Raw genomic sequence first — 57,671 nt, forward strand, 5'->3', positions numbered from 1 at the left:
ACACGCTGCGGGAGACGCCCGGACCGCCGGTCCTCGCGGCGGCGCCCCGCATGCTCGCGGTCCCCGACCTCGCCGCGCCGGCCGGCGCGGCGACGGCGTTCTGGGACGCGCTGACGCCCGCCGAGCGGTACGACCTCGCCGCGCGTGCGCACCGACACCTCTACCGCGCCGAGGAGGTCCTGTGCCGGGAGGGCGGGGTCGCGGGCGAGGTCATCGTGATCCTGTCCGGCTGGACGCGGGTGTGGGTCCGGGAGGGCGCCGAGCAGCGGATCATCGCGTTCCGGGGCGCCGGGGAGCTGGTCGGCGAGCGGGCGGCGCTCGTGGTGCGGGACCGGTCCGCGACCGTCACCGCGGAGAGCGACATCGAGGCGCTGCGCGTCGGCGCCCACGAGTTCGGGGCCTTCCTGGACCTCAACCCGCGCGTGCGGGCCGTCCTGGAGCAGCAGGTCTACCGGCGGCAGGTCGAGAAGCACGACGTCCAGGACGTGCGGGGCAACTGCTCGATCCTCATCACCGACATCACCCGGTTCAGCTCGCCGGTGCGCACCGACGCCGACCGCGAGTACGTGCTGTCCGCGATGTACGACCTGATGGGCGAGGCGTTCACCGCGTCCGGCCTCGACTTCGGCCGGCTCTACCAGGAGGACCGCGGCGACGGCGCGCTCGTCGTCGTCCCGCCGACCACGCCGACCGACACGGTGGTCGACCCGATGCTCGCGCACCTGGCCGCGGAGCTGCGGCGGCACAACCGGCGCGCCGCCGAGGCCACCCGGCTGCAGCTGCGCGCCGCGCTGCACGTCGGCCCGGTGCAGCGCGGCCCGAAGGGCGTCGCCGGGACGGCCATCATCACGACGCGGCGGATGGTGGACGCCCCGGCGGTGAAGCGCCGCGTCGCCGAGACCGGCGCCGACCTGGCGTTCGTCACGTCCGACTTCGTGTACGACACGGTGATCACGCCCGCCCCCGGCCTCGTCGACCCGGGCCGCTACTCGCGGGTCAGGGTCCGGCTGAAGGAGGCGTCGCTGTCGGCGTGGCTGATGCTGGAGGGCGGCGCGTCCCGGCTCCGCGCGGTGTGAGGGTCAGGAGGCCACGAGGTCCTGGTAGTCGGGGTGCTTCTCGATCCACTTCTTGATGAACGGGCACAGCGGGACGGCCGTCCGGCCCGTGCCCCGCACGTCGTCCAGCGCGCCGCGGGCGAGCGCGCTCCCGATGCCCTTGCCCTCGAACGCCGAGTCGACCTCGGTGTGGGTGAAGACGACGGAGCCCTCCCCGTGCTCGTACTCGGCGAACCCGGCGAGGTCTCCGTCCACCCTGATCTCGTAGCGGCTCTTCTCGGCGTTGTCCGTGATCTCGGTGCTCATGCCCCGATAATGCCCCGCGGGCCGGTGGCATTCCCCGACGGGGCGTCCCGAGCGCGGCCGCGCGCGGCGGGCGGCCTCAGCCGGCCTCGTGGCCGGCGCGCAGCAGGCAGTAGGTGACGGCCTCTTCCAGGGCCTGCCAGGACGCCGCGATGACGTTGTCCTCGACGCCGACCGTGCCCCACTCGCGCTCGCCGTCGCCGGACTCGATCAGCACGCGGGTCCGGGCGTCGGTGCCGTGCGCGCCCTCCAGGATGCGGACCTTGTAGTCGACCAGCTCCAGCCGCCCGAGCTCCGGGTACAGCCGGCCGAGCGCGAGGCGCAGGGCGTTGTCGAGGGCGTTGACGGGGCCGTTGCCCTCGCCGGTCGCGATGATCCGCTCGCCCTTGGCGTGCAGCTTGACGGTGGCCTCGCTGACCATGGAGCCGTCGGGGCGGCGCTCCACGATCGACCGCCACGACTCGACCTCGAAGTGCCGCTGCCGGACGCCGGTCAGCTCCTCGCGCAGCAGCAGCTCGAACGAGGCGTCCGCGGCCTCAAAGGTGTAGCCGGTGGACTCCAGCTCCTTGACCTTGGCGACGACGTCCTTGGCCTTCTCGCCGGACAGGTCGTAGCCGAGCTCGCGGCCCTTCAGCTCGACGGACGCGCGCCCGGCCATGCTCGACACCAGCATCCGCATGTCGTTGCCGACGGCGGCCGGGTCGATGTGCTGGTACAGGTCCGGGTCGACCTTGACCGCCGACGCGTGCAGGCCCGCCTTGTGCGCGAACGCCGACACGCCCACGTAGGGCTGCTGCGAGCTGGGCGCGACGTTGGTGACCTCGGAGACGGCGTGCGCGATGCGGGTCATCTCGGCGAGCTGCGCGTCCGACACGAGGTTCATGCCCCGCTTGAGCTGCAGGTTGCCGACGACGGTGAACAGGTTGGCGTTGCCGCTGCGCTCGCCGTAGCCGTTGGCGCAGCCCTGCACGTGGGTGGCGCCGGCCTTCACCGCGGCGAGCGTGTTCGCCACCGCGCAGCCGGAGTCGTCGTGGCAGTGGATGCCGACGCGGACGCCGTACCCGACGACCTCGTGGACGACCTCGGCCAGCTCGTCCGGCAGCATGCCGCCGTTGGTGTCGCAGAGCGCGACGACGTCCGCGCCGGCCTCGGCGGCGGTGCGGACGGCCTCCAGCGCGTAGGCGCGGTTGGCCTGGTAGCCGTCGAAGAAGTGCTCGGCGTCCAGGAAGACTCGTTGGCCCTCCGCACGCAGGTGGGAGACCGTGTCGCGGATCATCGCGAGGTTCTCCTCCAGGGTGGTGCGGAGGGCCAGCTCGACGTGCCTGTCGTGGCTCTTGGCGACAAGGGTCACGACGGACGCGCCGGATTCGCGCAGGGCGGCGACCTGGGGGTCGTCGGCCGCCTTCACCCCGGCCCGGCGGGTCGCGCCGAACGCGGTGAGCCGCGCGTGCCTCAGGTCGAGCTCTGTTCGAGCGCGCCTGAAGAACTCGGTGTCCTTGGGGTTGGCGCCCGGCCAGCCGCCCTCGATGAAGCCGACGCCCAGGTCGTCGAGGTGCCGCGCGATGGCGAGCTTGTCGGGCACGGAGAGGTTGAGCCCCTCCTGCTGGGACCCGTCGCGCAGGGTGGTGTCGTAGACGTGGAACGCGTCGCCTTGCATTGGTGAGAACCCCCAGAGGGTGGCGCCAGGGCACAAAAAAGACCCCTCACGGACGTGAGAGGTCTGCGCGCCGGCGGTGTCCCGTTAGCTGCCGGCGCGCCAGCCGATAATGACGAGGCTGTTGCGCATGATGCGCTCCAGTCTGCCATATGCGTCGAATGCTTGGGACATTCGTCTCGCATGATGAGACGGCGGGGCCCCGGCGCAGGGTCGGCCGGGGCCCATGAACCCGCAGGTCAGACGAGTTTGTGGACCCAGCCGTAGGGGTCGGGGCGGGTGCCGTACTGGATGCCGACCAGCTCCTGGCGGAGCCGCATCGAGATCTCGCCGGGCTCGCCGTCGCCGATCGTCCACTCCCGGTCCCGGCCCTTGACCCGGCCGACCGGGCTGATGATCGCGGCGGTGCCGCAGCCGAACACCTCGGTGATCTCGCCGGACTCGCAGCCCTGCTGCCACTCCTCGATGCTGATCTTGCCCTCGGCGGCCGGGACCCCGAGGTCGGGCGCCAGCTTGAGCATCGAGTCGCGGGTGATGCCGGCGAGCAGCGTGCCGGTGAGCGCGGGTGTGAGCAGCCGCGCGTCCGCGCCGGAGCCGTAGACGAACATGAGGTTCATCGAGCCGACCTCCTCGACCCAGCGGTGCTCCACCGCGTCGAGCCAGACGACCTGGTCGCAGCCCTGCGCGACGGCCTCGGCCTGCCCGGCGAACGACGCCGCGTAGTTGCCGCCGAACTTGGCCTCGCCCGTCCCGCCGGGGGCGGCGCGGGTGTAGTCCTGCGACAGCCACACCGAGACGGGCTTGATCCCGCGCGGGTAGTACAGCCCGGACGGCGACGCGATCACCATGAACAGGAACTCGTTCGCGGGGCTGTTGACGCCGAGGGCGCGGGTCGTGGCGAACATGAACGGCCGCAGGTAGAGGCTGTGGCCCTCGGCGTCGGGGACCCACTCCCGGTCGGTGCCGACGAGCAGCTCGATCGCGTCGACGAACAGCTGCTCGGGGATCTCCGGCATCGCCATCCGCTTGGCGGACCGGTTCATCCGCGCCGCGTTCATGTACGGCCGGAAGGTGACGATGGACCCGTCCGGCTGCTTGTAGGCCTTGAGACCCTCGAAGAGCTCCTGGGCGTAGTGGAACACCTGCGAGGCCGGGTCCATCGGGATCGGCCCGTACGGTTCGAGTTTCGCGTCATGCCAGCCGCGGTCGGCCGAGTACCTGATCGTGACCATGTGGTCGGTGAAGTGCCGGCCGAAGCCGGGATCGGCCAGGACCGCGGCCCGCTCGGCGGCGCTCGCGGGCCGCTCGGTGCGCGTGATCTCGAACTCCAGGGTGTCGCTCATCGCGGTTCGTCCTCTCGCGGATCGCCGGGCGGCCCCATCGCCGCTGTGGCGTCTCTCATCCCTATTGTCGTACTTCGTCTAGACCTGCTCCTCCACGCGCGGCGCATGCCGAAAACCGGGCGCGCCGCGAGGGCACGCCCGGTCCGTCCGGACAGGCGGCGTGCCCTACCCGGATACTCGCTTGGCGATCGCGTCGCCGATCTGGGACGTGGACCGGGCGCCCAGGGCGGCGCGCTCGGCCAGGTCGTCGGAGACGGCCTGCTCGACCCGGCGGGCGGCGTCGCCCTCGCCGAGGTGGTCGAGCAGCATGGCGACGGACAGGATCGTGGCGGTCGGGTCGGCCTTGCCCTGCCCGGCGATGTCGGGCGCGCTGCCGTGCACCGGCTCGAACATCGACGGCGCCGTCCGGTCGGGGTTGACGTTGCCGGACGCGGCGAGCCCGATCCCGCCCGCGATCGCGGCGCCGATGTCGGTGATGATGTCGCCGAACAGGTTGTCGGTGACGACCACGTCGAACCGCTGCGGCTGGTTGACGAAGAACATCGTGGCCGCGTCGACGTGGACGTAGTCCGTGGCGATCTGCGGGTACTCCTCGCCGACCCGCTTGAGGACCCGCTGGTACAGGTCGCCGGCGAAGGTCAGGACGTTGTCCTTGTGGACGAGCGTGAGCTTCTTGCGCGGACGGGACGCCGCGACCTCGAACGCGTACCGGATGACCCGCTCGACCCCGAACGCGGTGTTCACGCTCTCCTGCGTGGCGACCTCGTGCGGCGTGCCCTTGCGCAGCACCCCGCCGACGCCGGTGTACGGGCCCTCGGTGCCCTCCCGGACGACGACCATGTCGATGTCGGCGGGCGACACGCCGGCCAGCGGCGTCGCGACCCCCGGGAACAGCTTCACGGGCCGCAGGTTGACGTAGTGGTCCAGCTCGAAGCGGGTGCGCAGCAGCAGCCCGCGCTCCAGCGTCCCGCTGGGCACGCTCGGGTCGCCGACGGCGCCGAGCAGGATGACCTCCTGCTCGCGCAGCTCGGCGAGCACCGAGTCGGGCAGCGTCTCCCCCGTCCGGTGCCAGCGGGCGGCGCCCAGGTCGTAGGAGGTCTGCTCGAACGTGAGGTCGCCGGACACGGCGTCGAGGACCTTCAGTCCCTCGGCGACCACCTCGGGGCCGATCCCGTCACCGGGGATGACGGCCAGACGAATGCTGCGCGAAGCCATGCGCGCACTCTACTGCAAACGTCTCAATGCTTGGGCTCGCGTCTCACTATTCGGTCAACAGCCCGCAATCTCCGCACTTCCCACCGCCGGGCACCCGGTAGTACAGGCAGCAGCTCCGGCGGACGAACCGGTCGTCCAAGGCCTCCGCCAGCGGCTCCCGCGCGAGCAGGTCGCGCACCAGCGCGGCCCGCACCGGCGACCCCGGCACCCGCAGAGTGCCCGCCAGCGCGGACGCCGCGTTCCCCCAGGCCAGCCCGTCCGCCAGCCGGACGAACTCGGACATCGCCGCCAGCAACGGCCGGAGAACGCCGTCCACGATCATGGGATGGATCACGGAGGCGGCTTCAGCCGCGCCCTCGACCCGCCACCCGCGCGGCTCCGGGACGCCGAGCCTGATCGGCTCGCCGGGCGCCCACGACCACCGCAGGTCCCCGAGGTCGGGCACGAGCCCGCCCGCCGCCGACGCGGCGACCGGCGACCACAACCGCGCCGCGAGCCCCTGGAACAGCAGGGAGGCGGCGACTCGCCGCTCCTGCGTCCGGAGCCGCACGGCGTGATCGCGGGTCAGTTCCCGCAGCCGCTCAACGTCCCCGGCGAACGGGCGCCAGGCGCCGCCGTCCAGGTCGTCCATGAGGAGTTCGAAGTAGGGCCCCAGCCGACCGACCTCGCGCAATACCCGGGCGACCTCATCGCCCTCGGCAACGTCCACCGGCCAAGTCTCGCACCCCGCGCCAGGACGAGCGGGACGGGCGGGACTATGGAGGGCTATTCCGCCCTACGGTCCAGGGCCGTTTGCAGGGCTCGGGTGGCCTCTTCTTCGGCTTCTTCGGCCGTGGTGTTGTTCCAGGTGTCGTCCATGGCAAATGCTCCAGATTCGCTGTGCTGTGGCGGGAGGGCCTGCCGGGAGCGTGGGGTCGCACGGTCCGGCGCGAAAATCGGGCTCACGGCCAGGCAGAACCTCCGCAGCGGGTGCCGGCCTGCCGATGATCAGGCCCCGCTGCGGCAGCGAAGGATTACTACGAAGCGCCGCATGACTACCTGCGAGAATACCTCCGCCACGGCGGGTTGTCCCGATCCGTGGCGGAGGTTCTCAGTATGTGAGATGAGCGGGCGGGCGTCAGCCCTCCAGGTCGACGCGGCGGCCCATGTCGGCGCCGACCTCGCGGGTGATGGCCTCCACGAGCTGCGGCGCGATGGCGGAGTCGACGGTGAGCGCGATCAGCGCCTTGCCGCCCTTGGCGTCCCGGCCGACCTGCATGCCGGCGATGTTGACCTGCTCGTCGCCGAGCAGCTTGCCGACGGCGCCGACGATGCCGGGGCGGTCGACGTAGGAGAAGAACGCCATGTGCTCGGTCGGGACGAGCTCCATGTTGTAGCCGTTGATCTCGATGATGCGCTCGGCGTGCTTCGGGCCGGTGAGCGTGCCGGACACCGAGACGACGTCGCCGTCGGCCATCGTGCCGCGCACCTGCACGACGTTGCGCCAGTCGGGGCTGTCCTCGGAGGTGGTGAGGGTTACCTCGACGCCGCGGTCGCGGGCCAGCAGCGGCGCGTTGACGAAGGTCACGGCCTCCTCGATGACGTCCACGAAGACGCCCTTGAGCGCGGCGAGCTCCAGCACCTTCACGTCGTGCTCGGCGATCTCGCCGCGGACGACGACGTCGAGCCGGACGGGGACGCCGCCGGCGAGGGCGGTGAAGATGCGGCCGAGCTTCTCGGCGAGCGGCAGGCCGGGCTTGACGTCCTCGGCGACCGCGCCGCCCTGCACGTTGACGGCGTCCGGCACGAACTCGCCGGACAGCGCGAGCTTCACCGAGCGGGCGACCTGCGTGCCGGCCTTCTCCTGCGCCTCGTGGGTGCTGGCGCCGAGGTGCGGGGTGACCACGACGTTGTCGTGGTGGAACAGCGGGCTGTCGGTGCAGGGCTCGCTGCTGAACACGTCGAGCCCGGCGCCGGCGACGCGGCCGTCCTTGAGTGCGACGTCGAGGGCCTGCTCGTCGACGATCCCGCCGCGGGCGGCGTTGACGATCCGCACGTTCGGCTTGACCTTGTGGAGCTCGGCGTCGCCGACGAGGCCGAGCGTCTCGGGGGTCTTCGGCAGGTGGACGGTGATGAAGTCGCTCTCGCGGAGCAGCTCGTCGAGCGTGACGAGCTTGACGCCGAGCTGCGCGGCGCGGGCGGCCTGCACGTAGGGGTCGAACGCGATCACGTTCATGTCGAAGGCGGCGAGGCGCTGGGCGACCAGGACGCCGATCCGGCCGAGGCCGAGGACGCCGACGGTCTTGCCCTGCATCTCGACGCCGGTGTACTTCGAGCGCTTCCACTCGCCCTGCTTGAGCGCGGCGTGCCCCTGCGGGACGTTGCGCGCGGTGGCGAGGAGCAGCGCGATCGCGTGCTCGGCGGCGGTGACGATGTTGGAGGTGGGCGCGTTGACGACCATGACGCCGGCCTTGGTGGCGGCCTCCACGTCGACGTTGTCGAGGCCGACGCCGGCGCGGGCGACGACCCGGAGCTTCTTGGCGTGCTGGAACACCTCGGCGGTGACCTTGGTGGCGCTGCGCACGATCAGGGCGTCGACGTCGGCGACGGCCGGGAGCAGCTGCTCGCGGTCACCGCCGTCGACGCTCCGGACGTCGAAGTCGGCCTCCAGCACGGCGATGCCGGCCGGGGAGAGTTCTTCTGCGACGAGGACGACGGGCTTGCTCAAGAGGAAACAGTCCTTCGGAAAAGTGGGATGTTCGTGTGCTGTGTGCAGGTGAAGTCGCGAGTCACCTCGTCGTGGACCTCGCCCCCGGCAGACGAGTCTATAACCAGGGGGCCGCGCCGGTTCCCGGCAGGGAAAGACTCACCGGTAACTACGGGTTCGCCCCGTTCTGTCAGGCCGCGTTCGGTTCCGGGACGGCGGCGAGCACGGACGCCACCCGCTCGGCGTCGGCGACGTGCACGTGCGGGACGTCCACGAACACCCGCAGCGGCCCGGCGGGCAGCCCGAGCTCCTCGGCGACGCCGAGCTGCACCTCGCGCAGCGGGATGTACATCAGGTAGCCGCGGTGGACGTTCTGCGACCGGAACATCGCGGTCATGGTCAGCCGGTAGCCGCGGATCCGGAACGACAGCGCGGTCAGCGCCGGCAGCCCGTCGGCCGGCTCGCCCGGGATCGTCAGCGAGATCCACGCGCTGGTCGTCCACGGCCTGGCCCGCAGCAGGTCGACCACCCAGCGGATCTGGTCGTGCCCGTCCAGGTCGTGCAGCCGGGGCCAGTACCGGCCGCGGACGACGCGGCGGGTGCGCTCCTGGGCGCGCCGGACCAGGCGCGCGTGGTCGCCGTACTCGTGGAGGATCGGGTCCTCCCAGCTCAGCGAGCTGACCTCGAACAGCAGCGGGGGCCCCTCGATGATGGGGCCGCCGTCCTCCAGCCCGGCCTCGCCGGCGGACCAGACGTGCCGCAGCACGCCGATCCACGCCAGGCCGCACGTCTCCCAGCGCCGGACGTCCTTGTCCCCATGCGGCGGCATGTCATGACTCCGCACCGTTATTGAGAAAATTGACTAGCCGCGCGATTGCCGCGCCGGCGGGGAATTGCGCACCGCCTCCGGCCGGCGTCCGTCCGTTGACCTCGATCAGCCTCACACCGCTCATCCGCTCCGCCCCAGGACCCGCTCCGGCGGCGGTCACACGGGTGTTCGCGCAGGTTCTCCACGCAGTGGCCGCGGCCGTCACGGCTTTCTTCAAGTATCAGGCAAAGTACCCAGAAACGATAGGGATATTTATCCGAACGGTACCTTCACTGGAATTCTGACCGCGATGTCGTCCATCGGTCACTGGACAATCCGCCCAAACGGTCCGATCACCAGGGATCGGGGGCGTCGCGGTGCAGCACGATGTATCCGGACTGCCGGAAGACCGTCCGGTACCCGGCGGCCTCCAGTTCGGCGACGCGCCGCCGCTGGTCGGCGACCGACGGGAACGGGAACTCCAGCCGCCCGACGTAGGCGACCACCCAGGGCGCCCCGCGCGACCGCTCGTCCCACAGCAGGACGCGGGCGCGGGACGTCAGCGCGGGCCCGACGCCGTTGGCCGCCTCGACGAGCGCGCCGTCGGGGATCGTCGCGGCCGCCGCCGCGGCCGCGCGGGCCCGCTCGTTCTGCCGCCACAGCGCCGGGTCGGCCAGGTGCCGGTAGGCGAAGAACGGCACGCAGACGAGCGTCGCGGCCAGCACTCCGGCCATCGGCAGGACGGGCGGCACGCGCCGCGCCCTCCCCCAGCGCCCGCGCAGCCGCGCCGCCCCGTCCACCGCCGCGAGGACGAGCACGGCGACGATGAACGCGTTGTAGTGGTAGTGGGGCTCCCACCAGTTGCCGAAGCTGCTCGCGAGCATCCGCTCGGCGAGCAGCGGCACGGCGGTGAGGGTCAGCGGGGACGCCAGCGGCAGCAGGAGCAGCGGCAGGACGACCAGCGCCATCGTCAGCACCTTCTGCGGCGGGTCCACGAGCACGGCGGCGACGTCCCACGGCTGGGTGAGGGCGTGGACGGCGGCGTGCGGCACGTCGGGGCCGAGCGCCCCGTACGCCCAGTAGTAGCCGTTGTCGCCGCCGAAGGCCGAGATGAGCACGCGCGAGCTGACCCAGGTGGCGCACAGCCCGACCGCCGCGTAGGCGAGGCCGGCCCGGCGGTCGCCCCTGGGCAGCAGGTCGCGCAGCCGCCGCCGCTCGCCGTCCGGCTCGTCGGGCCGGGTGAGCAGGTAGAGGCCGAAGCCCGTGAGGAGGAGCCCCATGTCCTCCTTGACGAGCAGCAGCGCGGCCGCCGCCAGCGCCGCGTGGACGCGCCGCCCGGCGTCGTACCGCTCGACCAGCAGCGCCGACAGCAGCGGGACGAACGCGACCTCGTGGAAGTCGAACGCGAGCGCCTCGGCGATCGGCCAGGACAGCGCGTAGGCGCCCGCCGCGCAGTACGCGGCGCCGGGCCCGAGCCGGCGCTCGGTGTACCGCCAGATCGGCCAGATCGCGAGCGCGAGCAGCACGGCCTGCGCGACCAGCAGCGTCTCGGGGCCGTCGTGGATCCAGTAGAGCGGCGCGAGCAGCGCCAGGATCGGCGAGAAGTGGTCGCCGAGGACGGAGAAGCCGGGCCCGAAGCCGTTGTGGACGCCCTTCACCATGGCGACCGGCAGGTCGAACCGGCTGTAGGAGCGCACCGCCTGGTCGAAGATCACCAGGTCGTAGCTGCCGGTCCGGAAGGCGCGCAGCCGCATCAGCGCGTACGCCGCGTACAGCAGCGCGCTCGCCGCGATCAGCGCGGCGAGCGGCAGGCGGGGACGGCGCCGGGCGCCTCCCCCGGTGCCGGCCGGAACCTCCCCGACGGGTTCCTGCGCCACGACGACCTCGGCCACGCGCCGGACGCTACCACCGGTCCGGCGCGCGGCTGAGTTCCGGCCCGCGCGTTTCCCCGGTCGGCGCGGCTCCATGACCGCGCCTTTCCCCGGCTGCGAGCCGCCACTCCCCAGGTGCGGCCCGCCACTCCCCTGGGTGCGGACCGCCTCTCCCCGAGCGGGGCCCGCCTCTCCCCGAGCGGGGCCCGCCAGACCGCGGTGCGGGGCCTGGCGGGCCGTGGGGCGGCGTTCCCGGGTCGCGGCGTGGGCTCCTAGGCCGCGGTGCGGCGGGTCGCCGGGAGCCGGGAGGCGGAGGTTGCCCCGGCGACGAGCGCGACGAGCAGCGGGATGCCGACACCGACCGCGAGGAGCAGCATCCACGGGATGTCGACGATCACACCGTGCGCCGCGGCGCCCGTCTCCTGGACCTCGCTTGTGAGCGGGCGCGCCACCGCGATGCCGGGGACGAGCCCGCCCGCGATGCCGAGCCAGCAGCCGAGCGCGGCGATGAACGCTGCCCGCCCCATGGCCAGCAGCCGCCGGGTGCCCGGCCGGGCGCCGACGGCACCGAGCGTCGCGAGGTCGGGCCGGGCGTCGGCGGACGCCAGGCCGGTCGCGATCAGCGCCCCGCCCAGCGCGAGGACGCCCGCCGCTCCCGCCAGCATCAGCGTGACCTTGCCGAACGACCCGGTGAAGCCGCGTTCGACGTAGACGGAACCGTCGTCGCGGGTGAAGGAGTCGAGGGTCTTGTCCAGGCGCGCCTGCTCGGCCTCGGTGACGCGGTGGTCGGCGCGGTCGACGCCGAACGCCTCCGTCCGGACGGGCAGCCCGATCTTCGCGGCGGCCGCCGGGGGCACGATGGCCCGCACGTGCGGGTCGCCGGGAGCGGCGACCGCCGGCAGGTTCTCGATCGTCCGGACGGTGTGCTCCTTGTCGTCCGCCCAGTAGGACACCTTGGCCGTGGTCGTCCCTCCGGCCAAGGGCTTGACCCGGAACAGCACGATCTTGCCCTCGGCCAGCGCGGCCGTGACGGCGGGATCGTCGCGGCCGAGGACGAGCCTGGCCTCGCGGGCGCCGCCGACCACGTTGTCCATGAGGGTGAAGGAGGCGTCCCCGTCGAGTTCGGCGGCGAAGCTCACCGAGGGGCACTGCGACCAGTCTTCGGACGCGCAGACCCCGTCCTGCCCCGGCATGGCCTTCAGCGGCAGGACTGGAACGCCGGGCAGGTCGCCCCGGACGGCGGCCCCGACCTGGTCCGCCCGGTCCAGCGGCGGCCGGACCAGCGCCGAGCCCATGGGCAGTCGCGCCTGGTACTCGACCTGCTCCTGCCGGAGGTCGCTGGCGCCCCCGATGGCCAGCGCGGTGATCCCGGCGACGGCCGCCATGATCGCGGCGACCGCGGGCGCGGTGCGGGCCCGGTTGCGGGCGCCGTCCCGGACGGCGAGGCGGAGCGGCAGCGGCAGCCGGTGCGCGAGCCGCCCGGCCGCGCCGATGAGCCACGGGCAGGCGAGCACGAGCCCGATGATGATCGCCGCCGCGCCGATCGCGGCGCCGAACTCGCGCCACCGCCGGACGCCCTCCAGGCACAGCGCCACGCCCGCGGCGACGAGCACGGCCCCGGCGACGGGCCAGCCGCGGCGGCCCGGTGCGGGCGCCTCGCGGCGCTCGGCGAGGGCCGCGACGACGTCCATCCGGGCGGCCTGCGCGGCCGGGACCAGCGCGGCCGCCAGCCCGCTGCCCGCGCCGAGCAGCACGGCCGCGGCGAGCAGGAGCCACGGCACGGTGAACGGTCCGAGCGGGGCCGCGCCCCGGGCCTCGGCGATCCACTTGACGGCGGCCGCGCCGGCGACGCCGAGCACGGCCCCGCCGAGCGCCGCGGAGCCGCCGAGGAGGATCCCGCTCGTCAGCACGACGGCGCGCAGATGCCGGCCGCCGCCGCCCGCCGCGGCGACGAGCGCGAGGTCGCGGCGGCGCCGCCGGACGTCCACGGCGAACGCCGGCCCGGCCAGCAGCACGACCTCCAGCACGGCCATCGCGACGATCAGCGCCAGCACGCCGGCCTCGGCGGCGGACGCGCCGCCCGCGCCGCCCGCGCCGTCCCGCGCCGCGGTCGTCGCTCGCAGGACCGCGAGGGCGCTGACGGCGCCGACCGGCAGGCCGATCATGCACAGCACCAGCGCGGTGCGGCCCTTCGACCGCAGCGCGTCCTGCCGCGCGAGGCGGAAGGCGAATCCGTAGCGGGTCACGTCGTCTCCTGCAGCAGGGTCTCGGGGCCGGTGCGGGCGGGGGTGGCGTCGACGAGCCGGCCGTCGCGCAGGAACACGACCCGGTCGGCCCAGGCGGCGTGCCGCGACTCGTGCGTCACCATCAGGCAGGACGCGCCCGCGTCGCAGCGGCCCCGCAGCACCCGCATGACGTCCTCGCCGGTGTGGCTGTCGAGCGCGCCGGTCGGCTCGTCGGCGAGGACGAGCCGCCGGTCGCCGACCAGCGCCCGGGCGATCGCGACGCGCTGCTGCTGCCCGCCGGACATCTCGTCGGGGTAGCGGTCGGCGAGGTCGCCGACGCCGACCTCCTCCAGTGCCTCCAGCGCCTCCCGGCGGGCCTTGCGGGCGCGGACGCCGTCCAGTTCACGCGGCAGCATGGCGTTCTCGGCGGCGGTCAGGCTGGGGATGAGGTTGAGGTCCTGGAAGACGTAGCCGACGGCGCGGCGGCGCAGCGCCGAGCGGGCGGCGCGGCCGAGCGCGCCGAGGTCGGCGCCGGCCACGAGGACCTGCCCGGACGTCGGGGTGTCGAGCCCGCCGGCGAGCGTCAGCAGGGTCGACTTGCCGGAGCCGGACGGGCCCATCACCGCGACGAACTCGCCCTCGGCGACGTCCAGCGTCACTCCCGCGAGGGCGTGCACGAGGGCCGGGCCGCTGCCGTGGTCGCGGGAGACGTCCCGCAGGGACAGGACGCTCATCGCCGCGCCTCCTCGTCGGCCTTCTCCGGCGCCTCGGCGGGCGCGGCGGCCGGCGCGGCCGGGGCCGCGGGGGCCTCGGCGCGGGCGACGTAGGACTCGCAGTGGTCCAGCCAGCGCACCTCGGCCTCCGCCTGGAAGATCATGGACTCCAGGACCAGCCGCCACGCGCGGTCGCCCTGGTCGGCGGGGACGGCGGGCGCGTCGGCCTTCAGCCGGGTGAGGTCCTGGAGGGCGCGCAGCGTGGCGGTGCGCTGCGCCTGGACGACGGCGGCGACGTCCACGCCCGGGGTGGTGACGGCCATCGCCAGCTTGATCGCGAGCTCGTCGCGGGGCCGGTCGGCCCGGACGAGCGGGGTGGCGAACCACCGCCGGACGTCGGCCTCGCCCGCCGGAGTGATCCGGTAGACGAACCGGCCCTCGTCGTCGGCGCCGACGCGGGTGACGAGCTCGTCGCGTTCGAGCCGGGAGAGGGTGGAGTAGACCTGGCCGATGTTGAGCGGCCAGGTGCCGCCGGTGGAGGACTCGAACTCGGCGCGCAGTTGGTAGCCGTAGCGGGGCCCCTGGGACAGCAGGGCCAGCAGGCCGTGACGGATCGACATGCCTACCAAGTATGCATACCGCGTATCCCCAAGGCAATACCGAGTATGCATCCGGGAGGACACACCACCGGGATTTCACTGTGAGCGACGGCGCGGAGCCTTAACGTGACCGATGTCCCCGGCCGATCAGGAGAGACCCGTGACCTCGGACTGCACCATCAGCGTCCTGCGCGACGTGCTGCGCGTGTACGACCACCGCTACCTGAGCCTCGACCGCGTCCAGCGGGAGCGGCTCGTGGAGGGCACCCGCCACCTGCTCGGCGAGGAGGGGCTGAGCGAGGCCGCCCGCGCCGCCATGCCGGCGTCCGTGCGGCTCCGGGCGTTCTGCATCCAGCACGGCCTGCGCGACGAGCTGGAGCGGCTGATCCGGGACGAGGTGGAGGGCAGCCCGGCGGGCGCCGTGGTGGTCGGCGGCCGGATCTACGCGATGTACCCCTACCTGCGCGGCGTCCCGAGGCAGGACGCCGACATCACCACCGAGGTCGGCGTCGAGCACCGGCTCGACGCGGTCGCCTGGCAGGGCCGCAAGGTGCGCATCCGCGGCGTCGCCGCGCTCCAGCGCGTCGAGACCAACCACACCGCCGTGGACCTCATCCTGCGCGAGCGGACCTCCGGCGTCGAGCACGGCTTCCCCGCCGGGCCCCGCCCGGACGGCGCCCGCGGCTTCGAGGCCGTCGCCGACCCCGCCGCCGTGGCGCCCGGCCGCTGGGACGTGCACGTCGCGGCGACCGCGCTCGGCGTCACCCGCGAGGCCCGCTTCGGCTCCGTCCGCGCCGAGGGCGTGCGGACCGGCCCGCAGCGGCGGGCGGCCGGCGCGAAGGACGTCGCCGTCTACTTCACCAGGGGCGGCCACCTGGCGCTCTTCGTCAGCGGCACCGGCGGCGGCCCCTCGCTGCGGGCCCGGCTGCTCCGCCGGTTCGGCCTCTGAGCCTCCCCGGCACGCGGGCCGGACCCGGAGAACGGCGAAGGCGCGGAGGCCGCCGGCCTCCGCGCCCCCGGCGCGGTGCTCAGTCGTTGAGCCAGCTCATCATCGGGCGCAGCTCGGCGCCCGTCTTCTCGACCGGGTGCTCGGCCATCTTCTCGCGGTACTCCTTGAACTTCTTCTGGCCGCTCTCGAACTCGTCCACCAGCTCCTTGGCGTACTGGCCGGACTGGATCTCGCCGAGGATCTTCTTCATCGCGGCCTTGGTCTCCGGCGTGATCACGCGCGGGCCGCTGCGGTAGCCGCCGTACTCGGCGTTGTCGGACACCGACCAGTACATCTTGGAGATGCCGCCCTCGTACATGAGGTCGACGATCAGCTTCAGCTCGTGCAGCACCTCGAAGTAGGCGACCTCCGGCTGGTAGCCGGCCTCGGTCAGCACCTCGAAGCCGGTCTTGACCAGCTCGGACGCGCCGCCGCACAGCACGGCCTGCTCGCCGAACAGGTCGGTCTCGGTCTCCTCGGTGAAGGTGGTCTTGATGCCGCCCGCGCGCAGGCCGCCGATCGCCTTGGCGTAGGAGAGGGCCAGCGGCCAGGCGTTGCCGGACGCGTCCTTCTCCACGGCCACGATCACCGGCACACCGCGCCCGGCGACGAACTGGCGGCGGACGAGGTGGCCCGGGCCCTTCGGTGCGACCATCGCCACGTCCACGCCCTCCGGCGGCTGGACGAGGCCGTAGCGGATGCTGAAACCGTGGCCGAAGAACAGCGCGTCGCCCTCGACGAGGGCCGGCTTGATGTCCTTCTCGAAGATCTCCCGGTGGTGGTGGTCCGGGGCCAGCAGCATGATGAGGTCGGCCTCCTCGGCCGCCTCCGCCGGGGTCACGACGCGCAGGCCCTCGGCCTCCGCCAGCTCCCGGCTGGCCGACCCCTCGCGGAGCCCGACCCGGACGTCCACGCCGGAGTCGCGCAGGGAGAGCGCGTGCGCGTGCCCCTGGCTGCCGTAGCCGATGACCGCCACGTGCCGGCCCTGGATCACGCTCAGGTCGGCGGCGTCGTCGTAGAACATCTCAGCCACAGTGCTGTCGCCTTTCGTTGTATCTGTATTGGTCTGCCGGCGTGCGGGGGCGGGCCCCGCACGGGCTACGCGCTGCGCTCGATCGCCCGGAGCGAGCGGTCGGTGATGGACCGGGCGCCGCGGCCGATGGCCACCATGCCCGACTGCACCAGCTCCTTGATGCCGAACGGCTCCAGGACCCGGATGAACGCGTCCAGCTTGTCGCGGTTGCCGGTCGCCTCGATCGTGACCGCGTCCGGCGCGACGTCCACCACCTTGGCACGGAACAGGTTGACGGTCTCCAGCACCTGCGAGCGCGTCTCCGCGTCCGCCCGCACCTTGACCAGCACCAGCTCGCGCTGGACCGACGCCCCGGAGTCCAGCTCGACGATCTTCAGCACGTTGATCAGCTTGTTGAGCTGCTTGGTGACCTGCTCGAGCGGCAGGTCGGCGACGTTGACCACGATCGTCATCCGGGAGATGTCCGGGTGCTCGGTGACGCCGACCGCGAGGGACTCGATGTTGAAGCCGCGCCGGGAGAACAGCGCCGCGACCCTGGCCAGGATGCCGGGCTTGTTCTCCACCAGCACCGAGAGGGTGTGCAGGCTCATCGGGGTCAGTCTCCGTTCTCCCACTCGGGCGCCATGTCCCGCGCGATCTTGATGTCGTCGTTGGTGGTGCCGGCCGCGACCATCGGCCAGACCATGGCGTCCTCGTGCACGACGAAGTCGATCACGACGGGCGCGTCGTTGATCTCCATGGCCTTGGCGATGACCTCGTCGACGTCCTCGGCCTTGTCGCAGCGCAGGCCGACACAACCGTACGCCTCGGCGAGCTTGACGAAGTCGGGGATCCGCTTCTCGGCGTGCTCGGCCTGCGGCTTGAGGCCGGTGTTGGAGTAGCGCTCGTTGTAGAAGAGCGTCTGCCACTGCCGGACCATGCCGAGGTTGCCGTTGTTGATGATCGCGACCTTCACCGGGATGCCCTCGATCGCGCAGGTCGCGAGCTCCTGGTTGGTCATCTGGAAGCAGCCGTCGCCGTCGATCGCCCACACCGTGGTGTCGGGCGCGCCCGCCTTGGCGCCCATCGCCGCCGGGACGGCGTAGCCCATCGTCCCGGCGCCGCCGGAGTTCAGGAACGCGCCCGGCCGCTCGTACTTGATGAACTGCGCGGCCCACATCTGGTGCTGGCCGACGCCCGCGACGTAGTAGGCGTCCGGACCGGCGATCTCCCCGATCCGCTCGATGACGTACTGCGGGGACAGCGAGCCGTCGGCCGGCGTGTCGTAGCCCAGCGGGTAGGTCTCCCGCCAGGCGTTCAGCTGCCGCCACCAGTCGGTGTAGTCGCCCTCGTGGCCCTGCTCGTGCTCGTTCTGCACGGCGACGATCAGGTCGGCGATGACCTCGCGGGCGTCCCCGACGATCGGGACGTCGGCGTGCCGGTTCTTGGAGATCTCCGCCGGGTCGATGTCGGCGTGCACGACCTTGGCGTGCGGCGCGAACCCGTCCAGCTTGCCGGTGACCCGGTCGTCGAACCGGGCGCCGAGGGTGACCAGCAGGTCGGACCGCTGCAGCGCGCCGACCGCGCCGACCGCGCCGTGCATGCCGGGCATGCCCATGTGCAGCGGGTGGCTGTCGGGCAGCGCGCCCTTGGCCATCAGCGTGGTGACGACGGGCGCGCCGGTCAGCTCGGCGAGCACCTTCAGCTCGGCGGACGCGCCGGCCTTCAGCACGCCGCCGCCGACGTACAGCACCGGGCGCTCGGCGTTCACGATGAGCCGGGCCGCCTCGCGGACCTGCTTGGAGTGCGGCCGGGTGACGGGCCGGTAGCCGGGCAGCTGGAGCGCGACCGGCCACTCGAAGGCGACGGTGGCCTGGAGCGCGTCCTTGGCGATGTCGACCAGGACCGGCCCCGGCCGCCCGGTGCCCGCGATGTGGAACGCCTCGGCGATCGTCCGGGCGATGTCGGACGCCTTGGTCACCAGGAAGTTGTGCTTGGTGATCGGCATCGTGATGCCGGCGATGTCGGCCTCCTGGAAGCCGTCCGTCCCGATGAGGGAGGACGCGACCTGGCCGGTGATCGCCACCATCGGCACCGAGTCCATGTAGGCGTCGGAGATCGCCGTGACGAGGTTGGTCGCGCCGGGGCCGCTGGTGGCCATGCAGACGCCCACCTTGCCGGTCACCATCGCGTAGCCCTGGGCGGCGTGTCCGGCGCCCTGCTCGTGCCGGACGAGGACGTGGCGCAGCTTCTTGGAGTCGAACAGCGGGTCGTACGCCGGGAGGATCGCGCCACCCGGAATGCCGAACACGGTGTCGACGCCGACGTTCTCCAGGGCGCGGACCAGCGCCTGGGCTCCCGTCATCTGTTCGGTCGTCATGATTCTGCGGTTCCTTGGGGAGTGAGTCTTGGCTCGCCGGGCAACAAAAAACCCCCGCCGCCGTGAAGCGGTCGAGGGGAGGCGCGCAGGACGAGAAGCTTGGTCAGCCCGCGCGCCGGCCAAGTACTACGAGGATGATGGAGGTGCTCTGCACGAGCCCACTTTCGCCGATGTCCGCCCCCCGGTCAAATCCGTGGACAGTAAATCTCAGGATTTGAGATAACTGTGGCGCGGTTCACGCGGCGGAGGTCAGCCGGGCAGGGGCAGCGCGACGTCGCCCGGCCGGTTGCGCCCGGCGAGGTTCGTCCGCACCAGCGACTCGACCCGCCCCGCCGCCATCGGGCGCGCCACGAGGAAGCCCTGGCCGCGCGGGCAGCCCATCTCCCGCAGCAGCTCCAGCTGCTCGGGCCGCTCGATGCCCTCGGCCACCACCGTCAGCCCGAGGTCGCTGCCGAGCCGGACGATCGTGCGGGTGAGCAGCGTCAGCGTCTCGTCCGCGCCGAGGCCCGCCACGAACGACGGGTCGATCTTGATGATGTCCACCGGGAGCTGCCCGAGGTAGGCCAGCGAGGCGTACCCGGTGCCGAAGTCGTCGATCGCCAGCCGGACGCCGAGGTCGCGCAGCTCCGACAGCCGCGCCACGTTCTGCCCGGCGTCCTCGACGAGGACCTCCTCGCGGACCTCCAGGGTGAGCGCGCTCGGCGCCAGCCCCGTCTCCTCCAGCACCGCCGCGACCGTCTCGGTGAACCGCGGCGCGGCGATCTGCCGGGCGGTGAAGTTCACCGACAGGCCGATGTCCCAGGAGTCGCCGCGCCAGCGGGCGACCTCGCGGCACGCCTCCCGCAGCACCCACTCGCCGAGCGGCACCATCAGGCCGGACTCCTCCGCCGGGCCGATGAACTCCTCCGGCGGCACCGCCTCGCTCCCCCGCCACCAGCGCAGCAGCGCCTCAACCCCGGTCACCCGGGACGTGCCGAGGTCCACCACCGGCTGGAACTCCACCGCGAACTGCTCCTCGGCGAGCGCCGTCTGCAGGTCGCTGCCGAGCTCCAGCCGCCGGACGACGTCGGCGTGCATGTGCGGGGCGTACACCTCGACGCGCCCGCCGCCCGCCTCCTTCGCGCGGGCCATCGCGAGGTCGCCGTTGCGCAGCAGGTCGGCGGCGGAGCGGCGGACCCGGCGGCCCGCGTCGGCGCCGCCGCGGCCGGCGCCGGGCTCCTCCTCGTCCCCGGCGAACGCGATGCCGACACTCGCCGTCAGCACGATGTGCTTGTCGCCCACCTGGTAGGGGTCGACCGAGAGGACGCGCAGCAGCCGCCCGGCGAGCTCGACCGTGGCGCGGGTCTCGCCGTCGTCCGGCGGGAGCTGCACGAGCACGGCGAACTCGTCGCCGCCCCACCGCGCCACCGTGTCGTCCGACAGGACGTTCGCGCGCAGCCGCCGCGCCGCCTGCGCGAGCACCTGGTCGCCGGCCGCGTGCCCCTCCGAGTCGTTCACCGCGGTGAACCCGTCGAGGTCGACGAACACGACGGCGGCCTTCCCGCCGGACGGCTGCCGCGACAGCACCTCCCGCGTCCGCTCCTCGAAGTAGGACCGGTTCGGCAGGCCCGTCAGCCCGTCGTGGAACGTCAGGTGCGCGACCTGCCGCTGCAGCGCCGCCTGCTCGCTCAGGTCCCGCGTCGTCACCAGCAGCCGCGCCGGCGTCCCGGCCGAGCCGCTGTACCGCGAGATCGTCGACTCGGTCGGCAGCCAGGTGCCGTCGGCCGCGCGCACCCGGCACGACACGCGCAACGCGTCGTCGGGCCCGCTGCCGGGCTGCTCGCCCAGGAACTCGGTGAACACCGCCTGGACGCGCGGCAGGTCCTCCGGGTGGACGATCTCACTCAGCGGGCGCCCGAGCAGCTCCTCGGACGTGTAGTGGTACGTCCGCAGCGCACCCGCGCTGGCGTACTGGACGGTCGCGTCCAGGTCGCAGATGAGCACCGCGTCGTTGATGCTCTCCGACAGCGCCCGGAAGTGCTCCTCGCCGGTGTCCACGGCCCGGCGCAGCGCCTCGTTCTCGTGCAGCAGCGCGGCGAGCCGCGCGATCAGCACCAGCGCGGCCGAGCCCGCGGCGATCGACACGCCGGGCTCCAGGCCGTTCTGGCCGGTGAGCGAGTGGCCCCCGATGAACAGCGCCGCCGCCGCGGCGACCGCGGCGGGCGCGATGCCGGGGCCGATCATGCGGCCGCGCTCCTCGCCGTCCACCTCGACGTCCGCCGGGATGTCGTCGACCGGCAGGTCCGGCTCGGCGACCGGGCCCGTCCACGGCACCAGCAGCAGGAGCAGCAGCCCGGCGAGGCGGAGGATGTCGGACGGGTCGTCGGACGGCCCGCCGCCGTCCAGCCGGACGAACGTGCTCACGATGTCGGCGGCGGCGATGGCGGTGAGCGCGCCGTACCCCATCCAGGCGAGCCGCCGGTGCCCGCGGGCCGCGCCGAGGACGAACGGCAGCGCGCCGCAGACGAACACGATGTCGATCAGCGGGTACAGCAGTTCCAGCAGGAACTCCTGCGGCGCCTCCCCCGACCGGTGGTACAGGGTGCCGAACAGCGCGACCCAGCCGAGCACGAACAGCGCGCACGCGCAGACATAGGTGTCGGCCGCATAGCGCAGCCAGGTGCCCGCGTCGCGCGGCAGCCGGATCGGCGCGACGAGCCCCGTGACGAGCGCCACCAGCGCGAACAGGTAGAACAGGTCGGGCACCGACAGGGACAGCGCGGTGCGGCCGGCGCCGTCCGCCAGGGCCCCGCCGAGCGCGCCGACGAACCAGGACGCGGCGGCGATCCCGTACCACCGCCACGACGCGCGCCAGAGCCCGCCCGGCGCGCCCGGCTCCGCCGGGACGCCGTCCGGCCGGCGGGACGACAGCAGCAGCGAGACCGCGGCGGCGCCCGCGGCGCCCGCCTCCGCCCACGCGATGAACGCCCGGCCGCCCCAGCCCAGCAGCGAACCGGTGGCGTACAGCACGCCGACGACCGCGGCCATGGCGACCGGCAGCGCACGCGGCGGCATCCGCCTGGCGTAGTCGCCGCTCATCGCGCCGGTCCCTTCCTGCCCCCGGTGGGGCGTGTCGGCCCCCGCGGACGGTGGACGCCGCACGTCGGGGAAGAGTCGGGTCCACGACCCTCGCCGCCCGTACAACGGGCGGAAGGCCGCGGATCGTGCCCCGCGCAGGGTCGGCGCGGGCCGGTGGCGACCGGCCTGCCTGGGGGGAGCATGCCTGCCGGAGCCGCCTGCCGGAGATCAGCGACGTTGCTGCACTACGGGATCACCGTGTCGCTCACTGTACGTTCGGTAGGTCACGGAGCGATTGAGGCTGAGCGTCCTCCCGGCGACAAACGACCTCGTCGCGGATCCGTTTGGGAGGCCCGAAATGGGATCGTCACCGAATCGGCGGCTTGCCCCCACATGACGCTCGGTGACGGGGAACGACCGGACCGCCGGATGCGTACTACCTACGGGAGGCGTTCATGCGACTGCACACGATCGTCCTGGTCTCGACCGCGGTGCTCCTCGCGGGCTGCTCGTCCTCTTCGTCCGGCGGGGGCGACGACGGCGGCGGACGCACTTCGCCGCCGGTTTCGTCCGGCGCGCCGTCCGGGACGCCCGGAGCGCCCGGCAAGCCGCGCACCGTCGCCGCGGATCTGGAGGTGCCGTGGGCGGTGGCGTTCCTGCCCGGCGGCGACGCGCTCGTGACCGAGCGGGACTCGGGCCGCGTGGTGCGGGTCGCGCCGTCCGGGCAGAAGACGGTCGTCGGCACGGTGCCCGGCGTGGAGGCGCAGAGTGAGGCGGGGCTACTGGGCGTGGCCGTTTCGCCGTCGTACGCGTCCGACCATCTCGTCTACCTGTACTACACGGCCGCGGCGGACAACCGTGTCGCCCGCGCCACCTATGACGGGCGCCTCGGTACGCCCGAGCCGATCGTCACCGGCATCCCGAAGGGCCCCAACCACGACGGCGGGCGGCTCGCGTTCGGCCCCGACAAGATGCTCTACATCACCACCGGCGAGACCGGCGACGGCCCGCTCGCCCAGGACAAGAACTCCCTCGCCGGGAAGATCCTCCGCGTGACGCCCGACGGGAAACCCGCCCCCGGCAACCCGTTCGGCAACCGCGTCTGGACGTACGGGCACCGCAACGTCCAGGGCCTCGCCTGGGACGGCAAGGGCCGCCTCTACGCCACCGAGTTCGGCCAGAACCGCTTCGACGAGATCAACCTGATCCAGAAGGGCAAGAACTACGGCTGGCCCGAGGTCGAGGGCGACGAGGACGGCGACGGCTTCACGAAGCCGCTGCTGACCTGGACGACCGACGAGGCGTCGCCGTCCGGTCTCGCCTACGCGGACGGCTCCCTGTGGGCCGCCGCGCTGCGCGGCGAACGCCTCTGGCAGGTCCCCCTGAACAACGGCAAGGTGGGCCGCCCCGTCGCACACCTCCAGAACGAGTTCGGACGCCTGCGCGCCGTCACCAAGGCCCCCGACGGCACCCTCTGGGTCACGACCAGCAACCGCGACGGCCGCGGCGACCCCGCCCCCAACGACGACCGCATCCTCAGCGTCCGCCCAGACTGACCACCGTCCCGCGCCCATCGGAGGGGCGCGGGACGGCACCGCGTGTCAGGACGCGTGATCAGGACGCGCCGAGCTTCTCCAGGATGAGTTCGCGGGCGCGGCCGGCGTCGGCCTGGCCGCGGGTGGCCTTCATCACGGCGCCGACGAGGGCGCCGGCGGCGGCGACCTTCCCGGCGCGGATCTTGTCGGCCACGTCGGCGTTGTCGGCGATCACCTGGTCGATGACCGAGGACAGCTCGCCCTCGTCGCTGACGACCTTCAGGCCGCGCTTCGCCACGACCTCGTCCGGCGTGCCCTCGCCGGCGAGGACGCCCTCGAACACCTTGCGGGCCAGCTTGTCGTTCAGCTCCCCGGCCGTGATCATCGCCTGCACGCGGGCGACCTGCTCCGGCGTGATCGGCAGGTCGGCCAGCTCGACGCCCTGCTCGGTGGCGCGCCGCGACAGCTCGTTCATCCACCACTTGCGGGCCGCGCCGGCGTCGGTGCCCTGCGCGACCGTCGCCTCGATGAGGTCGACCGCGCCGGCGTTGACGACGTCGCGGAGCTCCAGGTCCGACAGGTTCCACTCGGCCTGGATGCGGCGCCGGCGCGCCGCCGGGAGCTCCGGCAGGGACGCGCGCAGCTCCGCCACCCAGTCCCGGGACGGCGCCATCGGCACCAGGTCGGGCTCGGGGAAGTAGCGGTAGTCCTGCGCCTCCTCCTTGCTGCGCCCGCTCGTGGTGCGGCCGGTGTCCTCGTGGAAGTGGCGGGTCTCCTGGACGATGCGGCCGCCGGCGTCCAGCACGCCGGCCTGCCGCTCGATCTCCGACCGGACGGCCCGCTCCACCGACCGCAGCGAGTTGACGTTCTTGGTCTCGGTGCGGGTGCCCCACTCGGACGCGCCGCGCGGCATCAGCGAGACGTTCACGTCGCAGCGCATCGAGCCCTGCTCCATGCGGACGTCCGACACGCCGAGCGACCGGACCAGCTCGCGCAGCTCCGTCGCGTACGCGCGCGCAACCAGCGGCGCCTTGTCGCCGGTCGCCGGGATCGGCTTGGTGACGATCTCCACCAGCGGGATGCCGGCCCGGTTGTAGTCGACCAGCGAGTACTCGGCGCCGTGGATGCGCCCGGTCGAGCCGCCGACGTGCAGCGACTTGCCGGTGTCCTCCTCCATGTGGACGCGCTCGATCTCGATCCGGTACGTCTCGCCGTCGACCTCGACCTCCAGGTGGCCGTCCACGCACAGCGGCTCGTCGTACTGCGAGATCTGGAAGTTCTTCGGCATGTCCGGATAGAAGTAGTTCTTCCGGGCGAACCGGCACCACTCCACGATGTCGCAGTTCAGCGCCAGGCCGATCTTGATGATGCCCTCGATCGCCGCGTGGTTGGTCACCGGCAGCGCCCCCGGCAGCCCGAGGCACACCGGGCACACCTGCGTGTTCGGCTCCGCGCCGAACTCCGTCGGGCAGCCGCAGAACATCTTCGACGCGGTGCCGAGCTCGATGTGCGTCTCGATCCCGAGGACCGGCTCGTACTTCGCCAGCGCCTCGTCGTAGTCCATCAGCGTCGGGGTGGTCACTTCGCCTCCACCAGTTCCGGGGCCTGCGCCAGCAGCGGGCCGCCCCAGCGGTCTTCCAGGGCCCGCTCGACGGCGGCGCCGACGCGGTACACGCGGTCGTCGCCGAGGACGGGGGCCATGATCTGCAGGCCGACGGGCAGGCCGTCCGCCAGGCCGCACGGCACCGAGATCGCGGCGTTGCCGGTGAGGTTCGCCGGGATCGTGCACAGGTCGGCCAGGTACATCGCGATCGGGTCGTCGGCGCGCTCGCCGACCGGGAACGCGGTGGTCGGCGTGGTCGGCGAGACCAGCACGTCCACCTGCTCGAACGCCGCCTCGAAGTCGCGCTTGATCAGCGTGCGGACCTGCTGCGCCTTGCCGTAGTAGGCGTCGTAGTAGCCGGACGACAGCGCGTAGGTGCCGAGCATGATGCGCCGCTTGACCTCGGGCCCGAAGCCCTCGGCGCGGGTCAGCGCCATGACCTCCTCGGCGCTGCGGGTGCCGTCGTCGCCGACGCGCAGGCCGTACCGCATGGCGTCGAACCGCGCCAGGTTGGACGAGCACTCCGACGGCGCGATGAGGTAGTAGGCGGGCAGCGCGTAGGCGAAGTGCGGGCAGGACACCTCGACGACCTTCGCGCCGAGCGACTCCAGCAGCTCGACCGCCTCGTTGAACCGGGCGGACACGCCCGGCTGGTAGCCGTCGCCGGCGAACTCCTTGACGACGCCGACCCGCAGCCCGTTGACGTCGGCGCGGCGCGCGGCCTCCACGACCGGCGGGACGGCCTCGCTCACCGAGGTGGAGTCCATCGGGTCGTGGCCGCTGAACGCCTCGTGCAGCAGCGCCGCGTCGAGCACGTTCCGGGCGAACGGGCCAGGCGTGTCGAGCGACGACGCGAACGCGATCACGCCGTACCGGGAGGAGCCGCCGTAGGTCGGCTTCATGCCCACGATGCCGGTGACGGCGGCGGGCTGCCGGATGGAGCCGCCCGTGTCGGTGCCGGTCGACAGCGGCGCCTCGTACGCGGCGACCGCCGCCGACGACCCGCCGGACGAGCCGCCGGGGACGCGCTCCAGGTCCCACGGGTTGCGGGACACGCCGTAGGCGCTGTTCTCCGTGGACGAGCCCATCGCGAACTCGTCCATGTTCGTCTTGCCGAGGATCACCAGGCCGGCCTGCCGCAGCCGCGCCGTCACGGTCGCGTCGTACGGCGGCCGCCAGCCCTCCAGGATCTTGGACCCGGCGGTGGTGGGCATGTCGGCGGTGGTGAAGACGTCCTTGTGCGCGATCGGGACGCCCGCCAGCGGGCCGAGCTCGGCCCCGGCCGCACGCCGCTCGTCCACCTGCCGGGCCTGCGCCAGCGTCGTCTCGCGGTCGACGTGCAGGAACGCGTTGACCTGCGCGTCCACGGCGGCGATGCGGTCGAGGTGCGCCTCGGCCACCTCGACGGCCGACACCTCACCGGCGGCGAGCAGCTCGCCGAGCTCCGCCGCACCCTTCCTGACCAGTTCACTCATCCGCTCAGGCCTCCTCGTCCAGAATCCGCGGCACGCGGAAACGCTGCTCCTCGGCCGCCGGGGCACCGGAGAGGGCCTGCTCGGGGGTGAGGCACGGGCGTACCTCGTCCTCCCGGTAGACGTTGGTCAGCGGCAGCGCGTGCGAGGTGGGCGGGATGTCCTCCGCCGCGACCTCCTGCACCCGCGCGACCGCGGAGATGATCTGGTCGAGCTGGGCGGCGAGACGGTCGAGCTCGTCGTCGCCGAGCGCCAGCCGGGACAGCCGGGCGAGGTGCGACACCTCGTCACGGGTGATGGCGGACATGATGGAAACCGTTCCTGCGATGAAGTGGGTTCCCGCCCATCCTATGGGCCGAGCACCCGCGGGCCCGCCCGGTTTACGCAGGCACGATCGCGGCGCGCCGTTTCATCTCCGCACACGGGGAACTCTCCCCTCGTCCACCCCCGGGACGACGAGAGGAGCCCGCCGTGACCATCGGCGGCAGCATCGCCCTGATCATCATCGGCGCGATCCTGGCCTACGCGGTCAACTACGAGTTCAGCGGCATCGACATCCGCCTGGTCGGCGTGATCCTGATGATCGGCGGCCTGATCGGCCTGGTCATCGGCATCGTCCGGATCGTGTCCGCCCGCCGCGCCGTCGACCGCCGCCCCCCGCCGGCCGTCCGCGAGGAGTACTACACCGACGACTACGAACCCCGCCGCCGCTACTGACCACCGCGGCGCCCCGGCCACCGGAGCGCGGGCAGGCACGCGGAGCGAGTTCTGCGAGCGCAGCGGGCCTGCCCGCCGAGCCGGGCGACCGCAGCGACACGCCACGAACCCGCACGGTCATAAGGACCAGAACCGTGGCGTGAGGATCGACCGGCTCGTGACGGGGGTTCCAGGGGGTCGCCCCCCTGGGAGATCAAGCCGCGGGTTCGGGGGCCTTGCGGGAGTGGCGGCGGAGCCAGGCGGTGGCGGCCGCGGCGTCCATCGGGCGGCCGAAGTGCCAGCCCTGGGCGGCGTCGCAGCCCATCTCGCGGAGGGTCTCGGCGGTGGCCGGGTCCTCGACGCCCTCGGCGACCGAGCGCAGGCCGAGGGTGCGGACGAGGTCGACGATGGAGCGGACGATGACGGCGTCGTCGGTGGAGTCGGCGAGCCGGTGCACGAACGAGGCGTCGATCTTGATCTCCTCGACGGGGAGCCGCTTCAGCCGGACGAGGGAGGAGTAGCCGGTGCCGAAGTCGTCCAGGCTGAGCGGGATGCCGAGGGCGGCGAGGGCGCCGACGGTCTCGGAGGCGTAGGCGGGCTCGTTCATCAGGATCCGCTCGGTGATCTCCAGCTGGAGCGCGGCGGCGGGCAGGCCGCGGGCGAGCAGGCCCTCCTCGATCGTCTCGGCGAGGCCGGTGTCGAGGAGGTCGCGGCCGGAGACGTTCACGGCGACCTGGACGGCGAGGTCCTCCCGCCACCAGGCGGCGGTCTGCGCGAGCGCGGCGGTCACGACATGGTGGGTGATCGAGCGCATCAGGTACGTCTGCTCGGCGACGGACAGGAACGCCTCGGGTTCGAGGACGCCCTGGTCGGGGTGGCGCCAGCGCAGCAGCGCCTCCATGCCGACGAGCTGGCCGTCCCGCAGCGAGACCTTCGGCTGGTAGAACAGCTCCAGCTCGGAGCGGTCGATGGCGCGGCGCAGGTCGCCGAGCATGCTGAGCCGCGCCGGGGAGTTGCGGTCCTTGCCGGGCGAGTAGGTCTCGACGCCGGTGCGGGCCTCCTTGGCGTTGTACATCGCGACGTCGGCGCGCTGCAGGAGCAGCTCGAAGTCGGGGGCGTGGTCGGGGAACAGCGCGATGCCGACGCTGGCCTCAAGGTCGAACGACATGCCGTCCAGCCGGACGGGCTCGCTGAGCGCGGCGCGCAGCCTGGCGGCGACCTCGCGGGCGGCGGCCTCGTCCCGGACGGTCGGCAGCAGCACCGCGAACTCGTCGCCGCCGAGCCGCGCCACGAGGTCGCCGGGGCGGACGCTGTGGGTGAGCCGGTGCGCGACGAGTTGCAGGAGCCGGTCGCCGGTGGGGTGGCCGAGGGTGTCGTTGACCTCCTTGAAGCGGTCGAGGTCGAGGAGGAACAGCCCGGCGCGGTGGTCCGGCGGGTCGGCGGGCCTGCGGCGCCGGGAGCCGAGCCGGCCGGGGCGGTGCCGCTCGGCGCCGCGCTTGGGCGCGCCGTGGTGCTCGGCGCCGCGGCTCTTGGCGCCGCGCGCCTCGGCGAGCGCCTCCTCGGTGCGGACGATCAGCAGTTTGCGGTTGGGCAGCCCGGTCAGCCCGTCGTGCAGGGCCTGGTGCTCGCGCCGGACGGAGACCGAGGCGTTCATGTAGACGGCGATGAACGGCAGGACGATCAGCGGCACGAACAGGGCGGACCGGTCCATGGCGACGACCATCAGCGGGGCCAGCCCGAGCAGGGCCAGGTGGACCAGGATCTGGTAGCCGAGGTCGAAGCGGAGCGCCTTCACCAGCGAGACCCGCTCGTGCAGGGCGACGGCGGAGCCGACGAGGGTGTCGTTGCAGACGAAGTACACGGCGCCGGCGAGGGCGATCGCGGGCAGGTCGGAGCCCTGCGGCACCCACAGGCTGGACGGGGTCGCGAGGTTGCCCGACAGCGCGAGGACGAGCTGCGCGGCGGCGAGGCTGAGGGTGTACTGGGCGGCGTTGAAGGCGATCCGGTGCGGGGCGCGGCCGCGGAAGATGCCGCAGGTGATGACGGCGACGGCCTGGAGCGCGGCGGCGATGGGCAGGCCGGCGTACAGCAGCGCCGCGAACGAGAACGTGGTGGAGGTGGTGGCGCCGTTGTTCTCCGTGGAGCCCGGCGTGATGATCGGGCGCATCTCGCCGAAGATGATGAAGCAGCCGAGGATCCAGAAGACGGGCGTGCCGACGAGGGCGTCCAGGTCGGCCGCGCTCAGCCCGGAGAACGCGGCCCCGCCGGCCGTGATGCCGAGCAGGACGACCACGACGAAGTAGATCCACAACGGGGAGCCGCGGCGCGGTGCCGTGTTCCGCGTATTGTTCGGGTCCTTCATCACATCCTCGGGGGGAGGTTCGGGGGGCCGGCCCCCGGCACCGGGCGTCCCCGCTCCCGGGGGGACGCCTCCCGGGTGTTACGTCCGGAGATTCAGGTGTAGGTCGTGATGAGTGGGAGGGTACGGCCTTTGGTCAACTTCGCGAAACCGATTGCGTACGTTCCGTTATGCCGTATCACACCCACCGCTCACCGTTGGGTGATCGTAGTGTACCCCTGAGTAACGCGATGCTGGTCGGACCCCCATGACCACGCGGCGTTATTCGTCGGCGCGCAAAGTTACGTTTTTGGCCGCATCTGGCCCGTCGGCGAGCAGCACGCGGAAGCCGTCCTCCGCCAGGACCGGTACGCCCAGCTTGACGGCTTTGTCGTATTTCGACCCTGGACTGTCGCCGACGACCACGAAGCCGGTTTTCTTCGACACCGAGCCGGACACCTTGCCGCCGAGCCGCTGCACCGCCTCGGTCGCCGAGTCGCGGCTGTACTCCGCGAGCGAACCGGTGATCACCACGGTGACGCCCTCCAGCGGGCGCGGGCCCGCGGCGCCCTCGTCCTCCATCCGGACGCCAGCGGCCCGCCACTTGTCGACGATCTCCCGGTGCCAGTCGACCGCGAACCAGTTCTTGATCGACGCCGCGATCGTCGGCCCGACGCCGTCGACCGCCGCCAGCTCCTCCTCGGTCGCGGCCGCGATCGCGTCCATCGAGCGCATCTCGCGGGCGAGGTCGCGCGCGGCCGACGGCCCCACGTGCCGGATCGACAGCGCCACCAGCACCCGCCACAGCGGCTGCCGCTTGGCCTTCTCCAACTCCTCGAAGAGGATCTCGACCGTCTTCTTCGGCTCGCCCTCCTTGTTGGCGAAGAACGACACGACCTTCGGCTCGCCGGTCTTCGGGTCGGTCTTGGCCGTGCCGGTCTTGGAGTCGAGCACCAGGCTCCGGATCGGCAGCAGCTGCTCGACCGTCAGGTGGAACAGGTCGCCCTCGTTCTTCACCGGCGGGTCGGACGGCTCCAGCGGCTGCGTCAGCGCGGTCGCCGCGACATAGCCGAGCGCCTCGACGTCGAGCGCGTTGCGGCTCGCCACGAAGTACAGCCGCTCGCGCAGCTGCCCCGGGCAGTACTGAGCGTTGGGGCACCGGATGTCGGCGTCGCCCTCCTTCTCGTACGCCAGCTCGGTGCCGCACTCGGGGCAGTGCGACGGCATCTCGAACTCGCGCTCGGAGCCGTCCCGCAGCGCGGTCACCGGCGCGACGATCTCCGGGATGACGTCGCCGGCCTTGCGCAGCACGACGGTGTCGCCGATCAGCACGCCCTTGCGCTTGACCTCGCCCGCGTTGTGCAGCGTGGCCCGGTCGACGGTGGAGCCCGCGACTTTCACCGGCTCCATCACGCCGAACGGGGTGATGCGCCCGGTGCGCCCGACGCCGACCTTGATGTCGAGGAGCCGGGTGTTGACCTCCTCCGGCGGGTACTTCCACGCGATGGCCCAGCGCGGCGCCCGGCTCGTCGACCCGAGCCGCCGCTGCAGGGAGAACTCGTCGACCTTCACCACGACGCCGTCGATCTCGTAGGCGGGGTCGTGCCGGTTCTCGCCGTACTCGGCGATGTACTCGCGGACGGCGTCGAGCCCGCCGACGACCTTGTACCGGTCGCTGACCGGCAGCCCCCAGCCGCGCATCAGCTCGTACGCCCCGGACTGGCTCTCCGGCTGCGTCCCGCCCCGCCAGGCGCCGAACCCGTGGACGAGCATGCCGAGCGGCCGGTGCGCGGTGACCCGCGGGTCCTTCTGCCGCAGCGACCCCGCCGCCGCGTTGCGCGGGTTGGCGAACGGCTCCTTGCCCGCCTCCACCTGCGCGGCGTTGACCTGCTCGAACCCGGCGACCGGCAGGAACACCTCGCCGCGGACCTCCAGCACGTCCGGCCAGCCGTCGCCGGCCAGCCGGTCCGGGATGTCGGCGATCGTGCGGATGTTGTTGGTGACGTCCTCGCCGGTGCGCCCGTCGCCGCGGGTGACGCCGCGCGTCAGCCGCCCGCCCTCGTAGGTCAGCGCGATCGCCAGGCCGTCGATCTTCAGCTCGCACAGGTAGCCGGCGACGGTGCCGACCTCCTTGACGACCCGCTCGTCCCACGCGAGCAGCTCGTCGGCGCTCATCGCGTTGTCGAGGCTCTGCATCCGCTCCAGGTGACCGACCGTCGCGAAGTCGGTGACGATCGGCGCGCCGACCTTCTGCGTCGGCGAGTCGGGGGTGACCAGTTCGGGATGCCGCTCCTCCAGCGCGCCGATCTCCCGCATGCGGGCGTCGTACTCGGCGTCGGTGAGCGTCGGCTGGTCGAGGACGTAGTACCTGTAGTTGGCCTCCTCGAGCTCCCGGCTCAGCTCGAGGTGCCGCTGCCGTGCCTCCGCGGGAACGCCATCGCTCATGGTCATGCCCCCATTGTCGCCAACGCGTCCGACATTATGACCCGTGACGCACCCTGGTCATCCGCCTTCTTGGCGGCCCGCCGACCCGCTGGTGGGACGGCCCCTCCGGTCACTCGTCCGCGGCTTCGTAGAGCATCCGGGCGGTGTCGCGGCAGCGCTTGAGGGCGTCGCGGACATAGCGGGGCGACGCGCCCGCCATGCCGCAGGCGGGGGTGATCACGACCTGCCGGGCGAGCTGCGCGGGCGGGAAGCCGAGCCGCCGCCACAGGCCCTTCACCGGCTCGCCGGTCGCCTGGAGGGACGGCAGCGCGGCGTCGGTGCCGGGCACGGCGCCGAGGAACAGCCCGATCCCGGCGTCGATGGTCTCGCCCACCGCGTCGTCGTCGCGCTTCGGCACGAGGCGCAGGTCGACCGAGATCGCCTTCGCGCCGGCGCCGCGCAGCAGCCCGTACGGGACGTTCCGGGCGCAGCAGTGCACCACCGGGTAGGCGCCGGCGGCGTCGATCACCGTGCGGAGGGCGTCCTCGGCGACGGGCTCCTCGACGGCGCGGAGCCGCGAGAAGCCGCTGGCCGTCGGGACCGTCCCGGCCAGCGCGGCGGGCAGGCCCGGCTCGTCCAGCTGCAGGACGATCTCCGCCGCGGGCAGCCGCCGCCGGACGTCCGCGACGTGCGCGGCCACGCCCTCGGCGAGCGAGGCGGTCAGGTCCCGGACGGCGCCCGGGTCCTTCAGCGCCCGGTCGCCGTGCCGCAGCTCGATCGTGGACGCCAGCGTCCACGGCCCGCACACCTGGATCTTGAACGGCCCGTCGTGGCCGCCCGCGACCTCCTCCAGCACGTCGAGGTCGCGGGCCAGGTGGTCGCGGGAGCGCAGCGTGTCGCGGCCCGGCCGGTCGGAGAACCGCCAGCCGGACGGCTCGACCCGCACCGGCATGTCGATCAGCAGCCCGGCGGTCCGGCCGGTGAGGTCGGCGCCGGGGCCGCGCGCGGGCAGCTCCGGCAGGTGCGGCAGGTCGGGAAGCTCGCCGAGGACCACCCGCAGGGCCTCCGCCGGGTCGTCCCCCGGATACGACCCCACCCCGGTCGCCGTCCCCGCCTGCCACGGGTAGCTCGTCGTCACGTCCCCGACCCTATCGGCGCAGTGATCAGACCAGGTCCGCGAGCCGGTCGAGGTAGCGGAGCGTCGCGTCCTCGGGCTCGGTCCTCAGGTTGAACAGCACCTCGTCGACGCCGGCGTCCGCCAGCTCGGCGACGGCCTCCTTCTTCCCGGGCACGCCGAACAGGGTGACCGGCACTCTGCGGCCGGCCCGCTCCCGCAGCTCGGAGATCTGCGCCGCCAGCGTGTCCGTGCCGCGCCCGTAGATCGGCATCCAGCCGTCGCCGAACTCGACCACCCGGTCGAACGTCGTCGCGCCGGACCCGCCGATCATCACGGGCGGGTGCGGGTCCTGGACGGGCTTCGGGTAGGAGAACACCGGGTCGAAGTCGACGAACTCGCCGTGGAACTCCGCCTGCTCCTTCGTCCACAGCTCCTTGACGGCCAGCACGCGCTCGCGGAGCAGCCGCATCCGCGTCCTCGGGTCGGTGCCGTGGTTGCGCATCTCCTCCCGGTTCCAGCCGGCGCCGACGCCGAGCACCGCCCGCCCGCCGGAGACCAGGTCGAGGGACGCGACCTCCTTCGCCAGCACGATCGGGTCGCGCTGGACGACCAGCGCGATGCCCGTCCCGACGCGCAGCCGCTCCGTCACCGCCGCCGCCGCGGTCAGCGCCACGAAGGGGTCGAGCGTCCGGTAGTACTTCCGGGGCAGCTCCGCCCCGCCGGGCCACGGCGACTCCCGCTTCACCGGGATGTGCGTGTGCTCGGCCAGGTACAGCGACCCGAGCCCGCGCTCCTCCAGCGCCCGCCCGAGCGCCGCCGGACCGATCCCGTCATCCGTCACGAACGTCGAAACACCGAACTTCACAGCCGCCTCCCAAGTTCCGTCCAGGAGACGATAGGCCAACCGGTCACAGCGGCAAGGACCCCGCACACCCCCAGCCCCTCCAGGTCACCTCGGCGTTCGGGGCTTGGGGGTCGGAGAGTGCGGGGTCAAACAGCGCGCGGTCAGGCCGGGACGCGGGTGGTGTCGGCGATCGTGGCGGACGCGAGGACGCGGTCGCCGGCGTAGAGGACGGCGGCCTGGCCCGTCGCGACGCCGCGGGCCGGCGTGGCGAGGGTCATGCGCAGCTCGTCGCCGTGCGGCTCGGCGGTGCAGTCGTAGACCTCGCCGTGCGCGCGGAGCTGGACCTGGCAGGCGAAGGGGCCCTCCGGGACGTCGCCCAGCCACACGGCGCGCTCGCCGGTGATCTCGCGGACGTCCAGCTGCTCGCGCGGCCCGACGGTCACCGTGTTCGTGACCGGGGAGATGTCGAGGACGTAGCGGGGCCGGCCGTCCGGCGCCGGGGTGCCGAGGCGCAGGCCCTTGCGCTGGCCGATCGTGTAGGCGTAGGCGCCGTCGTGCTCGCCGACCTCGTTGCCGTCGGTGTCGACGATCGGGCCCCTGGCGGCGCCGAGCCGCTCGGCGAGGAAGCCGCGGGTGTCGCCGTCGGCGATGAAGCAGATGTCGTGGCTGTCCGGCTTGTCGGCGACCTGGAGGCCGCGCCGCTCCGCCTCGCGCCGGATGTCGGCCTTGGAGGTGTCGCCGAGCGGGAACAGCGCGTGCGCGAGCTGCTCGGGGGTGCAGACGGCCAGCACGTAGGACTGGTCCTTGGCCGGGTCGACGGCGCGGCGCAGGACGCCGCCCTCCAGGCGGGCGTAGTGGCCGGTGCAGACGGCGTCGAACCCGAGCGCCATGGCGCGGTCGAGCAGCGCGGCGAACTTGATCTTCTCGTTGCAGCGCAGGCACGGGTTCGGGGTGCGGCCGGCGGCGTACTCGCTGACGAAGTCCTCGACGACGTCCTGGTGGAAGCGTTCGGCGAGGTCCCAGACGTAGAAGGGGATGCCGATCACGTCGGCGGCGCGCCGGGCGTCGCGGGAGTCCTCCAGGGTGCAGCAGCCGCGCGCCCCCGTCCGGTAGGACTGCGGGTTGCTGGACAGGGCCATGTGGACCCCGGTGACGTCGTGCCCGGCCTCGGCGGCGCGGGCGGCGGCCACGGCGGAGTCGACGCCGCCCGACATGGCGGCGAGAACGCGCAGAGTCATAGTCCTTCGAGGGTACGCGGCGTGGCCCGGTCCGCCGTCCGCATTTCCGCGTACGATTGGGGCCGCTATGGGAATCTTCCGCCGTCCGCGCGAGGCGTCCACCGTCGTACCGCCCGCGATCAGCGAGTTCTGGGAGTGGTGGGCGCAGGCCCGCCCCACCATCGAGGCGTCGCTGGCCGCCGGGCCCGAACCCGACGCGGCCGAGGCCGCCGTGCCCGGCGAGGGGCTGTCGGCCGAGACGATCGAGGAGCTGTCCCGCCGCGTCCACAAGATCCATCCGGGGCTGCAGTGGGAGATCGGCGGCGCCGACGACCGGAGTCCGTCGCTGACCGTGACCGGCGGCGGCGACCCCGAGCTGCGCGGCCTCACCGAGCGCTGGGCCCGCTCCGCGCCCTCCGGGGCCGCGGCCGGCGGCTGGAGCTTCCACCCGGCGCGCCAGGCCGACCCGGAGATGCTGTCGCAGGACCTCATCCTCGGCGACCACGAGTTCGACCTGGAGTACGTCCGGCTGGGCATGCGCGCCGACGCCGACCGCGCCCGCGTGCACATCACCGCCTACCACCCCGACTTCCTGTTCGTCGCCGAGGAGCAGCAGCTCCAGGTGGCGCTGAACGTCCTGTACTGGGCGCTCGGCGAGGACGACGTGGCCCGCTGGATCGGCGAGGTCGCGATCGCGACGGAGGCGCCGATCGACGCGCTGGTGCCGTCGATGCTGCCCGCCGTCGTCGAGCAGGTCGCCGAGCCGTTCGCCGAGCCCGCCTGGCTGACCGGCGAGGGCCGCACCCCGCGCGGGCACCCGGCCCGCCTCGGCGCCCGGTTCCCGCTGCACCGGCAGGACTACCCGCTCTGCGACCTGCACGTGGCGATCACCGTCCCGTACGCCAACAGCAACCCCGACCGGCTGCCGGTCGAGCCGTCGGCGGGCGCGCTGCGCTCGTTCGAGAAGAAGCTGGCGAAGCTCGGCGACCGGGCGGTCCTCGCCGTCCGGGAGACGGGCGACGGCCTGCGGGTCTTCCACCTGTACGCCGACCCCGACTCGGGCGTCATCTCCGAGCTCGACCAGCTCGCCGCGGGCTGGCCGGAGGGCAAGGCCAAGGTCGCCTCCACCGCCGACCCCGGCTGGAAGGCCCTCGCGCCCTACCAGCCGTGAGAAGCCGCGCGCCCTACCAGCCCCGGCGCGTGGCGTCGACCTTGCGCCAGCGGGCCTCGCAGAACGAGTAGAGGCCGAAGGTGAGGACGCCGGCGGCGACGGCCGCGAGGCCCCAGGCGCCGGCGGGGGTGTCGGCGAACTCGCGGAGCGTGCCGTCGAGGCCGCGGGCCTTGTCCGGCTGGAACGTGGCGGCCGCGTAGGCGAGGAACGCGCCGGCGGCGAGGCCGACCAGGCCGCGGGCGGCGTTCCCGACGATGCCGAGGGGCTGGACGGACCGCCGCGCCGCCCTGCCCATCTTGGCGGTCTCCAACTCGTCCAGGAAGCCGCGGCGGACGGCGCCGACGACCACGATCACGCCCCAGACCACGAACCCGGCGGCGATCGCCAGGACGAGCCAGCGGCCGCCGGGCTCGCCCATCAGCCGCGCCGTGATGGTCTGGGACTGCCGGTCGCTCGACGTGCCGTGGTGGCCGAACAGGAACGCCAGGGTTCCCGCGCAGCCCGCCGTGTACATGACGGCGCGCCCCGCCGAGCCCAGCCGCTTGGTGGGCTTGTCACCGTCCTCTACGGGACGCCCGTACAGGACCTCGGCGAGCTGCCAGAGGGCGAGCGCGGCGAAACCGGCCGCCATCAGCCCGAGGACGACCGGGCCGCCCGGCTTCTCGGCGACCGCCTCCAGCGCGCCCTTGCGGTCGGCCTCCTTCCCGCCGCCGCCGAACGCCACCTGGAGGGCGAGCCAGCCGATGAGGAGGTAGAGGAGTCCGCGGGCGGCGAGACCCGCCCGGGACAGGTGGTGGAACCAGGGGTGTCCCGCCGCCTGCTTGATGCCGTCGCTCACGTCCGTCGTCACGGGCAACGCCGTCCCCGTTCAAGAGAAGGTCAAACCCGGGGCGGACCGGCCGGCGGTCAGCTGAGGCCGGCGCGGCGCGCGCGTTCCACCACCGGGCCGATGGCGTCGGCGAGGGCCTTCACGTCCGCCTCGGTGGAGGTGTGGCCGAGCGTGAAGCGCAGCGAACCGCGGGCGCGCTCGGTGCTCGCGTCCATCGCGAGCAGGACATGGCTGGGCTGGGAGACGCCGGCCGAGCACGCCGACCCGGTGGAGCAGGCGATGCCGCGCGCGTCCAGCAGCATGAGCAGGGCGTCGCCCTCGCAGCCGGGGAAGGAGAAGTGGGCGTTGCCGGGGAGGCGGTCGACGGGGTCGCCGTTCAGGACGGCGTCCGGCACGGCGGCGCGGACGGCGTCGATCAGCCGGTCGCGCAGCTCGGTGAGCCGGCGCGCCTCGGCCTCCCGGCGGGCGACGGTGGCCTGGACGGCGGCGGCGAACCCGGCGATGGCCGGGGTGTCGAGCGTCCCGGACCGGACGTCGCGCTCCTGGCCGCCGCCGTGCAGCAGGGGCACCGGGTCCAGGAAGACGGGTTCTTTGGGCTTGGCGAGCAGCAGCGCGCCGACGCCGATCGGGCCGCCGAGCTTGTGGCCGGTAATGGTCAGGGCCTGCGCACCGCTCACCGCGAAGCCGACGGGCAGCTGCCCGGCGGCCTGGACGGCGTCGGTGTGCAGGGGGACGCCGCGTTCGCGGGCGGCGGCGGCGAGCTCGGCGACCGGCTGGACCGTCCCGACCTCGTTGTTGGCCCACATCACGGTGGTGAGCGCCACGTCGTCGCCGGAGCCGAGCGCGTCGCGGAGCGTCTCGGGGCGGACGCGGCCCAGCCCGTCCACCGGGAGCCACTCGACCTTCGCGCCCTCGTGGTCGGCGAGCCACTGCACCGCGTCCATGACGGCGTGGTGCTCCACGGCGCCCGCCAGCACGCGGGTGCGGGCGGGGTCGGCGGCGCGGCGGGCCCAGAACACGCCTTTGACCGCGAGGTTGTCGGCCTCGGTGCCGCCCGAGGTGAACACGACCTCGCTGGGCCGGGCGTCGAACGCCTCGGCGATGATCTCGCGGGACTCCTCGACGACGCGGCGGGCGCGCCGTCCCACCGCGTGCAGGGAGGACGGGTTCCCCAGCTCGCGCAACTCCGCCGTCATCGCCTCGACGGCCTCGGGCAGCATCGGGGTCGTCGCCGCATGGTCGAGGTAGGTCACCACGCGGTCAACATTATCCGCGCCGGTCCTGTTCCCCGCCGTCGCCCGTGCCGTTGCGCGCGGGGGCGGGAATAGCCGCCGGGGAGGGCCGGTTCACCGTCTGTACCGTCCAGCCGGTACAGTAGGAGGATCATGACGAAAGACGCCCTTCTGGACGCCGCCGAGGCCGTGCTCTCCGAGCAGGGCACGCAGGCGCTGACGCTCATCGCGGTCGCCGACCGCGCCGGCGTCAGCAAGGGAGGGCTGCTCTACCACTTCCCCACCAAGGAGGCGCTCGTCCGGGCCATGGTGGCGCGGGTCATCGAGGAGTTCGACGACCTGATCGCCGCCTACGTCGACGCGTACGGGGACGGCGTGCCGAGCGCCTACACCCGCGCCTACGTCGAGGCCACGTTCGAGATCCTCACCGGGGAGGCCCGCGCCTACCGGCGCTGGTCGGCCATCACGGCCGCCGCGGCGGACCCGGAGCAGGGCGAGCCGCTGAACGCGGCGATGCGCCGCTGGCACGGCCGCGACCCCGCCGAGGACCCGGACCCGGGCGCCGCGACGGTCGTCCGGCTCGCGGCCGAGGGCCTCTGGGAAGTGGTGAGCCATGATCCCGAGCTGTACGACGCCGCGCAGCTCGAAGCACTGAAACGGCGGCTGCTGGACCTTCTGGAGCGATGACGGGGGCACCGGCCCCCTGACTCCCGTCCCGCCCGCCCCACCCCACCCCGAACCACCGCGAGCGGCCCTGCACGGCACTGCCGTGCGGGGACGCCCGTGTGACACCGGGCCGCCTCGCGGTCCGGAGTTCCGTCGTGACGACGCCGCGCGAGCGGCGCCGCAACCGGGGGCCGCCCGCCCCGCCGAGCCGAGAAAGAGGTGAACCATGCTGTTCCGTGCCCGCACCGGATCGTTCCTGACCTTCGCGCTGGCCGGCCTGCTGACCGGAGTGTGGGTGGCGCGCATGCCCGCGCTGGCCGCCAAGTTCGGGACGACCGAGGGCGAGATCGGCATCGTCGTCCTCGTCTGGGGGCTCGGCGCCATCGCGGCCATGCAGGCGCTGCGCGGCGTCATGGCGCGCGCGGGCAGCCGGACGGTGCTCCGCGTGGCGCTGCCGCTGACCGCGCTGTCCTATGTGGCGGTCGCGCTCGCACCTACCTACGGGGTGCTGCTCGCGGCGGTCGCGCTGTTCGGCATGACGTTCGGGATCACCGACATCGCGATGAACGCGCAGGGCAGCGTCGTCGAGCGGGCGTACCGCCGGTCCATCATGAGCGGCATGCACGCCGGATGGTGCGTGGGCGCGATGAGCGGCGGGGTGTTCGGCGTCGCGACCGCCGCCGCCGGGCTCGGCTTCACCACGACCGTGCTGACCGCCGCGCTGGTGGCGCTGCCCGCGAGCCTCGCGCTCGGCCGCACCTACCTGCCGGATCCGCCGTCGCCGGCCGAGGCCGGGGCGGGCCGCAAGGCGCGCCGTCTGCCCCCGGCCGTCTACCTGATCGGGGTCCTCGGGTTCATCGCGTTCATGACCGAGGGGTCGATCGCCGACTGGAGCGGTCTGCTCCTGCACGAGGAGCTCGGCGCCACGGAGGCCGTCGCGGCCGTCGGGTACCCGGTGTTCGAGCTGGCGATGCTGCTGGGCCGGCTCGTCGGCGACCGCGTCCGGATGCGCGTCGGCACCCGCCGGCTGCTGACCGGCGCGGGCCTCGGCACCGCCGTCGGCATGACCGTCGTCGTGCTGGCGCCGACCCCGGCCGTCGCGATCGCCGGGTTCTTCGTGACCGGGCTGGTCGTCTGCACGGTCGTCCCCACGACGATCTCGCTGGCGGGGACCGCGGCGCCGGACCGTCCCGCCGCGGCCGTCGCCCAGGTCGGCGCGATGGGCTACGGCGGGCTGCTGCTCGGCCCGGTCGTGGTCGGCTTCCTCTCGGACGCCACCTCGCTGCGCGTCGGCGTCGGCACGGTCGTCGTCCTCGCGCTGCTCATCGCCGCCGGAGCGCGCTTCGTGCCGCTCCGCTCCGGCATCGACGTGACGGCCGCCGCCGTGCCCGAGCAGGCCGCCAAGACCGGCCCCACCGACCCCAGCGACACCCGGCCCGAACCCGTCGCCGCCTGACCCCCGGCGGCCGGGCTCGCAATCCGATATAACCCAATGCGGAATCATTGCGGGGAGAATCCCCGCGGGTGATGGGGGCGGTCCATGGCGGGATGGCGGGTTCCGGGGTACAGCGAGCTGCGCGTGCTCGGCGAGGGCGCGCAAGGGCGGGTCGTCCTGGCGCGGCACGACGCGACGGGACGCCCCGCGGCGATCAAGTACCTCGGGGAGTCGCTCGCCGGGGACGCGGAGTTCCGGGAGCGGTTCCGCGGCGAGGCCGAGCTGCTGAGCCGGCTCCGGAACCCGTACGTCGCGCAGCTGTTCGGGCTGGTCGAGCGGCCGGACGGCGCCGCCATCGTCATGGAGGCGGTGGACGGGGCGTCCCTCAAGGCGGTGCTCGCGGAGCGGGGCCCGCTGCGGCCGGAGGCGGCCCTGGCGGTGCTGAAGGGCTCGCTGCTGGGCCTCGCCGCCGCGCACGACCTCGGGATCGTCCACCGCGACTACAAGCCCGCGAACGTGATCGTGCGCGGCGACGGGCTCAGCAAGCTGATCGACTTCGGCATCGCGGTGGACGCGGGCGCGGCCGGCCGGTCCGGCACGCCCGTCTACATGGCGCCCGAGCAGTGGCGGGACGAGCCCGCCTCCCCCGCGACCGACGTGTACGCGGCGGCGTGCGTCTTCTTCGAGTGCGTGACGGGGCGGCGGCCCTACACCGCCGAGGACCACGTCGGGCTGATGGGCCGCCACCTCACCGCCCCGGTCCCGGTGGAGGACGTCCCCGAGCCGCTCCGCCCGCTGATCGAGCGCGGCCTGGCCAAGAACCCGTGGGACCGCCCGATGGGGGCGGCGGCGTTCGTCGCCGAGCTGGAGGCGGTCGCGGCCAGCGCGTACGGGGCCGGCTGGGAGGGGCACGGCGTCCGGGCGCTCGCGGGCACCGCCGCCGCGCTGTCGGTGCTCTTCCCGCTCACCGCGCTCGGGCTCGGTTCGGGCGGCGCGGCCGGAGCCGGCGCGAGCGCGGCCGGTGCGGCCGGTGCGGCCGGCGGGGCCGCAGCGGGCGGTGCCGGAGCGGGAAGCGCGGCGGGCGCCGGGGCCGGCGGTGCCGGAGCGGCGGGCCAGGGGGTGCTCGGCGCGCTCGGGGCGAAGGGCGCGGCGGCCGTCGCGGGCGGGGCCGCCGCCGTGGCGGTGGGCGGCGGCGCGGCCGTCTACGTGGCCACGGCCGACGAGGCGCCGAAGCCGATCGCGACGCGCCTGGCCGCGCTCAGCGAACCGCCGCGGAACATCGGGAACGGGGCAACGCTCCAGGTGCAGGGCCAGGTCGTGCGGGTCACGGGCGGCGAGCCCGCGGTCACGCGCAAGGTCAACGCGGCGCTGCGGGCACCGCTCGAACAGCGCTGGACGAAGACCGTCAGCGGCCTGAAGGACATCGGCCGCGGCGCCTACACCGATGTCGTGAAGCCGCAGATCCTGCTGCGCAACGACCGGCTGCTGTCGGTCTGGTACACCGTCACCCTCCAGGGCGACCGCGGGACGGGCTGGGACCAGTCCCAGGCGGCCACCGTCGATCTCAAGACGGGCGCCTCCTACACGGCGCCCGGCCTGTTCCGCGTCCCGACCGAGCAGGGCCTCAAGCCGCTGGACGACAAGATCAAGGCGCATCTGCCCGACGGCGTGTACTGCTGGAGCGGCCAGAGCACCCCGGGCGGCACGGTGGTCCCGCGCGGCACCGACAATCCGTCCAAGTTCGTCGGCGACGGCTCCGTGACCATGGCCCTCACGCCGAAGGGCGTCCGCGTGGCGTTCTACGGGGCGATCCTGGGCTACGCGTCGGCGTGCGGGCTGCAGGACACGGTCGTCCCGTACGGCGAGGTGAGCGAGATGCTCAAGCCCGCGCTGCTGAAGGCCGTCCCGTACCCGTCGCCCGCCCGATCCTGAAACGCCCGCTCCTGAAACGCCGGAGGCCCCGGCGGCGGGTGCCGCCGGGGCCTTCGCGCGAGGATCACTTGCGCTTGGTGATCTCCTCGGTGAGCTGCGGCGCGACCTGGAAGAGGTCGCCCACGATGCCGTAGTCGACGAGCTCGAAGATCGGCGCCTCGGGGTCCTTGTTGATGGCGACGATGGTCTTCGAGGTCTGCATGCCGGCCCGGTGCTGGATGGCGCCGGAGATGCCGACCGCGATGTAGAGCTGCGGCGACACGGTCTTGCCGGTCTGGCCGACCTGGAACGAGTGCGGGTACCAGCCGGCGTCCGTCGCGGCGCGGGACGCGCCGACGGCGCCGCCGAGCGAGTCGGCCAGCCCTTCGATGATCTTGAAGTTCTCGGCGCCGCCGACGCCGCGGCCGCCGGAGACGACGATCGCGGCCTCGGTCAGGTCCGGGCGCTCGCCCTTCTCCTGGACGACCTTCTCCACGATCTTCGCGCCCTTGTCGGCGTCCGACAGCGTGACCGACACCTGCTCCTCGGCCGGGGTGGCCGGGGCCGCCTCGGGGGCGACGGAGTTCGGCCGCACGGCGATGATCGGCGTGCCGGTCTTCACCTTGGCGTGCGCGATGATGCCGCCGCCGAAGATGGAGTGCTCGGCGACGAAGCCGTCGGTGACGTCCACGACGTCGGTGAGCACGCCGGAGCCGGTCTTGACCGCGAGGCGGCCCGCGACCTCCTTGCCCTCGCCGGTCGCGGCGACCAGCACGGCGGCGGGCGACTTGTCGGCCACGAGCTGGGCGAGCAGCGCGGCCTTCGGGGCGACGACGTAGGAGGTCAGCTCCTCGTCGGCGGCCACGTAGACCTTGCCGGCGCCGTACTCGCCGAGCTTGTCCTTGGCGTTCTCATAGCCCGGGCCGACCCATACCGCGGCGGCCTCGCCGAGCCGGTTCGCCAGCGTCAGCAGTTCGAGCGCGACCTTCTTGACCTCACCGTCGACATGGTCGACGAGGACGAGAATCTCAGCCATTGGTCTCTAAATCCCCTTCCCCGGTCAGACGAACTTCTTCGACGCGAGGAACTCGGCGATCTTCACGCCGCCGTCGCCCTCGTCGGTGACGATCTCGCCCTTGGCGCGCGGCGGCGCCTCGGCGAAGTCGACCACCTCGGTCGCGGCGTTCGCCAGGCCCACCTGGGCCGCGTCGATGCCGGCGTCGCCCAGGCCGAGCGTCTCGACCGGCTTCTTCTTGGCCGCCATGATCCCCTTGAAGGAGGGGTAGCGCGGCTCGTTGATCTTCTCGACGACGCTGACGACCGCGGGCAGGCTCGCCTCGACCCGGTCGAAGCCGTAGTCGGTCTGCCGCTGCGCCTTGATCGACGTCCCGTCGATCTCGACCTTGTTGGCGAGCGAGACCTGCGCGACGCCGAGCCGCTCGGCGAGCATCGCGGCGAGGACGCCGGTGCGCGCGTCGGTGGACTCCGAGCCGAGGATCACCAGGTCGAACCCGGTGCGGCCGAGGGCCTGCTGGAGGGCGTACGAGGTCTGCAGCGCGTCGGAGCCGGCGAGGCCGTCGTCCACGAGGTGCACGGCCTTGTCCGCGCCCATGGCCAGGGACTTGCGGATCGAGTCGGTGGCCTTGTCGGGACCCATGGTCAGGACGGTCACCTCGCCGCCGTGGGCCTCCTTGATGCGCAGCGCCTCTTCGATCGCGTACTCATCGAGTTCGTTGATGACCCCGTCCGCCGCCGCGCGGTCGAGCGTGCTGTCATCGGACTTCAGCTTGCGCGGGCTCTCCGTATCGGGAACCTGCTTCACCAGGACGACGATGTTCATGGCCGGTGGCCGACCTCCCTGCACTCAGTTGGCCGCTGGGTGAGCGGCAGAGGGGCGCCGCCCATGACGGGTCGACGCGGACGTGCGCTTTCGAAGTCACAGCCTGCCAAATACCCGAACCTGCTTCGGAGCCGGGTCCCTGATTCGGCCGTGCACCCGCCATGTTACTAGCGAGTAGCCTGCTGGCAAATCCCAGTTCGTGAGACCTTACCCACGCGAACGGGGGTTTCAGGGGCCGAATCCCATTCCGAACCGGACGTGACGCACTTCACGTCTCACCACCGGTTGACGGCGTGCTGCAGGCGGTCCAGCGCGCTCTCCAGCGACTGCTGCGCCCCGTACAGCGGAGCGAAGCTCGGTGTCAGCGTCAGCGCCGCGACCCCCGCGACCAGGGCGAGGGCGCCGAGGCCCAGCACGGCGCCGGCGATGGTCCGGGGCCGCCGCGCGACGGGCAGGAACATCCGCTCCAGCTGCCGGCGCGGCCCCTGCACGCCGGGCGCCGTCCACAGCACCGCCGCCCCCGCGCCGGCGCCGAACGCGCCGGCCGTGAGCGAATCGATCTTCCCGCCGAACGCCGCCGCCGCGACCAGCACGACCGGGACCGCGACCGCGACCGCCGCCGCGTACGGGACGGTCAGCAGCGTCCGCCCGAAGGCGCCCGCCCAGCCCTTCGCCCACGTCCCCACCGGCGTGCCCGCGAGCCGCAGCAGCGTCACGGCGGCGAGCGACGCCGCCAGCCCCGCGACCGGCACCACGACCACGACGGCGACCGCGATCACCACGGCCATGGCGGTGAGCAGCCGCGCCCAGCCCAGCGCCACCTTCAGCTCGTGCGCCCGCGCGGGCTCCCGCCGCGCCGCCTCGGGCACCCGCGCGGGCGCGGGCGGCAGCGGCGCCTCGTCGGGCGCCGGACGGGCCGCCGGGACGGCCGGCAGGTCCAGCCGGGAGGCCGCCTCCGCCAGCTCCTCCGCCGCCGGGCGCATCCCCGGATCGGGGTGCGCGGCGGCCTCGACCAGCGGACGCAGGGCGGCCGGCAGCGCACCGGCCGGGGCGTCGCGCCGCCCGGTGGCGGCGAACGCCACCGTCGCCGCCCACGCGCGGACATCGCCCGCGGGGTCGGTGGCGGAGGTCAGCGCGAAGTCGACGACGACCGGCGCGTCGTCCACGACGAGCACGGTCCCCGGCTCCAGCGCGCCGTGCACGAGGCCCGTCCCGTGGATGGCGGCGAGGGCCTTGGCCAGCCCGGCGGCCAGGCGGCACAGCGCGTCCCCCGACATGGGACCGCGCTCGGCGACCGCCTCCGCGAGCGGCCGCCCCGGGACGAACCGGGACACGACATAGGGGCGCGGCCCGGCGGGCTCGCCGTCCAGGACGTCCACCACGTAGGGGCTGAGCACCTCGCGCATCCGCCCGATGTCGACGGCGGCGCCGGGCGGGAGCAGCCGGATCGCGACGTCGCGGCCGTCCGGCCCCGCCGCGCGGTGCACGGCCCCGGCGGCTCCTTGCGATGCCTCGCCGCCCGTCCCGGACAGCAGCCGGTACGGGCCGATGTGCTCCAGTCGCCTCGTCTCACCGCTCATAAGGGTCGCCACCATACCGACCCGTCAAGGTCTGTCGAGGTCTGTTGATGTCTGTTGAGGTCCGTCGAGATCTGTTGAGGACCGTCGAGGTCTGTTGAGGTCCCCGGGAGCCCGCCGGGGCGGGCCGCAGGTCACAGGCCGGGGATGTTGGACACGAGGTCGCGGACGTCGGCCCGCAGGCCCTCCAGGCTCTGGCCCATGCCGTCCAGCGGCGTGGTGTCGGGCGGCTGCCGCTGCGACAGCCCGGCCAGCACCCCCGCGAAGATCCCGAGGACGAGCGCGCCCGCGAGGGCGGCCTCGGCGCGCGGCAGGAGCGCGCCCCAGATCCGGGCGAGCTGCCGCCGGGGCGCGCCGCTGCCCGGCGCGAGGCAGAGCAGCCCGATCACCGCCATGGACGAGTACGCGATGGCCTTCGACGCCGTCATGTCCGACTGCGCGAAGATCAGCACGCCGAGCATGACGAGCCCGGCCAGCAGGCTGAGCGACGTCCACAGCACCGTGGACATCAGGGCGCCCGGCAGGTGCAGCGGCGTCCGGAACGCGGCGGCGACGGCGTCGCCCGAGCGCGGCCCGCGCCTGGTCTGCCGGCCCTCCATGCCCTTGGCGGCCTTGTCGGCCGCCCGCAGCACGAACACGCCGCCGATGGTGACGCCGAGGGCGAGCAGCGGCGCGATGTTGGCGAACGCGAGCAGCGCCACCAGGACGATGAAGCTGAGCACCCGGTACCAGCCGTAGGGCTTGCGGCGGTCGCGGTCGGCGCGCTCGGCGCGCTCGCGGTCGGCGCGGGCCTGGTCGGCGACGCGGCGCTGCGCGTCCTGCGTCTGCGCGTCGTACGGGCCGCCGCGCTGCAGCGCGCCCGGCGGCTGGTTCGGCGGCGGCTGGTGGGGCTGGTTGGGCGGCGGCGCGTACGGCGGGTACGCGCCGCTCTGGCCGTACGGGTCGGGCGGGGCGTAGCCGCGCCCGCCGAACTGCTCGCCCGCCTTGAACTGGGCGGGCGGCGGGCCCGGCGGCGGTGGCGGCGGCGCGGCGGGCGGCAGCTGGCCGACGAAGTCGCGCGGCTGCGCCGGGACGGGCGCCGGCGCGGGCGCGGGCAGCGCGTTCCCGCCCGGGGTCGTCGCGGGCGGCGGCGGGGCCGGGACGTCCTGGGAGGTGTCCGGCGGCGACCCCGTCACCGGCATCGAGAACATCCGGGAGTGGTCGGGCGCCGGCTCGTCCACGGACGTGCCGTCCGCCGGCGCGACCGGCGGCACGGCCGGAGCCGGGTAGTGCCGGTCGACGCGGGTCTGGTCGGTGATGGTGGCTTCGAGGTGGACCCGCCGGGTGAGCTGCACCAGCTTCACGGCGGTGGGGCGCTCGGCCGGGTGCCGCGCCATCGCCGACCGCAGCACCGGGAGCAGCGCGTCCGGCACGCCGTCCAGGTCGGGCGTGCCCTGCATGATCTTGTAGAAGATCGACTCGAAGGTGCCGGAGCCGAAGGGGGGCCGGCCGGTGGCGGCGTAGGCCACGGTCCCGGCCCAGGCGTGCACGTCCGACGGCGGGCCCGCGTCCTCGCCCTCGATGATCTCCGGGGCGAGGTAGCCGGGGGTGCCGATGACCATGCCGGTCGCGGTGAGCCGGGTCGCGTCGGCGGCCTGCGCGATGCCGAAGTCGATGACGACGGGCTCGCCGTCCACGAGCATCACGTTGCCGGGCTTCATGTCGCGGTGCACGATCCCGGCGCCGTGGATCGCCGACAGCGCCGCCGCCAGCCCGACGCCGAGCCGCTGCAGCCCCGGCCCGTAGATCGGCCCGGCGTCCTCGACGACCTCTTCGAGCGTCCGGCCGGGGACGTACTGGGTCACGATGTAGGGCTGGTCGGCGGTCACGTCGGCGTCGAGGATCTCCGCGACGTGCGGGCTGTGCACCCTGCGCATCGAGTCGACCTCGCGGGCCAGCCGGCGGCGCGCCGTGGCGTCGCCCGCGACCGCGGGCCGCAGCACCTTGATGGCCACGTTGCGCCCCTCGGCGTCGGCGCCGAGGTAGACGACGCCCATGCCCCCTTCCCCGAGGGTCTGCAGGACGCTGTAGTGGCCGATTCGGTCCCCGGACGTGACGGCTCCCTTCATCGTTTCCGAAACCCTACCCTCGACGCCGCGGACGGGCGGCTTCCGACGACGTCACGCGGCCACCCCGTCACGGGCGGTCACCGGCCCGCCCCGCCGGGAGCGGTGCCCGGCGGGCCCCCTGTCGGGGCTCCCGGCGGGCTCTCTGCCGGACTTTCCGGCGGGTTCCCCCGCGAGCGCGCCCGCGAACCAGCGCGCGGACGGGCGCCGGGACGGGTCGCGCCGCAGCGCCGCCCGCAGCAGCCCGGCCACCGGGGCGGGGACGCCGTCCAGGTCGGCCTGGCCGCGCAGGATCCGGAAGCACACCCCGTGCAGCGAGCCGCGCCCGAACGGCGGGCGGCCCGTCGCCGCGTACGCGACGGTCGCCGCCCAGGAGAACACGTCCGACGCGGTGGTGGCGCGCTCCCCCTCGATCAGCTCCGGGGCCAGGTAGGCGGGCGTCCCCACGACCATCCCGCGCTTGGTGAGCTGCTCGGCGCCGGCCTCGTGCGCGATCCCGAAGTCGATCAGCGTGGGCCGGTCGCCCAGCACGATGACGTTGCCCGGCGACACGTCGCGGTGCAGCACGCCCGCGTCGTGGACGTCGCCGAGCGCGAGCGCCAGCCGGCGCGCGAACCGGGCGAGCCGGTCGCCGCGCAGCGGCCCGTACGCCGCGATCAGGTCGTTCAGCGGGCAGCCCGGCACGTACTCCATGACCACGTGCGGCCGCTCCGCGGTGATCGCCCCGTCCAGCAGGCGGGCGGCGTGGGCGCTGCGCACCCGTGCCTGCGCCCGCATCTCCCGTGCCAGCCGGTCGATCGCCTCTTGTACCCCCGTCAGTTCGGGTATCAGCTCCTTGACCGCGACCTCGCGGCCCTCGGAGTCCATGGCGAGGTACACCACGGCCGTGCTCCCCCGGCCGATCTCGCCCAGCAACCGATACCCGCCCAGTCGCCGATGCGTCCCCATGCATGCTTTGACGCCGGGAACGGGGGCCGCGTTCCCGCGGGACCCGGTCGGAACCCGATCGGAACCGGGGGCGGGGCTCAGCCCTTGCGGGCGGCCTGGCGGGCGCGGCGCTCCTCGCGGCGGGTCTCGAACTTGACGGCGGCGGCGTCGAGCTGCTCCAGGAACTCGCCCAGCTCCTCGCGGGCCTTCTCGCCGTCGCCGGACAGGTCGGTGCGGTCGAACACGCCCCACTTGCGCAGCACGGGGACGAGCACGTCGTCGTGGTGCAGCCGCAGGTCGTAGATGCCGGCGTTGGCGATGATCACGGACTTGCGGAGGAAGCCGTCGATGCTGTGGCCGGGCATCTGGAAGCCCTTCACCACGTCGGTGATCGCCCGCATCGTCTCGTTCGGGGCGGCCTCCAGCGCGGCGGCCATCAGGTTCCGGTAGAAGATCATGTGGAGGTTCTCGTCCGCGGCGATACGGGCCATCATCTGCTCGCAGATGGGGTCGCCGGACGCCTTGCCGGTGTTGCGGTGCGACACGCGGGTGGCCAGCTCCTGGAACGACACGTACGCCGAGCCGTGCAGGAACGAGTCGCCGTGGTCGGCCTCGTAGCCGGCCTCCATGTGGTGCATGCGGGCGCGCTCCAGCGCGACCGGGTCGACCGCGCGAGTCACGGTGAGGTAGTCGCGCAGGACGATGCCGTGCCGGTTCTCCTCGGCCGTCCAGCGGTTGACCCAGGTGCCCCAGGCGCCCTCGCGGCCGTAGACGGTGGCGATGGCGCGGTGGTAGCCGGGGAGGTTGTCCTCGGTGAGCAGGTTGACGATGAGCGACTCGCGCGCCTCGACGCTCAGCTTCGACTGCTCCAGCGACCAGGGCTCGCCGTCCAGCGGCCCGTCGTAGTCGCGGCCCTGGCCCCACGGGACGTACTGGTGCGGGAACCATTCCTTGGCCATCGAGAGGTGCCGGTTCAGTTCCTTCTCGACCACCGGCTCGAGGTCGTGCAGGATGCCGGTCTGGAACTTCTCTGCGGGGGTCACGGACATGCGGTTCCTTCGCTGGGACGAGGTGGACTTGCCGGACGCGTGCCGCGTCCGCGGCTCGATCGGTGCGCCCAGCAGGCCGTACACAACCTACTCAAGCGTAGGTTCGATCGTCGCCATTGGCCGTGACCCCCGTCAAGTCAGCACCGCCACAATCAACCCACGGGAAGTTTTGTAGACCTGAGCAAAACGGCGCGGCGTCAGCGCGTGTCGGCGGCCTGCTGCCACATGCGGTTCACGGCCGCCCTGAGCAGCGGTCTTGGCACGAGCTTCAGCGCCGGCATGGCCGCCTTGTACTGCATGCCGGGGACGCACAGCGCGCGCCCGGCGGCCACCGCGTCCAGGCCCGCGCGCGCCACGTCGTCCCGGCGCAGCCACAGCAGGTTGGCGGGGACGTCGTCCTCGGTGCGGGTGAAGCCGGGGCACAGCGCGGTCACGTGCACGCCCTTGCCCGACACCTCCGCGTGCAGGCTCTCGGAGAACGACGCCACGTACGCCTTGGTGGCCCCGTAGGTGGCGCTGCCGGGCGACGGCGCGAACCCCGACATCGAGGCGACGTTCAGCACCCCGCCCCGGCCGCGCTCGACCATCCCCGGCAGCGCGGCGTGCGTGAGCCGGACGAGCGCGGTGACGTTCAGCTCGATCTGCGCCAGATGGTCGTCCAGCGGCAGTTCCGCGAACGCTCCAAAAGCGCCGTACCCCGCGTTGTTCACCAGCAGCTCGACCGGGTCGGCGCGCAGCCGCCCCTCGACCTCGGCGCGCTGCGCGGGGTCGGTGAGGTCGGCGGCCACCACTTCCACCGCGACCCGGTACCGCTCGACCAGCTCGCGGGCCAGCCCGTCCAGCAGCTCGGCGCGGCGCGCCACGATCACCAGGTCGGCGCCGCGGCCGGCCAGCAGCCGCGCGAAGCTCTCCCCGATGCCGCTGGACGCGCCCGTCACGAGCGCGGTTCGGTACGCGTGTCGCATGGCGGCAGATGCTATCGACGGAACCGCAATGACCCCGGCAGCACACTCGAAAACAGAAGTAACGGTTTAACCCTCACTTACCGACGTGCGCCGCGGGTCGCCGCCGGCGAACGCGGGCGGCGGCAGCATCGCGGACGGGTCCTCGCCCGCGACCCACAGCCCGACCACGAACGCGGCCGCCGCCTCCAGCAGCCCGGCCCGCTCCAGGCCGCCCCCGTCCATCGGGACGCAGCCGAGATCGGCGACGAGCGTCCTGACCGCGGCCAGCGCCTCCGCGTCGTCCCCGCACAGCGGCACGCCGAGCGGCCGCCCGCCGAACTCCGGCGGCTCCATCCGCCACACGCTCTCGTGGCACAGATTGAACGCCTTGACGACACGCGCGCCGGTGGCGTCCGCGACGCGCCGCGCCGCCGAGGGGCCGCCCGCCGTCTTGAGCCGCTCGAACGGCGGCTCCATCGGGTTCGTGCAGTCGATCAGCACCCGCCCGTCCAGCGGGCCCGCCGCCCGCAGGACGTCGGGGACGCCCTCGTGCCACACGGCGAGCAGCACCGCACCGCCGTGCTCCGCCGCCTCCCGCAGGGTGCCGCCGGCCGCGCCGTGCCCGATCCGCTCCGCCAGCGCCACCGCCTTCGCGGGCGTGCGCGCCCCGATCCGCACCTCATGCCCCTTGCGCGCCCACCGCGTCGCCAGCGCGTCCGCCATGTCCCCGGCGCCCAGCACTCCGATCCGCATGATGACCTCCCGCTCGATTACCGTCGGACGGGACGCTAAGCGGTCCGTTCGGCACCATCTGGTGCCTATCGGGAGGGGCAGGATGGCCGACGAGACCATGGACGAATTCATCGCCGACTGCCGCACGCGCCTCGGCCTCGACCTGCTGTCGGGGACCTGGACCGGCGTGGTGCTCTGGTCGCTGCGCGACGGCCCCCGCCGCCCGGGCGAGCTGCGGGAGCGCATCGGCGGCATCAGCCAGAAGGTCCTGACCGAGACGCTGCGGCGCCTGGAGCAGAACGGCCTGGTGGTGCGGCGCCGCTACGCCGAGGCACCACCGCGTGTGGAGTACGAGCTGACCGGCCCTGGGCGGGGGCTGATCGAGCCCTTGTCCGCCCTGGGCCGGTGGACCGAGCGCTACGCCGACGAGGTACTGGACGCGCAGGAGCGCGCGCTCAGCGGCCGGTGAACTTCGCCTTGCCCGGGCCTTCCTCCATGAAGCTCTTCATGCCGTTCGCCTGGTCGTCGGTGGCGAACAGAGCGGCGAACTGCGTCCGCTCGATCTCCAGGCCGGTGTCGAGGTCGACCTCCAGGCCCCGGTCGATGGCCTGCTTGGCGGCGCGCAGCGCGATCGCCGGGCCGCCGGCGAACGTCGCCGCCCACTCCTTCGCCGCGGTGTAGACGTCGGCGTCCGGGACGACCCGGTCGACGAGGCCGAGGGCGAGCGCCTCGTCCGCCTTGACGTGCCGTCCGGAGAAGATCAGGTCCTTCGCCTTGGCCGGGCCGATCAGCCGGGACAGCCGCTGCGTGCCGCCCGCGCCGGGGATGATGCCGAGCTGGATCTCCGGCTGCCCCACCTTCGCGCCCTCGCCCGCGACCCGGAAGTCGGCGGTCAGCGCCACCTCTAGCCCACCGCCGAGCGCGTACCCGGTGATCGCGGCGATGACCGGCTTCGGGATCGCGGCCAGCTCCCTGGTGAAGTCCTGCAGGAGGCGGGACGGCGCGCCCGACATCTCCGCGTACGACATGGGCGCCATCTCCTTGATGTCCGCCCCGGCCGCGAACACCTTCTCCCCGCCGTACAGCACGACCGCGCCGACCTCGGCGTCCTCGGACACCCGGCGCGCCGCGTCGATCAGCTCCCGCTGCATCTGGGCGTTCAGGGCGTTCATCTTGGGACGGTCCAGCCTGATCGTCGCGACCCCGTCCTCGACCTCGACCCGTACGAACTCGCCCACGGCGACCCTCCTGTGCATCCGGCGGTGAACGTCCCCGAGCCTAGTCAGCGGCGGGTGCGGCGGTTGTGACGGGTCGTGCTGTCAGAGGCTGCTGGTAGCTTCGGTGACCATGCTCGTCGCCCACGCCACCTGGCATGGCGGTGCGCTCTGCCTGTGGGCCGAGCGCACCGGCCCGTACGAGCCGTCACCGGACGTCCACCCCTTCGCGACCTGCGATTTCACCGGGACGTCGTACGAGCCGCTCGTCCGCACCGGGTTCCGCGTCGAGCTGGCGATGACGCTGCCGACGCACGGCGACCATCCGCTGCCCTCGGCCGAGCTCGGCCCCGAGCCGGTGCGGGACGAGCCGGAGCTGCGGCCGTGGCGGGTGCCCGCGCTGGTCCTCGAACCGTTCCCCGCGATGGCGCTGCTCCAGGCGGCCGAGCACAGCGGCGACGTCGTCCCCGGCACCGACCTGCGGTTCCTGTGCCTGCTCGCCGACGAGGCCGTCCACCTCGCCGGGCGCGGCCACGTGCTGCCCGCCCTGCTGCGCGAGGACGGCGACCTCGTGGCGCGGTGGCGCCCGGTGATCGACGACCCGGCCCGCTTCCGCGACCTCGTGCGCGCCATGCCCGCCGCGTGCCGCGCGGCCGACGGCGGGCGCCCCGCCGCCGAGGTGCTGCGGGAGGCGCTGTCCGGGCTGGTCGACACGGCCGTCCGCGGCGTGGTGCCGCATCCGCTGCTGGTGTCGCGGCGCAAGGAGCCCGACCGGCTGCCGCTCGCCGAGCGCTGGGTGATGGCGCTGACCGGGCCGTCCGCCGCCGTCGCCCGCGAACCCCGCGACGACCCCGCCGACCTGATCGCCGAGCTGGACGCGTGGGCCGCCGCCGCGCGCCGCCCGTCCGGCCCGCTGCGCGTCTGCTTCCGCCTCGCCGAGCCCGGCGCGGCGGAGTTCGGGGAGAAGCAGGAGTTCGGCGAGGCCGCCGACCGCGAGAAGCCCGACTCCGATTCCTGGCGGGTCGAGTTCGCGCTGCAGGGCACCGACGACCCCAGCCTCTACGTCCCGGCCGCGCTGGTCTGGGACGGCGAGGCCACCTCGATCCCGGACGCGGAGGAGACCCTCCTCGGCGGCCTCGGCCGGGCGCTGCGCCTGTTCCCCGACATGGCGCCCGCGCTGAACGGCCCCGCACCGGCCGAGCTCGTCCTCGACACCGCGGGCGCGTTCCGCTTCCTGCGCCAGGCGGCCCCGATGCTCGCCGCCGCCGGCTTCGGCGTCCTGCTCCCCCAGTGGGCGGGCAAGGCGAAGCTCGGCATGAAGCTGACCACCCGCACCGAGGACCCGGAGGCCACCGCCGGGGCGGCGGCGCCCTCCGGCTTCGACCTGAAGGCCATGGTCGGCTTCCGCTGGGACCTCGCCATCGGCGACGAGAGCATCGACGAGGCCGAGCTGGAGGAGCTGGCCCGCCTGAAGACCCCGCTCGTCCGCCTGCGCGGCCAGTGGGTGGAGCTGGACGAGCGGCAGCTCGAAGCGGCCCTCGACTTCCTGCGCCACCCGCGCCGGGGCCGGATGACCGCCGCCGAGGCGATCCGCGCGATCGTCCACGCGGGCGACGACGCGCTGCCGCTCACCGAGGTCGACGCGGGCGGCCCCCTCGGCGACCTGCTGTCCGGCGAGGCCGACCGCCGCCTCACCCCCGTCCCAACGCCCCGGGATTTCAACGGAGAGCTGCGCCCATTCCAGGAGCGAGGACTTTCTTGGCTCCACTTCATGAACAATCTCAAAATCGGTGGAATTCTCGCAGACTCGATGGGGCTCGGTAAATGCGTGAGCCCAGATGATCTCATTTATGCCAATGGCGCCATCGGTAAAGCCAAAGACATTTGGGCCCATTATGCAGTAACCACAGAACATGATGGTGAAGGCACCTGGGCGATACCCTCGAAGCCCATCATCGTCAATTCCGTCGACACGACAGGGCGCATCGTCACGGCTCCAGTAATCAGGCTGTACCGGCAACACATCTGCGAGCCTCTCCGCCGCGTCCGACTGAACGACGGCAGCGAAATCACCATCACCCGCCGCCACCGTCTACATGGGGTGGACGGCTGGACCCGAGATCTGCGCCCCGGCGACCGGATCTGCGTTCCCGCCCGGCTGCACCACAACGGCGACCCGCTGGACGAGGACCTGACCGTGTTTCTCGCCTGGCAGATCTCCGAGGGCTGCGAGCCCACTAGGTACGACGCAAGCATCAGCCAGAAGGACGTCCGGGTACTGGCCGATCTGCGCACCCGCCTCCTGCGCATAGGTGAACGGTTCCAACTCCGGGTCAACCATCCCAGGCTCGTCCCCGCCGACGAAACCCATGGCTCGCACCTCCGCTTCAGCAGCAAGGCGTACTGCGAGTTCGTGGAGTCCGAACTGGGCTACCGGTGGGGCCGGGTATCCAAGCACAAGAAGATTCCCGACGCCATTGTCGCCGCCGACGATGACACGGTCGCACTCTTTTTGCGACACTATTTCGCCGCCGAGTCGGCGGTACTCGAAGAGTCAGGCGTCATCGAGATCTCCTCGGCGTCCGTGTTCATCATCCGGCAACTCGCCATCATGCTGCGCCGGTTCGGTGTCTGGCTGCGCGCGCGCACCAAATACAAGTGCGCGACCAACGGCACGCGTATCAAGCGCCCCTATCAGGTGGGCATCATCGGAGGACCGAGCCTCCGCCGATTCCGAACGCATGTCGGCATCGCCGACCCGCTCAAGCAGGCCAAGCTCGACCGAATCTGCGAGACGATTCCCAACACCAACACCGAAGGCGTCCCCGGCAGCGACCTCCTCCGCGCTGCTCGTGAGCTCACGGGTCTCCCCATGCTGCACTTCGGCGTGGCGTGCGCGTACTTCACCGGAACTCAGGAACCGTCACGGGAGACCGCTCTCCAAGCAGTCGAGGCGATGGACCATATTCTGTCTGGAGAGGCGGCGGCCGCATACGCCTCCCGGCCGAAGAGCAAGTGGTCGGCCCGGACCCTCGCCGCCTATGAGACCCTCGATAAGGAGGGCCTGCGCTCCATCCGCGACCTCCTCCACGCGCGCGCCACCCGTGAGGTCTTCTACGCGACCGTCGTATCCGTGGAGGACATTGACTACGAGGGCTACGTCTACGACTTCGAGGTCGCTGGGCATCACAACTACGTGGCTGAAGGTGTGCTCTGTCACAACACCGCTCAGACGTTGGCGCTTCTTGCCTCCGAGCGGGAGGACGCCCGCCCGGGTCCGACGCTCTTGATCGGGCCGATGTCGCTGGTGGGGAACTGGCAGCGGGAGGCGGCGCGGTTCACCCCCAAGCTGCGCGTCCACGTCCACCACGGGACGGGGCGGCACCGCGGCGACGAGCTGGCCGAGGCCGTCGCGGGCGCCGACCTGGTGCTGACCACCTACGGGACGGCCGCGCGGGACGCCGAGGCGCTCGCGGCGATCGACTGGGAGCGGGTGATCTGCGACGAGGCGCAGGCGCTCAAGAACAGCGCGACGCGGCAGGCGCGGGCCGTGCGGAGCATCCCGGCGCGCACCCGGATCGCGCTCACCGGCACCCCGGTCGAGAACCACCTGACCGAGCTGTGGTCGATCATGGAGTTCGCGAACCCGGGGCTGCTCGGGCCGCGCGCGGAGTTCCGGCGGCGGTTCGCGATCCCGATCGAGCGGGAGGGCGACGAGCAGGCGGCGCTCGCGCTGAAGCGGGCCACCCAGCCGTTCATCCTGCGCCGCCTCAAGACCGACAAGTCGATCATCTCCGACCTGCCGGAGAAGCAGGAGATCAAGGTCTACTGCAACCTCACCACCGAGCAGGCGTCCCTGTACCGGGCGACCGTCGACGACATGCTCCAGCAGATCGCCGAGGCCGACGAGAAGCAGCGGCGAGGGCTCGTCCTCGCGACGATGGCGAAGCTCAAGCAGGTCTGCAACCATCCGGCGCAGCTCCTCAAGGACGGCTCGCGCCTCCCCGGCCGCTCCGGCAAGCTGCAGCGCCTGGAGGAGATCTGCGCCGAGGTCATGGAGCAGGGCGAGAAGGCCCTCGTCTTCACCCAGTACGCCGAGTTCGGCTCGATGCTCCAGCCCTACCTCGCCGCGCGCCTCGAACGCCCCGTCCTGTGGCTGCACGGCGGGACGTCCAAGCAGGCCCGCGACGACCTCGTCCAGCACTTCCAGCACGATCCCGAGCCGGCGGTGTTCCTGCTGTCCCTCAAGGCCGCCGGGACGGGCCTGACCCTCACCGCCGCGAACCACGTCGTGCACGTCGACCGCTGGTGGAACCCCGCCGTCGAGGACCAGGCCACCGACCGCGCGTTCCGCATCGGGCAGACGCGCAACGTCCAGGTCCGCAAGTTCATCTGCGTCGGCACGATGGAGGAGCGCGTCGACGAGATGATCGAGCGCAAGAAGGCCCTCGCCGAGTCGATCGTCGGCACCGGCGAGGACTGGCTCACCGAGCTGTCGGTCGCCGAGCTCCGCGACGTGCTGCGGCTGTCCCCCGAGGCGGTGAGCGACTGATGGACGACGCGCGCGGCATCGAGGTCGTCAAGGGGATCAGGGCGCGCAACAAGCGCGGCTCGATCGGCACCGAGTGGTGGTCGCGGCGCTTCATCGACCTCGTCGAGTCGTTCGCCGACAAGGGCCGGCTCCAGCGCGGCCGCACCTACGCCCGCAAGGGCAACGTGTTCGACCTGCGCGTCGAGCCGTACGAGGTCACCGCGAAGGTGCACGGCTCGGCGCCCGAGCCCTACGAGGTGGCGCTCGGCATCGACGCGATCGACGAGGCGGACTGGCGGGCCGTCGAGCGGGAGCTGGCGTCCCGCGCGGTGTTCCGGGCCCGGCTGCTGGCC

44 protein-coding genes and 2 pseudogenes (2 of these 46 cut by a window edge) are annotated in these 57,671 nt (G+C 73.2%); 12 read left to right on the top strand and 34 right to left on the bottom strand.

Annotated elements, in window-relative coordinates; all coding sequences use genetic code 11:
• Window positions 1-1,076 carry the 3' portion of a Crp/Fnr family transcriptional regulator gene (locus tag ACGFI1_RS05130; RefSeq protein WP_392783031.1) on the top strand. It extends 217 nt beyond the left edge of the window, so the window shows 1,076 of its 1,293 coding nt (coding positions 218-1,293); its start codon lies off the left edge, out of view; it ends in the stop codon at window positions 1,074-1,076.
• Between the two features lie 3 nt (window positions 1,077-1,079).
• Here ACGFI1_RS05130 and ACGFI1_RS05135 read toward each other — a convergent pair whose 3' ends face one another.
• The 11 genes from ACGFI1_RS05135 to ACGFI1_RS05185 all read right to left on the bottom strand — a co-directional run bounded on the left by ACGFI1_RS05135 (window position 1,080) and on the right by ACGFI1_RS05185 (window position 14,493).
• On the bottom strand, window positions 1,080-1,361 hold the full coding sequence (locus ACGFI1_RS05135; protein WP_364550918.1) for a GNAT family N-acetyltransferase: 282 nt from the start codon (window positions 1,359-1,361) through the stop codon (window positions 1,080-1,082).
• 76 nt (window positions 1,362-1,437) lie between these two features.
• The gene (gene cimA / locus ACGFI1_RS05140; protein WP_138637826.1) at window positions 1,438-3,015 is read right to left on the bottom strand and encodes a citramalate synthase; all 1,578 of its coding nucleotides are present in this window, start codon (window positions 3,013-3,015) and stop codon (window positions 1,438-1,440) included.
• Window positions 3,016-3,251: 236 nt separating this feature from the next.
• Complete coding sequence (locus ACGFI1_RS05145) at window positions 3,252-4,355, bottom strand: branched-chain amino acid aminotransferase (RefSeq protein ID WP_392783034.1); 1,104 nt, start codon at window positions 4,353-4,355, stop codon at window positions 3,252-3,254.
• A 165-nt stretch (window positions 4,356-4,520) separates the two neighbouring features.
• The gene (locus tag ACGFI1_RS05150; RefSeq protein WP_138637824.1) at window positions 4,521-5,570 is read right to left on the bottom strand and encodes a 3-isopropylmalate dehydrogenase; all 1,050 of its coding nucleotides are present in this window, start codon (window positions 5,568-5,570) and stop codon (window positions 4,521-4,523) included.
• 46 nt (window positions 5,571-5,616) lie between these two features.
• The gene (locus ACGFI1_RS05155) at window positions 5,617-6,279 is read right to left on the bottom strand and encodes a (2Fe-2S)-binding protein (RefSeq protein ID WP_392783037.1); all 663 of its coding nucleotides are present in this window, start codon (window positions 6,277-6,279) and stop codon (window positions 5,617-5,619) included.
• Between the two features lie 408 nt (window positions 6,280-6,687).
• On the bottom strand, window positions 6,688-8,277 hold the full coding sequence (serA, locus tag ACGFI1_RS05160) for a phosphoglycerate dehydrogenase (RefSeq protein WP_386867434.1): 1,590 nt from the start codon (window positions 8,275-8,277) through the stop codon (window positions 6,688-6,690).
• 169 nt (window positions 8,278-8,446) lie between these two features.
• Window positions 8,447-9,085 carry a hypothetical protein gene (locus tag ACGFI1_RS05165; protein WP_240807859.1) on the bottom strand — a complete coding sequence of 213 codons (639 nt, stop codon included), beginning with the start codon at window positions 9,083-9,085 and terminating at the stop codon, window positions 8,447-8,449.
• A gap of 332 nt (window positions 9,086-9,417) precedes the next feature.
• A complete protein-coding gene (locus tag ACGFI1_RS05170) occupies window positions 9,418-10,956 on the bottom strand; it encodes a DUF2079 domain-containing protein (RefSeq protein WP_387067929.1) in 1,539 nt (512 codons plus the stop codon).
• A 251-nt stretch (window positions 10,957-11,207) separates the two neighbouring features.
• Window positions 11,208-13,181 carry a hypothetical protein gene (locus tag ACGFI1_RS05175; protein WP_392783039.1) on the bottom strand — a complete coding sequence of 658 codons (1,974 nt, stop codon included), beginning with the start codon at window positions 13,179-13,181 and terminating at the stop codon, window positions 11,208-11,210.
• Window positions 13,178-13,894, bottom strand: coding sequence for an ABC transporter ATP-binding protein (locus tag ACGFI1_RS05180; protein ID WP_392783044.1), 717 nt, complete (start codon window positions 13,892-13,894; stop codon window positions 13,178-13,180). Before ACGFI1_RS05180 ends, ACGFI1_RS05175 begins: the two co-directional genes overlap by 4 nt.
• The gene (locus tag ACGFI1_RS05185; RefSeq protein WP_387067937.1) at window positions 13,891-14,493 is read right to left on the bottom strand and encodes a PadR family transcriptional regulator; all 603 of its coding nucleotides are present in this window, start codon (window positions 14,491-14,493) and stop codon (window positions 13,891-13,893) included. The genes ACGFI1_RS05180 and ACGFI1_RS05185 overlap by 4 nt, the downstream gene beginning before the upstream one ends.
• 139 nt (window positions 14,494-14,632) lie before the next feature.
• On the opposite strand from ACGFI1_RS05185, the gene ACGFI1_RS05190 reads away from it, so the two are divergent.
• Window positions 14,633-15,421 (top strand): hypothetical protein, encoded by a 789-nt coding sequence (locus tag ACGFI1_RS05190; RefSeq protein ID WP_392783047.1) that lies wholly within the window; start codon window positions 14,633-14,635, stop codon window positions 15,419-15,421.
• 79 nt (window positions 15,422-15,500) lie between these two features.
• Here ACGFI1_RS05190 and ilvC read toward each other — a convergent pair whose 3' ends face one another.
• From ilvC to ACGFI1_RS05210, 4 genes are all read right to left on the bottom strand, one after another.
• Window positions 15,501-16,484, bottom strand: a complete 984-nt coding sequence (ilvC, locus tag ACGFI1_RS05195) for a ketol-acid reductoisomerase (protein ID WP_386868012.1) — start codon at window positions 16,482-16,484, stop codon at window positions 15,501-15,503.
• 74 nt (window positions 16,485-16,558) lie between these two features.
• Window positions 16,559-17,083 carry an acetolactate synthase small subunit gene (gene ilvN, locus ACGFI1_RS05200; RefSeq protein ID WP_138636588.1) on the bottom strand — a complete coding sequence of 175 codons (525 nt, stop codon included), beginning with the start codon at window positions 17,081-17,083 and terminating at the stop codon, window positions 16,559-16,561.
• A gap of 5 nt (window positions 17,084-17,088) precedes the next feature.
• Complete coding sequence (locus ACGFI1_RS05205) at window positions 17,089-18,975, bottom strand: acetolactate synthase large subunit (protein WP_392783051.1); 1,887 nt, start codon at window positions 18,973-18,975, stop codon at window positions 17,089-17,091.
• Window positions 18,976-19,101: 126 nt separating this feature from the next.
• A complete protein-coding gene (locus ACGFI1_RS05210; protein WP_386867448.1) occupies window positions 19,102-21,930 on the bottom strand; it encodes a putative bifunctional diguanylate cyclase/phosphodiesterase in 2,829 nt (942 codons plus the stop codon).
• A 434-nt stretch (window positions 21,931-22,364) separates the two neighbouring features.
• On the opposite strand from ACGFI1_RS05210, the gene ACGFI1_RS05215 reads away from it, so the two are divergent.
• Complete coding sequence (locus ACGFI1_RS05215) at window positions 22,365-23,465, top strand: PQQ-dependent sugar dehydrogenase (protein WP_386867450.1); 1,101 nt, start codon at window positions 22,365-22,367, stop codon at window positions 23,463-23,465.
• Between the two features lie 58 nt (window positions 23,466-23,523).
• Here ACGFI1_RS05215 and gatB read toward each other — a convergent pair whose 3' ends face one another.
• The 3 genes from gatB to gatC are packed head-to-tail and all read right to left on the bottom strand — an operon-like array spanning window position 23,524 to window position 26,826.
• Window positions 23,524-25,008: an Asp-tRNA(Asn)/Glu-tRNA(Gln) amidotransferase subunit GatB gene (gene gatB / locus ACGFI1_RS05220; protein ID WP_138636603.1), complete on the bottom strand. Its 1,485-nt coding sequence runs from the start codon at window positions 25,006-25,008 to the stop codon at window positions 23,524-23,526.
• Between the two features lie 14 nt (window positions 25,009-25,022).
• Entirely contained in the window at window positions 25,023-26,522 is a 1,500-nt protein-coding gene (gene gatA / locus ACGFI1_RS05225; protein WP_392783055.1) for an Asp-tRNA(Asn)/Glu-tRNA(Gln) amidotransferase subunit GatA, read from the bottom strand.
• 4 nt (window positions 26,523-26,526) lie between these two features.
• Window positions 26,527-26,826, bottom strand: a complete 300-nt coding sequence (gene gatC, locus ACGFI1_RS05230; protein WP_138636592.1) for an Asp-tRNA(Asn)/Glu-tRNA(Gln) amidotransferase subunit GatC — start codon at window positions 26,824-26,826, stop codon at window positions 26,527-26,529.
• Window positions 26,827-26,990: 164 nt separating this feature from the next.
• On the opposite strand from gatC, the gene ACGFI1_RS05235 reads away from it, so the two are divergent.
• Window positions 26,991-27,236, top strand: a complete 246-nt coding sequence (locus ACGFI1_RS05235) for a DUF6458 family protein (RefSeq protein WP_138636593.1) — start codon at window positions 26,991-26,993, stop codon at window positions 27,234-27,236.
• A 193-nt stretch (window positions 27,237-27,429) separates the two neighbouring features.
• Here ACGFI1_RS05235 and ACGFI1_RS05240 read toward each other — a convergent pair whose 3' ends face one another.
• The 5 genes from ACGFI1_RS05240 to mnmA form a co-directional block, all read right to left on the bottom strand.
• Window positions 27,430-29,577: a putative bifunctional diguanylate cyclase/phosphodiesterase gene (locus ACGFI1_RS05240; protein ID WP_392783058.1), complete on the bottom strand. Its 2,148-nt coding sequence runs from the start codon at window positions 29,575-29,577 to the stop codon at window positions 27,430-27,432.
• A 258-nt stretch (window positions 29,578-29,835) separates the two neighbouring features.
• Entirely contained in the window at window positions 29,836-32,004 is a 2,169-nt protein-coding gene (ligA, locus tag ACGFI1_RS05245) for an NAD-dependent DNA ligase LigA (protein ID WP_138636595.1), read from the bottom strand.
• A 103-nt stretch (window positions 32,005-32,107) separates the two neighbouring features.
• Window positions 32,108-33,115 (bottom strand): methionine synthase, encoded by a 1,008-nt coding sequence (locus tag ACGFI1_RS05250; protein WP_392783060.1) that lies wholly within the window; start codon window positions 33,113-33,115, stop codon window positions 32,108-32,110.
• A gap of 25 nt (window positions 33,116-33,140) precedes the next feature.
• Entirely contained in the window at window positions 33,141-33,959 is an 819-nt protein-coding gene (locus ACGFI1_RS05255) for an LLM class F420-dependent oxidoreductase (protein ID WP_392783063.1), read from the bottom strand.
• A 140-nt stretch (window positions 33,960-34,099) separates the two neighbouring features.
• Window positions 34,100-35,176, bottom strand: coding sequence for a tRNA 2-thiouridine(34) synthase MnmA (mnmA, locus tag ACGFI1_RS05260; RefSeq protein WP_392783066.1), 1,077 nt, complete (start codon window positions 35,174-35,176; stop codon window positions 34,100-34,102).
• Between the two features lie 67 nt (window positions 35,177-35,243).
• Between mnmA and ACGFI1_RS05265 the strand changes: the two genes are divergently transcribed.
• Entirely contained in the window at window positions 35,244-36,326 is a 1,083-nt protein-coding gene (locus tag ACGFI1_RS05265; protein WP_138636599.1) for a DUF695 domain-containing protein, read from the top strand.
• Between the two features lie 13 nt (window positions 36,327-36,339).
• Here ACGFI1_RS05265 and ACGFI1_RS05270 read toward each other — a convergent pair whose 3' ends face one another.
• Together ACGFI1_RS05270 and ACGFI1_RS05275 are read right to left on the bottom strand one after the other, a co-directional pair.
• Complete coding sequence (locus ACGFI1_RS05270) at window positions 36,340-37,176, bottom strand: DUF1206 domain-containing protein (RefSeq protein ID WP_392783069.1); 837 nt, start codon at window positions 37,174-37,176, stop codon at window positions 36,340-36,342.
• A 56-nt stretch (window positions 37,177-37,232) separates the two neighbouring features.
• Window positions 37,233-38,408, bottom strand: a complete 1,176-nt coding sequence (locus ACGFI1_RS05275) for a cysteine desulfurase family protein (protein ID WP_392783238.1) — start codon at window positions 38,406-38,408, stop codon at window positions 37,233-37,235.
• 132 nt (window positions 38,409-38,540) lie between these two features.
• On the opposite strand from ACGFI1_RS05275, the gene ACGFI1_RS05280 reads away from it, so the two are divergent.
• The 3 genes from ACGFI1_RS05280 to ACGFI1_RS05290 all read left to right on the top strand — a co-directional run bounded on the left by ACGFI1_RS05280 (window position 38,541) and on the right by ACGFI1_RS05290 (window position 42,420).
• Window positions 38,541-39,074 (top strand): TetR/AcrR family transcriptional regulator, encoded by a 534-nt coding sequence (locus ACGFI1_RS05280; protein ID WP_392737087.1) that lies wholly within the window; start codon window positions 38,541-38,543, stop codon window positions 39,072-39,074.
• A 205-nt stretch (window positions 39,075-39,279) separates the two neighbouring features.
• Window positions 39,280-40,509 (top strand): MFS transporter, encoded by a 1,230-nt coding sequence (locus tag ACGFI1_RS05285; RefSeq protein WP_392783071.1) that lies wholly within the window; start codon window positions 39,280-39,282, stop codon window positions 40,507-40,509.
• Window positions 40,510-40,593: 84 nt separating this feature from the next.
• On the top strand, window positions 40,594-42,420 hold the full coding sequence (locus tag ACGFI1_RS05290) for a serine/threonine-protein kinase (RefSeq protein WP_392783074.1): 1,827 nt from the start codon (window positions 40,594-40,596) through the stop codon (window positions 42,418-42,420).
• 64 nt (window positions 42,421-42,484) lie between these two features.
• On the opposite strand, the gene ACGFI1_RS05295 is transcribed toward ACGFI1_RS05290, so the two are convergent.
• The 8 genes from ACGFI1_RS05295 to ACGFI1_RS05330 form a co-directional block, all read right to left on the bottom strand.
• Window positions 42,485-43,435 (bottom strand): electron transfer flavoprotein subunit alpha/FixB family protein, encoded by a 951-nt coding sequence (locus tag ACGFI1_RS05295; RefSeq protein WP_301175894.1) that lies wholly within the window; start codon window positions 43,433-43,435, stop codon window positions 42,485-42,487.
• A gap of 24 nt (window positions 43,436-43,459) precedes the next feature.
• The gene (locus ACGFI1_RS05300) at window positions 43,460-44,239 is read right to left on the bottom strand and encodes an electron transfer flavoprotein subunit beta/FixA family protein (protein WP_301175893.1); all 780 of its coding nucleotides are present in this window, start codon (window positions 44,237-44,239) and stop codon (window positions 43,460-43,462) included.
• Between the two features lie 275 nt (window positions 44,240-44,514).
• The gene (locus ACGFI1_RS05305; RefSeq protein WP_392783077.1) at window positions 44,515-45,819 is read right to left on the bottom strand and encodes a hypothetical protein; all 1,305 of its coding nucleotides are present in this window, start codon (window positions 45,817-45,819) and stop codon (window positions 44,515-44,517) included.
• A 131-nt stretch (window positions 45,820-45,950) separates the two neighbouring features.
• Entirely contained in the window at window positions 45,951-47,924 is a 1,974-nt protein-coding gene (locus ACGFI1_RS05310; protein WP_392783080.1) for a serine/threonine-protein kinase, read from the bottom strand.
• A 51-nt stretch (window positions 47,925-47,975) separates the two neighbouring features.
• On the bottom strand, window positions 47,976-48,869 hold the full coding sequence (locus tag ACGFI1_RS05315) for a serine/threonine-protein kinase (RefSeq protein ID WP_392783083.1): 894 nt from the start codon (window positions 48,867-48,869) through the stop codon (window positions 47,976-47,978).
• A 77-nt stretch (window positions 48,870-48,946) separates the two neighbouring features.
• A complete protein-coding gene (locus ACGFI1_RS05320) occupies window positions 48,947-49,897 on the bottom strand; it encodes an acyl-ACP desaturase (protein ID WP_138640168.1) in 951 nt (316 codons plus the stop codon).
• A gap of 197 nt (window positions 49,898-50,094) precedes the next feature.
• Window positions 50,095-50,862, bottom strand: coding sequence for an SDR family NAD(P)-dependent oxidoreductase (locus ACGFI1_RS05325; protein WP_387067970.1), 768 nt, complete (start codon window positions 50,860-50,862; stop codon window positions 50,095-50,097).
• A 66-nt stretch (window positions 50,863-50,928) separates the two neighbouring features.
• A complete protein-coding gene (locus ACGFI1_RS05330) occupies window positions 50,929-51,594 on the bottom strand; it encodes an NADPH-dependent F420 reductase (protein ID WP_392783104.1) in 666 nt (221 codons plus the stop codon).
• Window positions 51,595-51,676: 82 nt separating this feature from the next.
• Here ACGFI1_RS05330 and ACGFI1_RS05335 point away from each other — a divergent pair, with 82 nt between their 5' ends.
• Window positions 51,677-52,042: a winged helix-turn-helix transcriptional regulator gene (locus ACGFI1_RS05335; RefSeq protein WP_205719542.1), complete on the top strand. Its 366-nt coding sequence runs from the start codon at window positions 51,677-51,679 to the stop codon at window positions 52,040-52,042.
• On the opposite strand, the gene ACGFI1_RS05340 is transcribed toward ACGFI1_RS05335, so the two are convergent.
• Window positions 52,029-52,811: an enoyl-CoA hydratase/isomerase family protein gene (locus ACGFI1_RS05340; RefSeq protein ID WP_392783109.1), complete on the bottom strand. Its 783-nt coding sequence runs from the start codon at window positions 52,809-52,811 to the stop codon at window positions 52,029-52,031. The genes ACGFI1_RS05335 and ACGFI1_RS05340 overlap by 14 nt on opposite strands.
• A gap of 1,141 nt (window positions 52,812-53,952) precedes the next feature.
• On the opposite strand from ACGFI1_RS05340, the pseudogene ACGFI1_RS05345 reads away from it, so the two are divergent.
• The 3 genes and pseudogenes from ACGFI1_RS05345 to ACGFI1_RS05355 form a co-directional block, all read left to right on the top strand.
• A pseudogene (locus ACGFI1_RS05345) lies at window positions 53,953-54,372 on the top strand (SNF2 helicase-associated domain-containing protein); the annotation flags it as partial.
• Window positions 54,373-54,537: 165 nt separating this feature from the next.
• Window positions 54,538-57,339, top strand: a pseudogene (locus tag ACGFI1_RS05350) (SNF2-related protein); the annotation flags it as partial.
• On the top strand, window positions 57,339-57,671 hold the beginning of the coding sequence (locus ACGFI1_RS05355; RefSeq protein ID WP_392783112.1) for an SWIM zinc finger family protein. The gene runs 474 nt beyond the window's last position; only the first 333 of its 807 coding nucleotides appear in the window; its start codon is at window positions 57,339-57,341; the stop codon falls past the right edge of the window. The pseudogene ACGFI1_RS05350 and the gene ACGFI1_RS05355, both read left to right, overlap by 1 nt.

It is taken from the genome of Actinomadura geliboluensis (assembly GCF_043197915.1).
GTDB lineage: Bacteria > Actinomycetota > Actinomycetes > Streptosporangiales > Streptosporangiaceae > Spirillospora > Spirillospora geliboluensis.

Excerpts from the sequence above, each read along its gene's own strand:
- ACGFI1_RS05135 (WP_364550918.1), bottom strand. The coding sequence starts at position 1,361 with ATGAGCACCGAGATCACGGACAACGCCGAGAAGAGCCGCTACGAGATC.
- cimA (WP_138637826.1), bottom strand. The coding sequence starts at position 3,015 with ATGCAAGGCGACGCGTTCCACGTCTACGACACCACCCTGCGCGACGGG.
- ACGFI1_RS05145 (WP_392783034.1), bottom strand. The coding sequence starts at position 4,355 with ATGAGCGACACCCTGGAGTTCGAGATCACGCGCACCGAGCGGCCCGCG.
- ACGFI1_RS05150 (WP_138637824.1), bottom strand. The coding sequence starts at position 5,570 with ATGGCTTCGCGCAGCATTCGTCTGGCCGTCATCCCCGGTGACGGGATC.
- ACGFI1_RS05165 (WP_240807859.1), bottom strand. The coding sequence starts at position 9,085 with ATGCCGCCGCATGGGGACAAGGACGTCCGGCGCTGGGAGACGTGCGGC.
- ACGFI1_RS05180 (WP_392783044.1), bottom strand. The coding sequence starts at position 13,894 with ATGAGCGTCCTGTCCCTGCGGGACGTCTCCCGCGACCACGGCAGCGGC.
- ACGFI1_RS05185 (WP_387067937.1), bottom strand. The coding sequence starts at position 14,493 with ATGTCGATCCGTCACGGCCTGCTGGCCCTGCTGTCCCAGGGGCCCCGC.
- ilvC (WP_386868012.1), bottom strand. The coding sequence starts at position 16,484 with ATGTTCTACGACGACGCCGCCGACCTGAGCGTGATCCAGGGCCGGCAC.
- ilvN (WP_138636588.1), bottom strand. The coding sequence starts at position 17,083 with ATGAGCCTGCACACCCTCTCGGTGCTGGTGGAGAACAAGCCCGGCATC.
- ACGFI1_RS05210 (WP_386867448.1), bottom strand. The coding sequence starts at position 21,930 with ATGAGCGGCGACTACGCCAGGCGGATGCCGCCGCGTGCGCTGCCGGTC.
- ACGFI1_RS05215 (WP_386867450.1), top strand. The coding sequence starts at position 22,365 with ATGCGACTGCACACGATCGTCCTGGTCTCGACCGCGGTGCTCCTCGCG.
- gatB (WP_138636603.1), bottom strand. The coding sequence starts at position 25,008 with ATGGACTACGACGAGGCGCTGGCGAAGTACGAGCCGGTCCTCGGGATC.
- gatA (WP_392783055.1), bottom strand. The coding sequence starts at position 26,522 with ATGAGTGAACTGGTCAGGAAGGGTGCGGCGGAGCTCGGCGAGCTGCTC.
- gatC (WP_138636592.1), bottom strand. The coding sequence starts at position 26,826 with ATGTCCGCCATCACCCGTGACGAGGTGTCGCACCTCGCCCGGCTGTCC.
- ACGFI1_RS05240 (WP_392783058.1), bottom strand. The coding sequence starts at position 29,577 with ATGAAGGACCCGAACAATACGCGGAACACGGCACCGCGCCGCGGCTCC.
- ligA (WP_138636595.1), bottom strand. The coding sequence starts at position 32,004 with ATGACCATGAGCGATGGCGTTCCCGCGGAGGCACGGCAGCGGCACCTC.
- mnmA (WP_392783066.1), bottom strand. The coding sequence starts at position 35,176 with ATGACTCTGCGCGTTCTCGCCGCCATGTCGGGCGGCGTCGACTCCGCC.
- ACGFI1_RS05265 (WP_138636599.1), top strand. The coding sequence starts at position 35,244 with ATGGGAATCTTCCGCCGTCCGCGCGAGGCGTCCACCGTCGTACCGCCC.
- ACGFI1_RS05280 (WP_392737087.1), top strand. The coding sequence starts at position 38,541 with ATGACGAAAGACGCCCTTCTGGACGCCGCCGAGGCCGTGCTCTCCGAG.
- ACGFI1_RS05285 (WP_392783071.1), top strand. The coding sequence starts at position 39,280 with ATGCTGTTCCGTGCCCGCACCGGATCGTTCCTGACCTTCGCGCTGGCC.
- ACGFI1_RS05290 (WP_392783074.1), top strand. The coding sequence starts at position 40,594 with ATGGCGGGATGGCGGGTTCCGGGGTACAGCGAGCTGCGCGTGCTCGGC.
- ACGFI1_RS05295 (WP_301175894.1), bottom strand. The coding sequence starts at position 43,435 with ATGGCTGAGATTCTCGTCCTCGTCGACCATGTCGACGGTGAGGTCAAG.
- ACGFI1_RS05300 (WP_301175893.1), bottom strand. The coding sequence starts at position 44,239 with ATGAACATCGTCGTCCTGGTGAAGCAGGTTCCCGATACGGAGAGCCCG.
- ACGFI1_RS05305 (WP_392783077.1), bottom strand. The coding sequence starts at position 45,819 with ATGAGCGGTGAGACGAGGCGACTGGAGCACATCGGCCCGTACCGGCTG.
- ACGFI1_RS05310 (WP_392783080.1), bottom strand. The coding sequence starts at position 47,924 with ATGAAGGGAGCCGTCACGTCCGGGGACCGAATCGGCCACTACAGCGTC.
- ACGFI1_RS05315 (WP_392783083.1), bottom strand. The coding sequence starts at position 48,869 with ATGGGGACGCATCGGCGACTGGGCGGGTATCGGTTGCTGGGCGAGATC.
- ACGFI1_RS05320 (WP_138640168.1), bottom strand. The coding sequence starts at position 49,897 with ATGTCCGTGACCCCCGCAGAGAAGTTCCAGACCGGCATCCTGCACGAC.
- ACGFI1_RS05325 (WP_387067970.1), bottom strand. The coding sequence starts at position 50,862 with ATGCGACACGCGTACCGAACCGCGCTCGTGACGGGCGCGTCCAGCGGC.
- ACGFI1_RS05330 (WP_392783104.1), bottom strand. The coding sequence starts at position 51,594 with ATGCGGATCGGAGTGCTGGGCGCCGGGGACATGGCGGACGCGCTGGCG.
- ACGFI1_RS05335 (WP_205719542.1), top strand. The coding sequence starts at position 51,677 with ATGGCCGACGAGACCATGGACGAATTCATCGCCGACTGCCGCACGCGC.